The sequence below is a fragment of the Pseudomonas sp. GW823-FHT06E10 genome (genome assembly GCF_058794995.1).
In genome coordinates this window covers 225181-280743 of the sequence record NZ_JBXAHJ010000007.1, presented here as the reverse complement: position 1 = coordinate 280743, position 55563 = coordinate 225181, and the positions used below count along the sequence as shown (strand labels likewise).

Sequence of the window (55563 nt, the reverse complement as noted above, 5' to 3'; positions counted from 1 at the left end):
CCAGGCGCTGGAGCGCGAGACGCTGCTGCAACTGCACGAAGCGATCAATCAACACCTGGGTTTTGAAACCCTGCTGGTCTACAACGACCGCTCCCGTGGCAACTCGCGCATCGATCGCGATGACATCGTCTACCGCGCCGACGAAGCCGCCCTGCAAGACCTGGTCGGCCACGAATGGGGCCTGAACTATCGGGTGCGCGGTCGCCACGCCGGACAGGACCCGCTGCTGTTCCTCGACCTGCGCAACACCCGCGGCTGGGTCAAGGATCACAGCAAGAACAAAAGCGTGCTGAACCTGTTTGCCTACACCTGTGGTGTCGGCCTCAGTGCCGCCGCCGGTGGCGCACGCGAGGTGTGCAACCTGGACTTCGCCGAAGGCAACCTGGCGGTCGGTCGGGAGAACGGGCAGCTCAACCCGCAGTTGCCGACCATGGAATTTATCCAGTCCGACTACTTCCCGGCCATTCGCCAACTGGCCGGCCTGCCGATCAGCCAGCGCCGCGGGCAAAAACTTCCGAGCTATCAGCGCCTGGAACAGCGCCAGTACGATCTGGTGCTGCTGGACCCTCCGGCCTGGGCCAAGAGTGCATTCGGCACCGTCGACCTGCTGCGCGACTACCAGAGCCTGCTCAAACCGGCCTTGCTGACCACCGCCGACAACGGCGTGCTGATCTGCTGCAACAACCTGGCGAAAGTCAGCATGGACGACTGGCGTGAACAGGTTTTGCGTTGTGCAGAGAAGGCCGGGCGGCCGGTGCGTGAATGGACCGTGATGAAACCGGGCGCCGATTTTCCGTCAATGGATCAACAGCCACCGCTGAAAACCCTGATCCTGCAGCTCTGACCGTCGTCGGAGAAATCTGAAAATTCATGAACAGGCCAATCACTTCGGAACCGGAAACGCGTGCCATACTCCAACGCACTCCGATTCAGACAGATGAAGCCTCACATGTACAAAGGATTGATTCGCGCCATCGGCGCCTTGTTGACTGCTCTGGCCCTCTACAGCTTGCTGGGTTTTCTGATTTTACCGGGTGTCGCGTTGCGCGTTGCCAACCAGCAACTGGCCAACTACGCCACTACACCCGCGACCATCCAGCGGATCGAATTCAATCCGTTCAGCCTTGAACTGACCCTTTGGGGCTTGAACATCGGCGAACCCGGCAAGGAGCAGGTCGGTTTCGAGCGCCTGTACGCCAATCTGCAATTCGACAGCCTGTGGACCAAGGCGGTGCACCTGTCTGATGTCGAACTGACCAAGCCCAAGACCGAAATCCTGTTCAGCAAGGACGGCAAACTCAATCTGCTCGGGCTGTTCAAACTGCCAGAGAGCGAACCCACGCCGGCCGACCCGGATGCCAAGCCGTTTCCACTGCGCATCGAGCGGATCAAACTGGCGGGCGGTGCCGTGCATTTTGAAGATGCCCGGCCCAGCGAGCCCATCGAGTTTCTCTACGACACACTCGATTTCGAACTGAAGAACCTCAGTACCCTGCCCGATGACAGCGCAGACATGACCCTGGTGGCCATCGGCCCCAATGGCGGACAGATCGACTGGACCGGCAACTTCAGCCTGATTCCGATCGCCTCCGAAGGTAAGCTGAAAATCACTGACGGCAAGATGAAAGCCTTTTGGCCCTATGTGCGCGATGCCGTGCCACTGGATCTCGAAAACGGCGTCATGAGCATCAGCACCGACTACAAACTCAACCTGGCCAAGGAAACCGAGCTGCTACTGAGCAATGTAGCGGTCAGCATCGCCCCCTTCGCGATCAAGGCGCCGGATGGCCGGCCGCTGGTAAAGCTCGAGCGCCTGGACGTCAGCGAAACCACCGTGGACCTGGCCAAACAGCAAGTGGTGGTGGGCAAGATCCGCAGCCACAAACTGGAAACCTGGGCCGCGCTGGAATCGGACGGCCAACTCGACTGGCAGAAACTGTTCGCCAGCCAGCCGTCAAAACCCACCGCCAAAGCCAAGGCAGATGCCGAACCGACCGGCACTCCGGCGGCGGCAGACTCACCGAAACCTGAACCGGCCGCGCCAGACAAACCCTGGCAGGTGCTGCTCAAGGATGTGCAACTGCGCGACTACAAGGTGCATCTGGCTGACCGCAAGGCACAACCCGCCGTCGCCCTGGAACTGAGTCCGCTGAACCTCGACCTGCAAAATTTCGACAGCCTCAACGGTTCCCCCTTTACCCTCAAGCTCGATACCGGTGTAGGCAAGCAAGGCAAGATCATGGCCGACGGCGAGGTCAACCTGGCCCCGGTCAGCGCCAGGCTGAAGGTACAGACCAAGGACATCGACCTGCGGGTTGCCCAGTCCTACATCACGCCGTTCATTCGCCTGGAACTGCGCAGCGGCATGCTCGGCAGCGATCTGGCGGTCGACCTGAAAAGCACCGAGCCCTTGGCCTTCGGCGTCACCGGCCGTGCCCAGGTCGATCAGTTGCATACCCTGGACACCTTGAAAACCCGCGACTTCCTCAAGTGGCAGCAGGTCGTGGTCGAAGGCCTGAACTATCAGCATGGGGACAGCCTGTCGATCGACAAGATCAACCTGTTCCAGCCCTATGCGCGTTTCATGATCAACGATGATCGCACCACCAACATCGATGACCTGCTGATTCCACAGCCAGCGGATTCCGGGGCAAAACCGGCGGCGAACAAACCGGCCAGCAACGAAAAGCCGCTGGGCATCCACATCGGCGGCATTTTCATCAATGACGGTTCGGCCAACTTCGCCGACTTCAGCCTGACCCCGAACTTCGCCACCGCCATCCAGCAACTCAACGGGCAGATCGGCACCATCGACAGCCGCCGGCCGAAACCGGCCAGTGTCGACGTCAAGGGCAAGGTCGATCGCTACGCACCGGTGACCATCAAGGGCTCGGTCAATCCGTTCGACCCGATGGCCAGCCTCGACATCGCCACCAGCTTCAAACGCGTGGAACTGACCACGCTGACGCCCTACTCCGGCAAGTTCGCCGGCTACCGTATCCGCAAGGGCCGGCTCAATCTCGACCTGCACTACCAGATCACCAAGGGTCAGCTCAAAGCTGAAAACAAAGTGGTGGTCGAACAACTGCAACTGGGTGAAAAAGTCGACAGCCCGGATGCCGTGAGCCTGCCACTGAAACTGGCCATTGCCTTGCTCAAGGACGTCGACGGCAAGATCTCCATCGAACTGCCGGTCACTGGCGACCTGAACAACCCTCAGTTCAGCGTCATGCCGATTATCTGGCAGACCCTGCGCAACCTGATCGTCAAGGCCGCGGCAGCACCGTTCAAACTCATTGGCGGCTTGGTCAACGGTGGTGGTTCGGAAGACCTGGGCAGCGTTTCATTCGCAGCCGGTTCCAGCGAATTGAGCAAGGACGCCGAAGGCGCCCTAGACAAACTGTCCAAGGCGCTCAAGGAACGCCCGGCCCTGCGCCTGGAAATCGAAGGCACCGCCGCCCAGAGCAGCGATGGCCCGCTGATCGCCGAACAACGCCTGGAGCGTGAATACCAGTACAACTACTACAAAATGCTCCAGCGCCGCGGTGACAAGGTCCCGGCCCAGGCTTCGTTGCTGGAAGTGCCGGACGGAGAAAAGGGCCCGCTGCTCGAAGGTATCTACCGCACCCGCCTGAAAACCCAGCCCCCTGCCGAATGGAAGGACCTGGGCAAGGAAGAACGCACCGCGAAAATGCGTGCCGAGGTGATCAAGTTCTGGAGTGCCAGCGACGTACTGTTGCGTCAACTGGGCCAGGAACGCGCCAGCAGCATCAAAGATTATCTGGTCGACAAGGCCCAGTTGGAAGATGACCGGGTGTACTTCATCGATGCCAATCTGGGCGAGGCGCAAAGCGACGGCCGCGTGGTGACGCCGATGCATCTGGATGCCGAGTGATGCATCGGCAGCTGGCAGGCCTGGCTCTGGCGCTCTCCGTCAGTCAGGCCTGGGCGGCCGATACCCTGCGCTGTGGCAGCCAGTTGATCAGCGTCGGCGACCGCTCGAGTGAGGTCGTGCAGAAATGCGGTGAGCCTGTCAGCCGCGACTTGCTGGGGTACAAGCGCAGTGCCGATCGACGCGAGGAGTTTCAGGTCGAGGAGTGGACCTACGGACCGAATGGCGGGATGTATCAATACTTGCGGTTCGAAGGTAATCGGTTGAAGCAGATCACCAGTAAACGCGGAAATTAATTAGCCACTATCCAATGTGGTAGCGGGCTTGCTCCCACAATTGATTTTCAGCACTACACATAAAACAGGCCCCGGAAAAAAGCGCGGGGCCTGTGACGGCCACATCCTTATGGCCCTTCGCATGAACACTCAGGTTGCAACAGACGTATGACTCTGCCCGTCTGTCGCGCCTTCTCCCGGTCCAGGCGAGAAGCCTGCCTTACTCGGCTTTGAGGCCGTCAGCGGAGACCGCCTTGACGCCTTTGATTTTCTTGGTGATGGCCACAGCCGCTTCTTTTTGCGAATCGGTCACGGCGGTGGTCGACGACAGCGATACCACGCCTTTGTTGGTTTCAACTTTGATGTCGCTACCTGGAATGCCTTTTTCAGTCATCAGGTCAGCCTTGACTTTGGTGGTGATCCAGGTATCGGAAGTATCTTCTTTCACTTCGGTCATTTCACCGGCAGCCAGCACCATTGGCGACTGGGTTGCCTGGGTGGTTTGAGCAAACGCGGCGTTGGCCATGGTCAGGGTCAGCGCGGTAGCAGCAGCGGCAGTGATAGCGAACTTCTTCATACGAGTAACTCCTGTTTTTCGGAAAGTCTGCCGGATGTCTTGTCGGCAGGGTTACCAAGGATATTGCGAACGCTGTGCCAACTTTGGAGAAGGAACTAAAACCTTATTAATCAATAAGTTACAAAACCAGCCAACTTTCGGAATCATGCAAAATGCACGAGAAGCACAAACACTGCATGCAAGTTGCGGGTTTATGGAAAGTTCCTAAGATGCTGAAATTTCTGAGCTTTATCTGCAACATTTGACGACGGGTCGACAAACAGGAAAATCCCCGCAAAAGCGGGGACTTGATTCAGCAATTCATGCCGCAGAACCGGAACACCCTTTAGGCAAGTAGTCCTCGGTAACGCTGCTCTTGCATGACCAGCCTTTGGCTTCGTCCCGTGTCAGGGTGACGGTTTTGCCCTGGACCACCCCCGGGGCATTGTGCAACGTACAAACGATTGATCCCGCCCCCGGCGTTGTAGCCGTCACAGACAGGGCGCAATGGTTGGTCGATGTCTTGCCAGCGGGCGCCACGTTGGCAATTGTCGGCGTTTCCCCCTGGCTGATCACATCCTCGAACGGCACCTTCATTGCAGTCAGCTCGGCCATCGCCGCCGTGACCTTGGCCCGCGCCTGGTACTTGGAATACATCGGCAGGCCCAGGGTTGCCAGGATCCCGATGATCGCTACCACGACGAGCAACTCGATCAGGGTAAAACCTTTCTGATAGTTCATGTACAAGCTCCATGCATGAGTCGAAGGCTCATGACCTGCCCCATGGCAGCACAGCCTGTGCCAAAGCCAGAAGCCCCTGTTGACCGGGGGCGTGGTGTTCGCAAAGCCCTTACTTACTACCAAGATCAGTACTATCTGACGTTTTTTGTCACATCACCCTTGCGGGTTTGGCCCCATCCTTTGACTAGGCTATAAGAGCAATTCAATCGGAATACCCAGGACTGAACATGGCGGTCAAGGCAGCGAAAATCAGCGTGTATGCATGGGAAGGCATCGACCGCAAAGGCACAAAAGTGACCGGCGAACTCAGCGCTCAAAACCCGGCGCTGATCAAGGCGAAACTGCGCAAGCAAGGCATCAGTCCGGGCAAGGTTCGCAAAAAAAACCATTCGGTTTTCAGCATGGGCAAGCGTATCAAGGCCCAGGACATTGCCCTGTTCACCCGGCAAATGGCGACGATGATGAAGGCCGGCGTGCCGTTGTTGCAGTCCTTCGACATCATCGGCGAGGGCTTCGACAATCCGGCCATGCGCAAGCTGGTGGACGAACTGAAACAGGAAGTTGCTGCAGGCAGCAGCTTCGCCGCCGCCCTGCGCAAGAAGCCCCGGTACTTCGATGAGCTGTATTGCAACCTGGTGGATGCCGGCGAGCAGGCCGGTGCCCTGGACACCCTTTTGGAGCGAGTCGCGACCTACAAGGAAAAAAGCGAAAGCCTCAAGGCCAGGATCAGGAAAGCCATGACCTACCCGCTGGTGGTGGTGTTCGTCGCGACGATTGTCACCGGGATTCTGCTGGTCAATGTCGTGCCGCAGTTCGAATCGGTGTTCAAAGGCTTTGGCGCCGAACTGCCGGCCTTCACCGTGATGGTCATTGGCCTCTCGCAATTCATGCAGGCCTGGTGGTGGGTGGTCCTTGGCACGCTGATCACGATGACCTTCGGTGTACGCCACGCCCTCAGGACATCCCCGGCCTTGCGTGACCGGATGGACACCTGGCTGCTGAAACTGCCGCTGGTGGGCACCCTGATGCACAAGTCCGCCGTGGCCCGGTTCGCCCGTACTTTGTCGACCACTTTCGCTGCCGGCGTGCCGCTGGTGGAGGCTCTGGAATCAGTGGCCGGTGCGACCGGCAATAGCGTGTTCAAGCGCGCGGTACTGCGCATCCGGCAGGACATCTCGACCGGCATGCAATTGCATTTCGCCATGCGCACCTGCGGCGTATTTCCGAACATGGCGATACAAATGACTGCAATCGGCGAAGAGTCCGGCACCCTGGACGCTATGCTCGACAAAGTCGCGGGGTTCTACGAAGACAACGTCGATAACATGGTCGATAACCTCACCAGCCTGATGGAGCCGTTCATCATGGTGGTGCTGGGTGTTATCGTCGGTGGACTGGTAGTTGCCATGTACCTGCCCATCTTCCAACTTGGCTCAGCGATCTGACATGCCCTTGAATGAAATCCTGACTCAATCTGCGCTGGCCTTTGTCCTTCTCGCAGGCATCACCGGCCTGCTGGTCGGCAGCTTCCTCAATGTCGTGATCTGGCGCCTGCCAAAAATGCTCGAACGCGACTGGCGCGAGCAGGCCCATGACATTCTCGGGCTGCCAGGCGAAACGCCGCTGCCGACCTACAACCTGTTGCTGCCCCACTCCCAGTGCCCGAACTGCGGTCACCGAATCCGCGCCTGGGAAAACATCCCGCTGCTCAGTTATGTGTTTTTGCGCGGCCGCTGCTCAGCCTGTGCGGCAGCGATCAGCCCCCGCTATCCGTTGACCGAACTGGCCTGCGGCCTGTTGTCGGCGTTTGTTGCCTGGCACTTCGGCTTCGGTTGGCCCGCCTGCCTGATGCTGGTCCTGAGCTGGGGTTTGCTGGCGATGAGCCTGATCGACGCCGAGCATCAGATATTGCCGGACGTACTGGTGCTGCCGTTGATATGGCTGGGGTTGATCGTCAACAGTTTCGGCCTGTTCGTGTCGTTGCACGAGGCGCTTTGGGGGGCGATAGCCGGCTACAGCCTGCTGTGGTCGGTGTTCTGGCTGTTCAAGCTGATCACGGGCAAGGACGGCATGGGCTACGGTGATTTCAAGTTGCTGGCGATGCTGGGCGCCTGGGGTGGCTGGCAGATTTTGCCGCTGACCATCCTGCTGTCCTCGCTGGTGGGGGCCATTATCGGGCTGATGCTGCTGCGCTGGCGCAATGCAAAAACCTCGACGCCGATCCCTTTCGGTCCCTATCTGGCCATTGCCGGCTGGATTGCGTTGCTCTGGGGTGGTCAAATAACCGACCTCTATTGGCAGTTTGTCGGTTTGAAATGAATAGCCCTGTGGAAAAACCCTGGATTCTCGGCCTGACCGGTGGCATCGGTAGCGGCAAAAGTGCGGCCGCCCAACACTTCATCGATCTGGGCGTGCATGTGGTCGACGCCGATCATGCCGCTCGCTGGGTCGTTGAACCCGGCCGCCCGGCACTGGCACAAATCGCCGAACACTTCGGCCCCGGCGTGCTGCAGGCCGACGGGCAACTGGACCGCGCCGCGCTACGCAAATTGATCTTCGAAGTGCCAGAAGAACGCCGCTGGCTGGAGGCCCTCCTGCATCCGCTGATCGGCGAAGAAATCGCTCACCACCTGGCGCTGGCAAAATCACCTTATGCGATTCTGGTTTCGCCGCTGCTGATCGAGTCCGGGCAATACGCCATGACCCAACGGGTGCTGGTGATCGATGCGCCCGAACAATTGCAGATCGAACGTACCCTGCAACGTGACCAGACCAGCGAGCAGCAAGTCCAGGCGATCCTCAAGGCCCAGTCCAGCCGCCAGGATCGCGTGAACCATGCCGACGACGTCGTGGTCAACGACCGCGACCTTGCCTGGCTGCACAGCGAGGTCGAACGCCTGCATCACTTTTATCTTTCTTTGCGTGGAGGCCAGTCATGAGCCAACCAACAACCGTCGACTGCCCAACCTGTGGCGCCCCCGTGGAATGGACCGCCGAGAGCAAATTCCGGCCATTCTGCTCCGACCGCTGCAAACTGATCGACCTGGGTGCCTGGGCGTCCGAAGAACACAAGATTCCAGTGGCACCCGATGCCGAGGACGAGATGTTCAGCGGTGACTTCGACCCGCGCCATTGATCCATCGAGTGGGCGATTCCAGGTTTTGATGCGGATCAGGACTTGGGATCGTCGTCCTTCCAGGGAGCCGAGAGGTAGCGCGTGCGGTTGAACGTCTCAAGCCACTCCGGACAAAACACGACCAGCGCACTGACGATCATGCCGTTGATAAACGCTTCGGGAAAAATGATCAGCCATAGATATCCGACAAAATCTTCCAGCCAGTACGGCATGGCAAAACGCTCGTCGAACCATAACAACCAAAGCGCCAGTAGCAGACACAGCAACGCCGACAGCGCTGCGGCAAAAAATCCGGAAACGAAGATATACACGAAGGGATTTCGTGGCTGCGCCCTCTCCACCAGAATGGCGCAGCACTCGGTGACCAGCACCGGCAACGCGATCAACAGCGCGCCATTGACCCCGACCGCCGCCAGGTCCTGTCGCCCGAGCAACACCAGCCCCGTTTGCGCCACCAGGCCCCCCACCAGCGCCAGCGGCCAGTCCAGCAGTAGCGTCACTGCGGTCATGCCGATGAAGTGGTAAGACACGCCGGTATCAAAGTCGCGCCGCACCAGCCACAACAGAAACAGCGCAAACACCGTTCCAAACAGCAGATGCTGACGACGGCTGTCGGTGAACAGTTCAACCCACGGCGCGCGACAGATCGCCCAGATCAACACCGGCACATAGATCAGCCAGCCGACCGCAAGGGTTTGCGATGACAGCAACTCTGCACCGATCATGGCTACGTGCGCCTCCCAGGCGAAGAACAACAGGCACTCAGTCTACACTGCCGCCCGCATGCCCTTCGACTTCAAGCCCAATGCCGCGGATCGTTCATCACCGCGTCATGTTCGGCGAACAGCTTCGGTAGCTCAGACTTGAGAAAGTCCACCCAGGTGCGGACCTTGGCATCGAGAAAGCGTCGCGAAGGATACAGCGCATACACATTGCGTTCGCGCAGGCGCCATGCAGGTAACACACGCAGCAAAGTACCGTCGCTCAAGGGCCGCGTCGCGGTGTAGAACGGCAGCAGGCTGATGCCCATGCCCGCCTCCGAAGCCTTGACCATCGACTCGGCAACATTGCACTGAAAGGTCTTGGCCGGGCTGACGGCGTGCTCGCCGTCCTGGTCCTGGAAAAGCCATTGATCGCCGTACAGCGGGTCGAGCATGCGCAGGCACTGATGATCGCTCAGCGCCAGCGGCTGCTGCGGCACACCCCGGCGTCGCAGATAGGCCGGGGAGGCACAGGGCACGCTGTAGATCTGCCCGATGGCTTGCGCAACCATTTGCGAATCGGCAAGTTCCGGAGCGATCGAAATCACCACATCGTGCCCCTCCTCCAGCGGATCGGGATTGCGCTGCGACAAGGTCAGCTCGAACACTACATCGGGATAAAGCTCGCTGTAGCGGGCGATCAACGGCGTGAGCAGCACACCCAGGCCGTTCATGCTGTGCACCCGCAGGCGTCCGGCCGGATTGATATGAGCGCCACGGGCCTCGGCCGTCGCCTCATCCATGGCTTCGACGATTTGCCGGCTGCGCAGCAGGAAGCGCTCGCCGGCGTCGGTCAGGCTCAAGCGCCGCGTGGTGCGTTGCAGCAGCCGCGCCTGTACATGTTCCTCCAGATCCGCCACCAATCGGGATACCTGCGCGGTCGACAGATCCAGCGCATCGGCAGCCCCGGTGAAACTGGCGCAGTCCACCACCCGGATGAATACGCGCAAGTTGTTAAGCACATCCATAAGCCCCCCTCGGGCGATGACTGTTACGTTTTATGTAAGGCTGCATCCACCGTTCGCCCCTTTATCCGTCAGTGGCAAAGACTAAAATTCAGACATCAAAACCGACACGGAGCACGCCAACATGAAAACGTTGATCAGCCTGTTGCTGACCGTCATCGCCACCTCGGCCATGGCCGCTGACAACGAGCCCCTCGCAGTCCTTTACAACCCGGCGCAGCCACTGGACATCGCCAGCGTGGTTTCTGTGTCGAACACCGCGACAGCGTGCGGGGTCGTACCGGCGACCATGGTGTATGTCGATCATCAAGGCCAGACCCACCGTGTGACCTACAACGTCATGGGTGATTGCACCAGCAACCTGTGATCACCTGGCTCACAGCAAGGTCCACGTGTAGCTGAGGATCAAGCGGTTCTCGTCGATATCACTGCGGTAGTTGGAGCGCGCCATCGCGTTGCGCACACGGATGCCAAGGCCTTTGAGGCTACCGCTCTGCAACACATAGCCGATGTCGAGGTCACGCTCGCGATCCTTGCCTTCATAGCCCTTGCCGGTATCGACATTGTTGCCGCTGATGTAGCGCACGGTGCTGGTCAGCCCCGGTACGCCGAGCGCCGCGAAGTCGTAGTCGTAACGCGCCTGCCAGGAACGCTCATCGGTGAAGGCGAACTCGTAGGTCGGCACCTCGTTGCCCAGTGGCGAGATGTTGGCAAATACCCGTGGAAATGCACTGTCGCCGAACATGCCCTGATAGCCGACGTAAAACGTATGGCCGCCACGCTTGGCCGATAGCAACGAGAAGAACGCCTGGTTGTCGATGTTGCCCAGCAGTTTTTTGCCGTCCTCGCGCGAATCGTAGTAACCGAGGTTGGCGCCGAGGATCCAGTCGCCCACCGGCTCACTGTGCTTTAAACCCAGAAAACGCTGGTTGTAGATATCTTCCAGTTGCCCGTACCAGGCACTGGCCGAGCTGCGCTTGTCGTTGAAGACATAGTCAGCGCCGGCAAAATTGAAACCGTCACTGCTGACCTGACGCTGCGGCACGTGACCCAGCATCGCTTGCATCTTTTCGTCGCCAGCCTCGTTGCGCAGGCTGGTTGAACTCAAGTGACCACCCTGCACAGTCAGGCCTTTGATCTCGTTGGAGGTGATGCTTGCGCCCTGATAACTCGGTGGCAGCAGGCGAATATCGCTGAATGCCAACACCGGCAGGTTGGGTTGCAACTCACCGACTTTCAGCTCGGTTTTGGAGTAGCGCATCTTCAACGCGCCTTCCAGACGGCTGTAGTTGTCTGCAGCGCGGCCGTCGTCCTGCACCGGCAACAAACCGGTATTGGTCCGGTCCGGAGCGCTGTCGAGCTTGAGACCGAGCAAGCCGATGACGTCCACCCCAAACCCGACGGTGCCTTGGGTGTATCCTGACTTCACGTTGAGGATGAAACCCTGGGCCCACTCTTCAGCCTTCGATTGCTGGTTGGCGCCGACGATGTCGGAATAGTCGCGGCTGAAGTAGTAATTGCGCGCCTGCAACGTCGCGCTGGTGTCTTCGATAAAGCCGGTTTCAGCTGCCATCGCACCCGTGGAAAAACCCGAGACGACAGCCAGGGACAACGCCGAACCGGTTGTTGGGAGAATCTGTTTCATCGTTTTTCTCTTATTGTTATTGATCGACTGATTGAAGGACTTCAGTTGCAGTGGATTTGCGAAGGGGAACGGGACGACGAGCGCCCAACAGCACATGGGTGACCATGCCGAAAATCAGCCCCCAGAACGCCGCGGACAACCCGAACAACGACATGCCCGAAGCCGTGACCAGAAAGGTCACCAGCGCGGCTTCGCGATCGCTTGGTACTGCCATCGCGCCGGTCAACGCGCCGGCAATGGCGGCGAACAGGGCCAGCCCGGCCAGCGCCGCGATCAACTCTTTGGGGAACGCTGAAAACAGCGAGACCAGCGTGGCGCCGAAGATCCCCAGCAGCAGGTAGCACAGGCCGCCGACGACCCCGGCCACGTAGCGTTTGCGAGGATCTTCGTGAGCTTCGCGACCGGTGCAGATCGCCGCGGTGATCGCCGCCAGATTCAGCCCATGGCAACCAAACGGCGCCAGCAATGCCGTGCCCAGCGCGCTACTGGCGATGATCGGGCTCGCTGGCGTCGGATAGCCACTGGCGCGCAGCACCGCCATGCCGGGTACGAACTGACCGGTCAGCGCCACCATCACCAGCGGCAAGGCGATGTTCAGGATCGCGCCCAGGCTGAACTCGGGCGTGATCCATACCGGCGTGGCCAGGCCGATCACCAGCGCGTCACGATGCAAATCACCGGTGAACGCGGCAATCGAACAGCCCATCAGCAGCACCATCATCACCGCATAACGCGGCATCACACGCTTGCAGATCAGGTAGCAGGCAAACATCGCCAGGACCAGCAACGGCTTGCGCTGCATCGACACGAACAAGCCAGTGCCGAAACTGAACAGGATCCCCGCCAGCATCGCCGCCGCGATGGCGGCGGGCAGCTTGCTGATGATCCGGTCGAAAGCGCCCGAGATGCCAACCACGAAAATGATCAGGCTGCTGACCAGATACGCCCCCACGGCCTCTGCCATGGAGATGTCCGGCAACAGCGTCACCAGCAACGCCGAGCCCGGCGCCGACCAGGCGATGATCACCGGAACGCGGAAGCGCAGGCTCAAGCCGATGCCGAGCACGGCGCTGCCGATGGAGATCGCCCAGATCCAGGACGACAACACTTCCCGCGAAAGATGTGCCGCTTCTGCCGCCTGAAAGATGATCACCAACGGGCCGGCGTAGGAAATCACCGTGGCAATGAATCCAGACACGGCGGCTGACAACGAGAAGTCCTGGAAAAACGCTTTCATGATTCAGGCACCGGTCGCTGACAACGCTGGGTTGACGCCCGCAGCGCTGCGTCGGCTGCTGATGGCGAACACGGTCATGGCCAGGGCCGCCACCGCACCGGGCAGGGCAAACGCCATGAAGTTCAGTTGCAGGGGCAAGCTGATCCCGAGCAAGGCACCACCCAGCAGCGGACCGACGATGGCCCCGTTGCGCCCAATGCCCGACGCCCAGCCCAGACCGGTAGACCGAATCGTCATGGAGTAAAACTGCGCGGCACAGGCGTACAAAAGAATCTGCGAGCCAATGGTGGTGGCACCCGCAATGGCGATCAGCAAGTACAACACCGGCATCGGGCTGTTGAAGCCCAACAGCGTGATCGACACCGCCGCCATGGCGAAAAACACCGCCAGCACTCTCGGCAGATTGAGTTTGTCGCCCAGCACCCCGCCACCGACCGCGCCGAAGATCGCCCCGAAGTTCAACACCAGCAGGAACGACAGGCTCGAACCCAGGCTGTAACCGGCGTTGGCCATCAGTTTCGGCAGCCAGGAACTCAGCGCGTACACCATCAACAGGCAGCAGAAAAACGCCAGCCACAGCATCAGCGTGCGCAGCGCACGGCCTTCACGGAACAACTGCAACACCGGGGTGCCCGTGCCTTTCACTTCGGCCATGTGCAATTGATCAGAGGTTTGCGCGACGTAGGCCGGATCGATGCGTTGAAGAATATTGCGCGCCTCTTCATTACGCCCCTGACGCAACATGAAGCCCACCGATTCGGGCAGGAAATACATGATCAGCGGCAACAACAGCAACGGCAGGACCGCCACGTAAAACACCGACTGCCAGCCGAAACTCGGGATCAGCACAATGCCCAGTCCGGCGGACAGCATGCCGCCCACCGAGTAACCGCTGAACATGATCGCGACCAGAGTGCTGCGGATTTTTTTCGGCGCGTACTCGTTCATCAGTGCCACGACGTTAGGCATCACGCCGCCAATGCCGAGCCCGGCAATGAAGCGACAGAGGCCGAACTCGGTGGGGTTTCGGGCGAAACCATTGAGCACGGTGAAGCCACTGAAGAGCATCACGCAGATCGTGATGGCTTTTTTGCGACCGATCCTGTCCGACAGCGGACCGAAGAACAGCGCACCGAACATCATGCCGAACAGTGCATAACTGCCCAGTGCACCGGCTTGCAGAGGACTGAGCCCCCACTCTTTCATCAGCATCGGCAAGACCACGCCGTAGATCACCAGATCGTAACCGTCGAAGATGATGATCAGGGCACACCAGAACAGCACCATCCAGTGAAAGCGGTTGAAACGAGCGTTGTCGATAACCTCATGTACGTCGATCTTGCGCATGGCATATATCTCTTGTTGTTGTTTTTTTAGAGCGGCGGTAACACGGCTTACGTCCGTACAGCCGAGGGTAGAGCCGCCCGATACGTGGCAATATCCAGTGCGCGCAGACCACTATCCATTTTGTGCAGGGCCCTGAAACGGGCATGGGAGCGGGAGGCATTGACCCTCTCCGACAAATTGTCTTCTTTGCGATCACATTTGAACGCTAAGCTTGGGCCTATGGATGACTCAGATTACTTACGCCTGCTGACCATCGCGGCCGAGCAAGCCAACGCGTTCCTGTCCAATGCCCGCAAGTGGGAGCGTGAGCGTTGGGTCTGCCAGCGCCTGCTGCAAGGCTTGAACATTCCCTATCGCGCCGATGAGTTCGCCCCCGCCGGGGAGCCGCCGGATGTGTTGTTTCGCGATGCCAGTTTCGAGGTGTTCTTCGTGCTCGACGAGGGCCGGCGCCTCAACGATGAATGGCGCGACGAATTGCAACGCCGACGCAGCGCGTTTTCCCTGAGCCAACTGGTGCGCCGCGAGGCCAAGCCACGACGCATCCCCGCCAACGAGTTCTTGCTGCGATTGGCGCCGACCTTGCGCAAAAAAGCGCACAACTACAAAGAGCGCGGCATGGATCTGGGTGAGCTGGACATCATTGCCTTCGCCAGCCTCAAACGCGAAGTACTGGACCTCAACAGCCATTTCCCGCCGCCGACCGAATACCTGCGCCAGGGCTGGCGCTCGCTGTCATTGGTTGGGCCGACATTCGCCCGCGTGCTGTTCGCTCACCCGGATGCGCCGGACTTCTTGCGCAGCAACCTGGGGCGCAGCATTGTGTTCGACGTCGGGATCAGTCTGTGAGCCCGCTGCAGGAGCTGATCGCCGAGGTGCCACAACAGGGGCGTGTACGCTGGATCGGCGTGCGCCCGCAATCACGTTCGGCGATGCTTGAACTCGATGCCGTGGAAGCGCGCCTGGAGGCCGGCCTGACCGGCGACCACGCCCGCCCCGGCGTGCGCAATGCGCGGCAGGTAACGCTGATTCAGTGGGAGCACCTGGCGGTGATCAGTTCACTGATGGGGCGAGCACAGGATCATCCGGTCCGGCCTGAAGATCTGCGGCGCAATCTCGTTATCAGTGGCATCAATCTGTTCAGCCTCAAGGGCCGCCGCTTCCGGATCGGCCAGGCAACGTTCGAAACCACCGGCTGGTGCCAGCCCTGCGCGCGCCTGGAAAGCAACCTGGGCATCGGCACCTTTCAGGCCGTGCGCGGACATGGCGGAATCACTGCCCGGGTGTTACAAAGTGGCATCATTCGCCTGGACGACATCGTTAGCGTCGAACCCATTCCGGACAGCGGCTATGCTGCGTTCAACCCTGGGTAAAAACACTGTAGCTTCTACACATTCAGCAACGTCTACTCCTGACGAGGCCCGATATGACCAGCCGCCTGAACCCCGACGACCAAAAGCATGTCGAAGAGTACCTGCAGTTGTCCCAGCACCAAGTCGAGCGTCGGCCTTTTCGGCCGTGGATGCTCCTGGTGCTGGTATTGGCAGTGACCATTGGTCTGGGCCTGTTGAGCCGACTTATCAGTTACCTGACGCTATGAGCTGCCTTGCGCTCGCTCGGGTAATTGCACCGATTTCCTTTAGCCTTGCGAGTTATCCCCATGTCCCATCGTATTGTCATTGTCGGCGGCGGCGCCGGCGGTCTGGAGTTGGCTACCCGTCTGGGTAAGACTCTGGGCAAGCGCGGTACGGCCAGCGTGATGCTGGTCGACGCGAACCTGACCCACATCTGGAAACCGTTGTTGCACGAAGTGGCGGCCGGTTCCCTGAACTCATCCGAAGACGAACTCAACTATGTCGCCCAGGCCAAATGGAACCACTTCGAGTTCCAGCTGGGGCGCATGAGCGGGCTCGATCGCGCGAAGAAAAAAATCCAGCTGGCCGCCACCTACGACGAAGCCGGTCTGGAGCTGGTGCCGGCCCGCGAAGTGCCTTACGACTCGCTGGTGATTTCCGTCGGCAGTACCACCAACGATTTCGGCACCCAGGGCGCGGCGCAACACTGCCTGTTCCTCGACACCCGCAAACAGGCCGAGCGTTTCCACCAGCAACTGCTCAATCACTATTTGCGCGCGCACGCCGGTCAGACCGACACGATCGAGCAAATCAGCGTGGCCATCGTCGGCGCCGGTGCCACCGGGGTCGAACTGGCCGCAGAACTGCACAACGCCGCCCACGAATTGGCAGCCTATGGTCTGGACCGGATCAAACCGGAAAACATGCACATCACCCTGATCGAAGCCGGTCCACGGGTGCTGCCGGCGCTGCCGGAGCGCATTGGCGGGCCTGTGCATAAAACCCTGGAGAAACTCGGGGTCAACGTCATGACCAATGCCGCTGTCAGCGAAGTGACGGCCGACAGCCTGATCACCGCCGACGGCAACGAAATCAAGGCCAGCCTGAAAGTCTGGGCCGCGGGGATTCGCGCACCGGGTTTCCTCAAGGACATCGATGGCCTGGAAACCAACCGCATCAATCAGCTGCAAGTGCTGCCGACCCTGCAAACCACCCGTGACGAAAACATCTTCGCGTTCGGTGATTGCGCCGCCTGCCCGCAACCGGGTAGCGACCGCAATGTGCCGCCACGCGCCCAGGCCGCTCACCAACAGGCTTCGCTGCTGGCCAAATCGTTGAAACTGCGCATCGAAGGCAAGGCGTTGCCGGAGTACAAGTACACCGACTACGGCTCGCTGATCTCGCTGTCGCGTTTTTCGGCTGTGGGTAACTTGATGGGCAACCTCACCGGCAGCGTGATGCTCGAAGGCTGGCTGGCGCGGATGTTCTACGTGTCGCTGTACCGCATGCACCAGATGGCGCTGTACGGGCCGTTCCGCACGGCGATGCTGATGCTGGGCAGCAAGATCGGTCGCGGCACCGAGCCGCGCCTCAAGTTGCACTAACACCTCAACCACTGTGGGAGCGAGCTTGCTCGCGATAGCGGTCTGGCATTCAGTACATGTGTTGAATGTCAGGCCGTCATCGCGAGCAAGCTCGTTCCCACACTGATTTTGCGGCGTTCTTGAGTTTCCTGCGGACAAAAAAAATCCCCGTATCTTTCGATACGAGGATTTTTAATATGGTCGGGGTAAGGGGATTCGAACTCCTGACATCCTGCTCCCAAAGCAGGCGCGCTACCGGACTGCGCTATACCCCGGTAAAAAAAAGGCACCTTTGAAAGGCGCCTTCTTCGATCAGCGCTTTTGGCCTCTGATCTTAAGATTCGATTCCAGCGCTAACTGGTTTCAAAAATGGTGGGTCGTGTGGGATTCGAACCTACGACCAATTGGTTAAAAGCCAACTGCTCTACCAACTGAGCTAACGACCCAAAAATGGTCGGGGTAAGGGGATTCGAACTCCTGACATCCTGCTCCCAAAGCAGGCGCGCTACCGGACTGCGCTATACCCCGGTTTGAAATTGGCTCCGTGACCAGGACTCGAACCTGGGACCCAATGATTAACAGTCATTTGCTCTACCGACTGAGCTATCACGGAACTACACATTTCAATTTACAACTTTGAAGCTTTACTGCGTTCTCTTCAACCCGTTCGCATCGCTGCGTTCGTGTGTCTGAGGCGCGCTATTCTACAATCTTCAGCACCTCTGTCAACCCCCTAAATTGCTTTCAAGTTAATGATTTGCAACTTATTTTGGATTCCTGCTTGGGGAGCGGAAACCCTGGCGGGTGACTTACTGCGGGGCGCACTTTACAAGCCTTTTCCTTTGAGTTCAACAGCCTAACGAAAAAAAGGCCTCGCAATGCGAGGCCTTTTCAATTTTGTTGCCGATCTGGATCAGACGAAGACGATTTCGTCGTTTTCCACCACACCGTGAGCGGTATCGCCCGGCATGAATCGACCGGACAGGATCAACTGCGCCAGCGGGTTCTCGATCCAGCGCTGGATAGCGCGCTTGAGCGGCCGTGCGCCATATACCGGGTCGTAACCGACCGCGATCAGCTTGTCCATCGCCTCAGGGCTGAGCTCAAGCTTCAGTTCCCGCTCGGTCAGGCGGCTGCGCAGGCGGCCCAGCTGGATCTCGGTAATGCCGGCGATCTGATCCCGCGCCAACGGCTCGAAGATCACCACTTCGTCGACCCGGTTGATGAACTCCGGCCGGAAGTGGCTGGAAATCGCATCCATCACCGCTGCACGCTGCGCCTCACGATCACCGACCAGTTCCTGGATCTGCACCGACCCCAGGTTGGAAGTCATGACAATCACGGTGTTCTTGAAATCCACCGTGCGGCCATGGCTGTCGGTCAGACGACCGTCTTCGAGCACTTGCAGCAAGATGTTGAACACATCCGGGTGCGCCTTCTCGACTTCGTCCATGAGGATCACCGAATACGGCTTGCGACGAACGGCCTCGGTCAGGTAACCGCCCTCTTCGTAGCCCACATAGCCTGGTGGCGCACCGATCAAGCGAGCCACGGAATGTTTCTCCATGAACTCGGACATGTCGATCCGCACCATCGCCTCTTCAGTATCAAAGAGGAATTCGGCCAGGGCCTTGCACAGCTCGGTTTTACCGACACCGGTCGGGCCGAGGAACATGAACGAGCCGCTTGGCCGGTTCGGGTCGGACAACCCGGCGCGGGAACGCCGCACCGCATTGGAAACCGCAACGACCGCTTCGTCCTGGCCGATCACACGCTGGTGCAACAGGCTTTCCATCTTCATCAGTTTTTCGCGCTCGCCTTCGAGCATTTTCGACACTGGAATACCGGTCCACTTCGAAACGACTTCGGCGATCTCTTCCTCAGTCACCTTGCTGCGCAGCAGCTGGTTTTCGGGTTTGCCATGCTGGTCGACCATTTGCAGGCTGCGTTCCAGGTCCGGGATCACCCCGTACTGCAACTCCGCCATGCGGTTCAGGTCGCCTTTGCGGCGGGCCGTTTCCAGCTCCTGACGGGACTGCTCGATTTTCTGCTGGATCTGCGCAGAACCCTGCACTTCGGCTTTTTCCGAGTTCCAGATTTCTTCGAGATCCGAGTACTCACGCTCATGCCTAGCGATTTCTTCCTGCAATTTTTCCAGACGCTTCTTCGCCGCGTCGTCGCTTTCTTTCTTCAGCGCCTGGGATTCCACCTTCAACTGAATCAGGCGACGCTCCAGACGGTCCAGCACTTCCGGCTTGGAGTCGATCTCCATGCGGATGCGGCTGGCGGCTTCATCGATCAGGTCGATGGCCTTGTCCGGCAACTGCCGGTCAGTGATGTAGCGATGGCTGAGCTTGGCCGCGGCAATGATCGCACCGTCGGTAATCGCCACCTTGTGGTGAACCTCATAACGCTCCTTGAGACCACGCAGGATGGCGATGGTGTCTTCTTCGCTCGGCTCGTCCACCAGCACTTTCTGGAAACGTCGCTCGAGAGCGGCGTCCTTCTCAATGTATTGGCGGTACTCGTTGAGCGTGGTGGCGCCCACACAGTGCAGCTCACCGCGGGCCAGGGCCGGCTTGAGCATGTTGCCCGCATCCATCGAGCCTTCGCCCTTGCCGGCGCCGACCATGGTGTGCAGTTCGTCGATGAACAGGATGATCTGCCCTTCCTGCTTCGACAGCTCATTGAGCAGGGATTTCAGGCGTTCTTCGAACTCACCGCGATACTTGGCCCCGGCGATCAGCGCCCCCATGTCCAGGGACAACAGGCGCTTGCCCTTGAGGCCATCCGGCACTTCGCCATTGATGATGCGCTGGGCCAGGCCTTCGGCGATGGCGGTTTTACCCACGCCAGGCTCACCGATCAGCACCGGGTTGTTCTTGGTACGACGTTGCAGCACCTGGATGGTCCGGCGAATTTCATCGTCACGGCCGATCACCGGGTCGAGCTTGCCGTCTTCGGCGCGCTTGGTCAGGTCGACGGTGTATTTATCCAGCGCCTGACGCGATTCTTCGTGGTTGGCGTCGTTTACCGCTTCGCCGCCACGCAGGTTGTTGATCGCATTTTCCAGGGCTTTCTTGCTCACGCCCTGGCCGAGCAACAGCTTGCCGAGCTTGCTGTTCTCGTCCATGGCGGCGAGCAGCACCAGCTCGCTGGAGATGAACTGGTCGCCCTTCTGCTGGGCCAGACGGTCGGCCTGGTTGAGCAGGCGCGCCAGATCCTGCGACATGTTCACGTCGCCGGTCGGGTTCTGGATTTTCGGTAGCTGGTCGAGCTCTTTGGTCAGCTCTTTACGCAGGCTGTTGACGTCGAAGCCCACCTGCATCAACAGGGGCTTGATCGAACCGCCCTGCTGTTCGAGCAAGGCTTGCATCAAGTGCGCCGGCTCGATGGCCGGATGATCGAGGCCGACTGCCAGGGATTGGGCATCGGACAACGCTAACTGCAATTTGCTGGTTAAACGGTCTATACGCATGGGTCACCTTCCTTTTGAGCAGGCCGGACCTATAAAACATCCTGAATGAAGAAACCTGCCAGATACCACAATAGATGTGGTCGATTCTGGGAGTTTCAAGCGTCGGGACGTTGATGCAGGTCAGGCAAGTCTAGCGGTCGCGCCCTGCCTTACGAATACTGTTCCTCTTTGGCGAGTGGCTGCTGTCGTCAGGCAAGGCGCCGCGACGAGTCATAGCCCGCTATGGCGAGGAGCGGCAACGCAGCATGACGGCAACAGACGCCGCCAAAGAGGAACAGTATTCGTGAGACAGGGCGCTACAGCCAGATCAGGGAGGCGAATCGGCCAGTGCGGGGCGCACGGCGGTAAGAAAAGAAGCGAGGATCGGTCACGGTGCAGAAACCGCCACCATAGACAGCCGTTACACCGCGAGCCGCCAGACGCAAACGCGCCAGCATATAGATGTCAGCCATGAACTTGTCGGGGTTTTGACTTGGCACGAAGGCTTCTGCGGCTTGAGGCAGTTGCTGCACGAAGGTTTCGCGCACTTCGGAGCCAACTTCAAACGCTTGTGGACCAATGGCCGGACCGAGCCACACCAATACCTCGGCAGGCGGTACCGCCAGACTGTCGAGCGTAGCTTCCAGCACACCCGCCGCCAACCCGCGCCAACCGGCATGAGCTGCCGCGACGCGAGTACCGGCACGGTCGCAAAACAGCGCAGGCAGGCAATCGGCGGTCATCGCCGCGCAGGCGACGCCCGGCGTTGATGTCCAACTGGCATCGGCAGTGTCCACCCGGCCTGGATTGGCATGGGCTACGACAATCCCGTGGACCTGCTGCAGCCAGGCCGGTTGAATGGAGAAATGATCGGTCAGACGACGGCGATTCTCGGCAACAGCTTCAGGGCTGTCGTCGACGTGATCGCCGAGATTGAGGCTGTCGAACGGCGCCACACTGACGCCGCCCGCACGGGTGGTCACACAGGCTTTGACCCCGGCCGGCGCGGGCCAGTCAGGAATCAGCCAGTCACTCATCCGATGAACGCCTCACGGTCTTGCTTGAGCAGGGTCAGCAACCAGACGAAATCTTCCGGCAATGGCGATTCCCAGCTCATGCGCTGACCGGTGGTCGGATGATCCAGTTCCAGGAAACGCGCATGCAGCGCCTGACGCGGGAAGTTTTTCAGCGACTCGACCATGGTTGGGTTGGCGGCCGGCGGAATACGGAAACGACCGCCATAGGCAGGATCTCCGACCAACGGATAGTTGATGTGCGCCATGTGCACGCGAATCTGGTGCGTACGACCGGTTTCCAGCTTCACCCGCACATGGGTGTGGGAGCGGAAGCGCTCGAGCACGCGGTAATGGCTGACGGCTTGCTTGCCACCCTCCATCACGGCCATGCGCTGGCGTTGCTGGCCGTGACGACCGATCGGCGCGTTGATCTTGCCACCGGCTGTCACCACACCGATCACGATGCACTCGTAGATCCGGCTGACGCTGCGGCTCTGCAACTGTGTAACCAGCTGCGTCTGCGCTTGAATGGTCTTGGCCACCACCATCAGACCGGTGGTGTCCTTGTCCAGGCGATGCACGATACCGGCGCGGGGCACATTGATGATGTCCGGCACGTGGTGCAGCAAGGCATTGAGCAAGGTGCCGTCGGCATGACCGGCAGCCGGGTGCACCACCAGGCCCGCAGGCTTGTTGATCACCAGGATGTCGTCGTCTTCATAGACGATATCCAGGGCTATGTCTTGAGCGACCCATTCGCCCTGAGCTTCCTGCTCGGCAGTCAGCTCAAGGATGGCGCCGCCGTGGACGATGTCTCGCGGGCGGATAACCGCCCCATCCACAGTCAGGCGGCCGTCTTTGATCCAGGCGGAAAGGCGCGAGCGCGAGTGCTCAGCGAATAATTGTGCGGCGACTTGATCGAGGCGTTGGCCGCCCAATTCGGACGGCACCTCTGCGCGAAGTTCAATTTTATCGGACATGCTCAGACTAGGCGTCGGCACAGCCTTTGGTTTCGGCTGCGCGCTTGTGGTTAAATACGGCGTCTTTTGCCCCGAGGCTATTCAACGGGGCGCTCATCATAACAGGACGGCCACGCCCAAGACAGCGGCCGTCATAGGGACGCAAGCCGCCATGCAAGTGAAACACCTGCTGCTGATCGCCATCCTCGCATTGACCGCTGCTTGCTCATCGAAGGAAGTCGTAGACGAAAACCTCAGTGAAGTCGAGCTGTACCAACAGGCTCAAAATGACCTGGACAACAGTAGCTACACCAGTGCCATCGCCAAGCTGAAGGCTCTGGAATCGCGTTATCCGTTCGGTCGCTATGCCGATCAGGCGCAACTCGAACTCATCTACGCCAACTACAAGAACACCGAGCCAGAAGCGGCCAAGTCCGCTGCGGAACGCTTCATTCGTCTGCACCCACAGCATCCGAACGTCGATTATGCCTACTACCTCAAAGGCCTGACTTCTTTCGACCAGGACGTCGGCCTGCTGGCGCGTTTCCTGCCGCTGGACATGACCAAGCGTGACCCGGGCGCCGCCCGCGACTCCTATAACGAGTTCGCCCAGCTGACCAGCCGCTTCCCGAACAGCCGTTACGCACCGGATGCCAAGCAGCGCATGATCTATCTGCGCAACCTGCTGGCGGCCTACGAAATTCACGTGGCCGACTACTACCTGACCCGTCAGGCCTATGTCGCCGCCGCGAACCGCGGTCGTTACGTGGTGGAAAACTTCCAGGAAACCCCTTCGGTCGGCGACGGCCTGGCGGTGATGACCGAGGCCTACCAGCGCCTGCACCTGGACGAACTGGCTGCCACCAGCCTGGAAACCCTGAAGCTCAACTACCCGAACCACCCGACGCTGGTGGACGGCCAGTTCGTACCGACCGTCGCCGAAGCGGACAACCGTTCGTGGCTGAGCAAGGCGACCCTGGGCCTGATCGAGTCCCGTCCGCCGCTGCCACCAGGCGAAACCCGCGCCAACCAGGACGTACAGAGGCAGTTCCAGGACGCCAAGGACGCCATCCCGAGCGAGCTCAAGCCTAAAGACGACAATGGCGACGCGATCGAAGAAGAAAATCACGAAGCGGAAGGCAACAACAGTGACCGCTCGTGGTTCAGCTACATGACCTTCGGCGTGTTCGACTGACACCCCGGGTTGTGCAAAAAGGGAGACTTTCGAGTCTCCCTTTTTTATTTCGGCGCTTTATTACACTGTGCGCCTGTCAGGTCCTTGGCTAAACTGCCGCTTCATCAATCAAAAAGCAGCTCACCATGCTTCGTTTATTGTTCTGGATTGCCCTGATTGCCGCTGCAGTGTGGTTCTGGCGCAAGTTCAAGGGTCAGGCTTCCACCCCCAGGCCCCCTGCCGAGCGGGACGCGGCGCCCATGGTCCGTTGCGCCCATTGTGGCGTTCACCTGCCCCGTGACCGCGCGCTGAGCCTCGACCAACGATGGTATTGCAGCCAGGCTCACCTCGAGCAAGACAAGGATTCCAGCGGCCGCTGACACGTCACCTAGCGGCCGATTAAGGACTATCGCGCGCACCCAAGGAACTGAAAGGCGCAGATCGACGTCTGACACAGATTATTCAAGACCTCTCTCTGCGAATGAACCGGGTAATCGAAAACGTCCTGCACCTGCAGCGCCGCGAGCAAATGTCGCCGCTACGGCTCGAGCTGAAATCACTGGAAATACTCGAAAATGAAGCCCCAGCCCGCCATATCAAAGGCCTGGGGCTTTATCTGTCCGGCCAGCCGGGCGAAAGCATTCTGTCCCGCCTAGACTTCAAGGCACGCCAGGAAAGCGGCTGCTTTTGCATGACCTTTGCTCTCGGACGGAACCCACGTTGAACACCAGACCACGACAAAAAGTCTTGATTGTCGATGACGAACCGGACATTCGCGAACTCCTGGAAATCACCCTGGGAAGGATGAAGCTGGAGACGTTCAACGCCCGCAACGTCGGCGAAGCGCAGTCCTTGCTGAAACGCGAAACCTTCGATCTATGCCTGACCGACATGCAGTTGCCGGACGGTACCGGCCTGGAGCTGGTGCAGCACATCCAGCAACGCCACCCCCGGGTCCAGGTGGCGATGATCACCGCCTATGACAGTCTCGAAAACGCGATCAGTGTGCTCAAGGCCGGGGCATTCGACTTCCTGACCAAACCGGTGGACCTTACGCGTCTGCGTGAGCTGGTCACCAGCGCCCTGCTGGTTCCTGCCCGCGGGGTCGGCATCGATCGTCGCTTGCTGGGCGACTCATTGCCCATGCGCAACCTGCGCGAACACATCACCAAACTGGCTGGCAGCCATGCGACGGTATACATCAGCGGAGAGTCCGGCAGCGGCAAGGAGTTGGTCGCGCGCCTGATCCACGATCAAAGCCCTCGCGCCAATCAGCCGTTCATTGCGATCAACTGCGCGGCGATTCCCTCGGAACTGTTGGAGAGCGAGTTTTTCGGCCATCGCAAAGGCAGTTTCAGCGGCGCCATCGAAGACAAGCCCGGCCTGTTCCAGACAGCTCACGGCGGCACCCTGCTGCTCGACGAAGTCGCCGACCTGCCGCTGTCCATGCAAGTCAAATTGCTGCGCGCGATTCAGGAGAAATCCGTACGCTGCGTTGGCGGGCAGCAGGAAGTGGCGGTGGATGTGCGCATTCTCTGCGCCACGCACAAGGACCTTGGTACCGAAGTCGCCGCCGGACGATTTCGTCATGATCTTTACTACCGTTTGAACGTGATCGAACTCCGGGTGCCGCCCTTGCGCGAGCGCCGTGATGACATCGAAATGCTAGCCAGCCACATTCTCAAGCGTCTGGCCGCCGATACCGGTCAACCTGCGGCGAGACTCCACCCCCTAGCCCTCGATGCGCTGAAGAGCTATCGCTTCCCGGGCAATGTGCGGGAACTGGAAAACATGCTCGAACGGGCGCACACCTTATGTGAGAACAAACAGATCGAAGCCGGCGACCTGCGCCTGGCTGAAGGCAACTATGGGGCTGAGGGTGGCGTGCCGGACCTGACCCGGATCGACAATCTGGAAGCCTACCTGGAAAACATCGAACGCCAACTACTGCTCCAGGCCCTGGAGGAAACCCGCTGGAACCGCACGGCGGCGGCTCAGCGGTTGAACCTGTCATTCAGGTCGATGCGCTATAGGCTCAAGAAGTTTGGATTGGATTGAGGCCCTTATCGCGAGCAAGCCGCTCCCACAGGGTCATTGGTGAACACAACAACTGCGAACACCTCAGAACCATTGCAGGAGCGAGCTTGCTCGCGATAGCGACCGTATAAACGACTGCGATCCAGCAGTCAGAGCCGCCCGGCAGGCGCATAAGGCGCCGGATCGATAATCGGCGCACGGCCCAGCATTACATCGGCAAACAGCTGGCATGACGCTGGCGCCAGCACCAGCCCGTTTCGGTAATGCCCGCAGTTGAGCCAGAGCCCATCAAAACCCGGCACCGGGCCGATGTAGGGAATGCCCTCGGGTGATCCCGGGCGCAATCCGGCCCAATGCCCCACCACTTCGGCATCGGCCAGCGCCGGGATCAATTCCACCGCGGACGCCTTCAGGCTTTCCAGTGCCGACCCGGTCGGCGTCTTGTCAAAGCCTTCATGCTCCAGCGTACTGCCGATCAATATGTGCCCGTCGCGCCGGGGAATCGCATAACGGCCCTTGGCCAGGACCATGCTCGGCAGGAAGTCCGCCGCACACTTGTAGAGAATCATCTGCCCTTTCACCGGTTCGACCGGCAGCGTCAGATCAAGAAGCTTGAGCAAATCACCGCTCCAGGCCCCCGCCGTCAGGACGACTTGATCGCCCGGGACAGCACCTGTGGAGGTCTGCACGCCGACCACTTTATTGCCCTCACGAACAAACCCGCTGACTTCGCACTGCTCATGGATCGTCACGTTCGGCAGCGCCAGCAACGCAGCCTTGAGTGACTTCACCAGACGCGGATTACGCACATTGGCGACGTCGGCCATGTAGATCGCCCGGGAAAAACCGCTGCCCAGCACCGGCACGGCGTCGTGTGCTGCCGAAATATCCACCGCGCTAAGCGGGCGATTTTCCCGGACAGCCCAAGCCAGCGCTTCAGCCTCGTCATCCAGATCCAGCCAGTACAGACCGGTGGTGTGCACTTCAGGATCAACGCCAGTGGCGGCAAACAAGCGCTCGCCCAGCTGTGGATAAAAGTCCTGGGACCAGTGAGCCAACGCGGTGACCGCCGGGCTGTATCGCCACGGGTAAAGCGGCGAAACGATGCCGCCGCCGGCCCAGGACGATTCCTGGCCGACGCTCGAGCGATCCAGCAGCACAACGCTTTGCACTTCGGAGGCGAGATTGAAGGCCGTCAGCAAACCAATCACCCCACCGCCGACAATCACCACTTGCTGTTGCCTGGTCATGTTCTGATCCAATCGTTAAATAGACAGAGGGTACAAAAGGCACCCGAAATAGAAACTCAGCGCCCCCAGCAGTCTTTGCTGGTCAGGCCGGATTTCGCGTTGACCATACCGAGCACACCGGTGTTGGTGATGGTCAGATCACCGCACTTGTCAGAGGCCATGCTCGAGTCAGCCTTGCGCACCGCCGTCAGCAGAAAGGTCTGGTCGGTCAGGGTCGGTGTGATGCTGTAGTAATCATTGCCGGTACTGAGGCCCGTCGCATCGGTGTAGGCATTTTTCTGCGAGTAGAAGCGCTCCAGGAGCTGCGCCTGCTCCGAGAGCAGACCGGCTACTTCTGCGCGACGGCCCTTGTTCAGGTATTCGGTGAAACTCGGGGCAGCAATGGTCATGACAATACCGATGATCGCAATCACGATCATGATTTCGATCAGGGTAAAACCGCGGTTGGAACTACGCATGCCTCAATTCTCACTCACTGTATTTGTCGCCACATGATGCGACGGCTGCTGCCGGATTTTTCCATCCCCGCAGTACCGTCGCCAGTGGAATCGTTCACGGCCCCGCCATTGTCGCTGGCGTCCTGGGTCGAATGTTCCCCGATAAAGATCACGCCATCGGATAGCGTGTCGCTGTTGTCGACCACTCCATCGGCGTTGCTGTCGAGCATCTTAACGCTGATCGCAGCGGGCAGCTTCAGGCAGACGGCCTTCAACCCCTGATTGCCATGGTAAAAACCGTACCAGTTGCCATTCGCCAGACACGTTGGCCGGTTCAGTGCCGGCGAATCCGGTGGCGTGGCAGCGTGCGCCGACACCGACAGGTTCAACGCGACTACCACACCGAACAGTTGTGACCACCGCCGGATATATTGCTCAGTACTTCGCATAGATGCTCTCCACCACACTGCGCGAATGCCCCGCAATGCCTACCGCCGTTACCCGATACAACGTCGCCGGGGTATTGATTGGCACATTCACCGCATCTCGGCTGACACCGATGTTTTGCACGCCATAAAAGCCGTTGCCCGATGCAATCCAGGTCACTCCGGACGAGGCGCTGAAACCGGCAGCGGTAATTGTCGAGGACTCGGACGGTGGTGCACATTGAACGATGCCGCTACAAACGGGTAGCGCATAACTGTCCCGCTGCACTGCACTCTCGCCCACCCGCAAGGCGGCTTCGGCACTCTGAAACGACTGGTTGCGCAAGGCGACGCTACCGGCCATTTTTTCCTGCAGGGTGGCGCTTTGCATCGATGAAAGACCGATCAGCGTCAGCAAGAGCAAGAACACCAGGCTGACCAATAGGGCCATGCCGCGCTGGGTGTAACACGTCATGGGAGACCGATTCATTGGCACCCTCTCATGGCAAGCGGTTGCGCAGAGCGGCAACCACGTTGAAGGTTTGATCGCTCACGCGGTGATTCGGATCGGTGAGGGTCAGGCTCAGGCGAACGCTACGAATCAGCGCGGGGTTCGGCGGGTTGCTGCTGTAGCGCGAAGCAGCCAGATCAGTGGCCGTACTGGCCAGGCCGAAGCTCACGTCGAAAGCGCCGACGTTATCCACCAATACCTGGCCTGCTGCAGCCCCGCCCTTCATGAGCAGTTGGTTGTTGTTGAAGCTGTAAATCAGCCGCCGGATCGGAAATGCCAGTTGCCCTGCCACTGGTGTCCGACCTTCACTGTAGGCCGTCGAATTGGTTCTACAATCGGAAAGCACGGTCCAGTCCGGCTTGTCGCCATTGCTGCCGACATCCGCCGTAACCAGCGTCAAACTGCGACTGCCATTGTCCCAACGGATCGGCGTTATACGATTGGCATGGAAATCACCTTTCTTGCTGGAATCAGTGATCCTTTCCAGGCAACCGAACATGCCGACCATGCGAATCTCCTGAATCATTTTGCTCAAAACGAAACGTGCGTCCTCCTGCATGTTCGCGGCCGCATTCTGGCTGAGATAGGTGTTCTTGGCCGCGATGAAAACCTGCACCACGCCCAGCACCACGATCAGGCTCAACGCCATGGCGATCAGCAACTCGACCAGGCTAAAACCCTTGCTGCGGCGCCTCACGGGATCACCATCGGATCAATGGCCGCGCGGCTGCTCAGGATGAAGCTGCGTCGTGAATCGGCAGTATTCGCGGCCCGTGAGTCGTCCCAGGTAATAGTGATGGTGTACACCTGCCGGTTGACGGTCACACTGCCCGTCGCGGAGGCTCCGAGTGAACTGACGATGTTGGCGTTGAAATCAAACAGGTCCTGATCCCGGGTAACGTCCGGATTGCCCGAGGCCGGCGGCGCAATGGTGTAATCCGCTGCGGCGTTGGCGCGAATGCGGTCCATCAGGTCGTAGGCGATAAAACTGGCCTGACTGGTCATGCGCGCACTGTCCGTGTACTTCAGCGCATTGAGCTGAAGCGCCGCCGCCCCCAGCAGGCCCACTCCCAGAATGACTAACGCCACCAGGACTTCGACCAGCGTCATGCCCTCCTGCGCGCCTTGCCTCCCTGCCCTCATCCGCAACTTCCACCCAATAGAATTCGTCCGTTCAAACACACCGTCAGCGTCCTGCTTTGTGCTCCCCGCCCATAGCTGATCACCACCTCTGAGGACGGTGATGACAATCCGCCCATGCTGTTGAAATCGATGGCAGTGACGTCAGAGGTTAGCGCCAGAGTTGCACCGCCGCTCATCGCCGGAACAACCCGCAATACATTGGCCAAAGCGCCAGTACCGTCGTAAACCGTCAGTTCCCCACTCCAGGCAACCCCACCGGCCGTTGGTCGCACCCGTGTGGCATTGCCCCGATCGATGGCTTCGAGCCGGGCAAAATTCAGGGCTCGTCGCAGGTCAGCGATTTCAGTATCCGCCCTCGTTGTTTGCATCGAGCGGGTAAACGCCGGGACAGCCAGAGTCAATAGAATCAGAAGGATCGCGATCGCGACCAGCAACTCGATCAGCGTGAAACCTTTTGTAGGATGATCCATCGGGGCCTTCTGCTTCCTTCGGCTATACCTGCTCTTGCGCAGCACAACATTCGAGCGATGCGGTGCGTTTGCGTTGCCATTTCTCGTGCAGGGATTGCGCGGGCCACAGCACGCCACGGAGGGAGATGTCATGCGGCAACAAGGCTTCAGCCTGATCGAACTGCTCATGGGACTGGCAATTACAGGAATTGTTCTGCAGTTGGTCAGCCCGGCGTTCGCAACGCTGATCGAGTCGAACCAAAGACAGCAAGCGGCGCAGACCCTTTTCAGCAGTATTCGCACCGCCCGGAGCGAAGCCATCGTCCGCAACCAGGCCGTGGTGATTCACGGCATCAATGGCGACTGGAGCCAAGGCTGGCGGATGATTCTGGATATCAGCGGCAAGGGGGAGATGGACAGCGACAATCCACTGCTGGCCGAACGCCAGAGCGGCGCACGCGTGTCGATTGTAGGGAACGGTCCGGTCGAAAGCTCCATACGATTCAGAGGTCAGGGCGAGTCACTGATTGGAGGGACGTTATACATTTGCACCGTTCGCGAACCGGTAAGCCAACATCAAGTGGTGTTGGCACGGACCGGTCGCGTCAGCCTGCGCAACGACAAGGTTGGGCAGCCGTTATGCGAAAAAAGGAATAAATTCAGAGCAACGAACGAACGCGCAGTTCTTTAGGCATCGAGAACGTGATGTTCTCCTCGCGACCTGCCAATTCATCGGCACCGGTGGCACCCCAGGCCTGCAACTGCTGGATCACGCCGCGCACCAGGACCTCCGGGGCGGATGCGCCAGCGGTGATGCCGATACGCTCGACGCCGTCGAACCAGCTCTTTTGCAGGTCTTCGGCACCGTCGATCAGGTAGGCCGGAGTGGACATGCGCTCTGCCAATTCGCGCAAGCGATTGGAGTTCGAGCTGTTCGGACTGCCGACCACCAGCACCACATCACATTCGTCGGCCAGTTGCTTGACCGCGTCCTGACGGTTTTGCGTGGCGTAGCAAATGTCGTCCTTGCGCGGTCCACCGATGGCCGGGAAGCGCGCACGCAGAGCGTCGATAACGCGACTGGTATCGTCCATCGACAATGTGGTCTGGGTCACGAAGGCGAGCGCTTCAGGGTTTTTCACCTGCAAAGCCGCGACATCCTTCTCGTCTTCGACCAGGTAGATCGCGCCGCCATTGCCAGCATCGTACTGGCCCATGGTGCCTTCGACTTCCGGGTGACCGGCGTGGCCGATGAGAATGCACTCTCGGCCGTCACGGCTGTAGCGCGCCACTTCGATGTGGACTTTGGTCACCAGCGGGCACGTGGCGTCGAACACTTTCAACCCACGGCCAGCCGCTTCGCTGCGCACGGCCTGGGAAACGCCGTGGGCACTGAAGATCACGATGACGTCGTCCGGCACCTGATCCAGCTCTTCGACGAAGATCGCACCACGGGAGCGCAGGTCTTCGACGACAAATTTATTGTGGACCACTTCGTGGCGTACATAGATCGGCGGCCCGAAGACTTCCAGGGCGCGGTTGACGATTTCGATCGCCCGGTCCACACCGGCGCAGAAGCCACGGGGGTTGGCGAGTTTGATTTGCATGCTGTGCCTCGTGTCTTGCGCGCGAAAACAATGAAAAACAAACTGTGGGAGCGAGCTTGCTCGCGATGGCGGAGTGTCAGTCAATATCAATATTGAATGTCAGGCACTCATCGCGAGCAAGCTCGCTCCCACAGGGTCCGGTGGCAACAGAAGCTGCCCCGTAATGCCTTACAGCGCTTTGACGGAGATGATCTCTACGTCAAAGGTCAACGTCTTGCCCGCCAGCGGGTGGTTGAAGTCGATGGTCACTTGCGCGTCATCGAACTCTTTGACCACGCCCGGCAATTCAGTATTGGCCGCATCGTTGAAGATCACCAGCAAACCTGGCGACAGCTCCATGTCCTGGAACTGTGAACGCGGGATGATCTGCAGGTTTTGCGGGTTGGGCTGGCCGAAAGCGTTTTCCGGCTCGATGCTCAGCGTGCGCTTGTCACCGGCCTTGAAACCGAACAGCGCCGCTTCGAAACCTGGCAACAGGTTGCCGTCACCGACCTTGAAGGTCGCCGGGGCTTTATCGAAGGTGCTGTCCACCGTGTCGCCGTTCTCCAGGCGCAATGCGAAATGCAAGGTGACTTCCGTGTTCTGGCCGATGCGTTGCTCAGCCAATACCTGTTCAGTCATGAACGGTTTCTCCGGTCTTTTTACTTTTGAACATATCCAGTGCCAGCATGACAGCACCAACCGTGATTGCGCTGTCGGCAAAGTTGAACGCCGGGAAATACCAGCGATTCTGCCAATGCACCAGAATGAAATCGATCACATGGCCCAGGGCAATGCGGTCATACAGATTGCCCAGCGCGCCGCCGAGCACCAGTGCCAGCGCAACCGCCAGCCAGGTCTCGTTGCGCCCCAGACGCTTGAGCCACACCACCAGCACCGCACTGACCACGACAGCGATCAACGCGAACAGCCAGCGCTGCCAGCCGGAGCTGTCAGCCAGGAAGCTGAACGCCGCACCTGTGTTGTAGGCCAGGGTCCAGCTGAAGTAATCGGGGATGATTACGATCTGCTGGTACATCTGGAGCTTGCCTTCGAAGTAGAACTTGCTGGCCTGGTCGATGACCAGGACCAGCAAACTCAACCAGAGCCAGCTCAGCCGTCCGAAACGGCCAACGGCATTAGGCATAGTGACGGACCTCGCCAGCGCCGCTGATGTTGTCGACGCAACGGCCGCAGATTTCCGGATGCTCCGGGTTCACACCGACGTCTTCACGGCAGTGCCAGCAACGAGCGCACTTGGCGTGGCCCGACTTGACGATTTTCAGCTTCAGGCCGCTGACTTCAGTGACCACGGCATCGGCCGGTGCTTGCACCAATGGCGCAACACTGGCGGTCGAAGTGATCAGTACAAAGCGCAGTTCGTTGCTCAACTTGGCCAGGTCGGCGGTGAGCGCGTCTTCGGCGAACAGCGTCACTTCGGCCTGCAGGTTGCCACCGACAGCCTTGGCTGCACGCTGGATTTCCATTTCCTTGTTGACCGCGACCTTGACCGCCATGATCCGGTCCCAGTAAGCGCGATCCAGCTCGATGCCTTCCGGCAGTTCGCTCAGGCCTTCGTACCAGGTGTTGAGCATGACAGACTCGTTACGCTCGCCCGGCAGGTACTGCCACAATTCGTCGGCGGTGAACGCCAGGATCGGCGCGATCCAGCGCACCAGCGCCTCGGAGATGTGGAATAGCGCAGTCTGGCAGGAACGACGGGCCTTGCTGTCGGCTCCAGTGGTGTACTGACGATCCTTGATGATGTCGAGATAGAAGCCGCCCAGTTCCTGCACGCAGAAGTTGTGGATCTTCGAGTACACGTTCCAGAAGCGGTATTCGCCGTAGTGCTCTTGCAGTTCGCGTTGCAACAGCAGGGTACGGTCCACGGCCCAACGGTCCAGAGCCAGCATTTCTTCGGCCGGCAGCAGGTCGGTGGCCGGGTTGAAGCCGGTCAGGTTCGAAAGCAGGAAACGCGCGGTGTTACGGATACGCCGGTAGGCGTCCGCACTACGTTGCAGAATCTGCTCGGAAACCGCCATTTCACCCGAATAGTCGGTCGAAGCGACCCACAGACGCATGATGTCGGCACCCAGGGTGTCGTTGACTTTCTGTGGCGCGATCACGTTGCCCAGGGACTTGGACATCTTGCGGCCGGACTCGTCGACCGTGAAGCCGTGAGTCAGCAGTTCGCGATACGGTGCGTGGTTGTCGATGGCGCAACCGGTCAGCAGCGACGAGTGGAACCAGCCACGGTGTTGGTCCGAACCTTCCAGGTACAGGTCGGCGCGCGGGCCGGTTTCGTGACCCATCGGGTGCGAACCGCGCAGAACGTGCCAGTGCGTAGTACCCGAGTCGAACCAGACGTCCAGGGTGTCGCTGATCTTGTCGTACTGCGGCGCTTCATCGCCCAGCAGTTCGGCGGCGTCCAGCTTGAACCAGGCCTCGATGCCTTCGACTTCAACGCGCTTGGCCACGACTTCCATCAGCTCGACGGTACGTGGGTGCAGTTCGCCGCTTTCCTTGTTCAGGAAGAACGGGATCGGCACGCCCCAGTTGCGCTGACGGGAAATGCACCAGTCCGGACGGTTGGCGATCATCGAGTGCAGGCGCGCCTGGCCCCAGGCCGGGACGAACTTGGTGTCTTCGATGGCCTTGAGCGAACGCTGGCGCAGGGTGTCGCCGGTGGTCGGCTGCTTGTCCATGCCGATGAACCACTGCGCGGTGGCGCGGTAGATCAGCGGGGTCTTGTGGCGCCAGCAGTGCATGTAGCTGTGTTCGATGACGGTGGTGTGCAGCAACGCACCGACTTCGGTCAGTTTGTCGACGATGGCCGGGTTGGCCTTCCAGATGAACTGGCCGCCGAAGAATTCCAGCGACGGAACGTAAACGCCGTTGCTTTGGACCGGATTGAGGATGTCATCGTTGACCATGCCGTACTTCTTGCAGGTCACGAAGTCGTCCACGCCGTAGGCCGGAGATGAGTGAACCACACCGGTGCCGGCGCCCAGTTCAACGTAGTCGGCCAGGTAAACCGGCGACAGACGGTCGTAGAACGGGTGACGGAAGTTGATCAGTTCCAGCGCTTTACCGGTGGTGGTCGCAACGACCGAGCCTTCCAGCGAGTAGCGCGCCAGGCACGACTCGACCAGCTCTTCAGCCAGCACCAGCAGTTTGTCGCCGACGTCGACCAGGGCGTAGTTGAATTCCGGGTGAACGTTCAGCGCCTGGTTGGCCGGGATGGTCCACGGGGTGGTGGTCCAGATCACGATCGAGGCAGGCTTGCCCAGCGACGGCAGACCGAAAGCGGCAGCCAGTTTGGCTTCATCGGCAATCGGGAAGGCCACGTCGATGGTCGAGGACTTCTTGTTTTCGTACTCGACTTCCGCTTCGGCCAGGGCCGAACCGCAGTCGAAGCACCAGTTCACAGGCTTCAAGCCCTTGAACACGAAACCGCCCTTGACGATTTCGGCCAAGGCACGGATTTCACCGGCCTCGTTCTTGAAGTCCATGGTCTTGTACGGGTTGGCGAAGTCACCCAGCACACCCAGGCGGATGAACTCGGACTTCTGCCCTTCGATCTGCTCGGTGGCGTAGGCCCGGCACAGTTCGCGGGTCTTGTCCGCGCCCAGGTTCTTGCCGTGGGTCACTTCGACCTTGTGCTCGATCGGCAGGCCGTGGCAGTCCCAGCCCGGAACATAAGGCGCGTCGAAGCCCGACAGGGTCTTCGAGCGGATGATCATGTCCTTGAGAATCTTGTTCAGCGCATGACCGATGTGAATCGAGCCGTTGGCGTACGGAGGGCCGTCGTGCAATACGAACTTCGGACGATCCTTGCCAATCTCGCGCAACTTTCCGTACAGGCCAATACTGTCCCAGCGCTGCAGGATCTGCGGTTCGCGCTGTGGCAGGCCGGCCTTCATTGGGAAGGCGGTGTCCGGAAGGTTTAGCGTGGCTTTATAGTCGGTCATTTAAGGCTCTTCATTAGCGATGGGCGCTAGGTGCGGCTAGTGCACGGGCGGCGGCGACATCCGCGTTGATCGCCGTTTTCAACGCCTCCAGAGAGGCGAAACGCTGCTCTTCACGCAGCTTGTGGTGGAAAACCACCGTTAAACGCCGGTCATACAGATCGCCGGCAAAATCTAAAAGATGTATTTCGAGGTGGGCCTTGCCATCACCTTGTACCGTTGGCCGTACGCCGATATTGGCGACGCCTGGCCAGGTCTTGCCGTCGATGTCGACGTTGACCAGGTAAACCCCGGAAAGCGGAACGCGACGGCGCTTGAGTTGTATGTTGGCCGTGGGCGTACCCAACTGGCGAGCCAGCTTCTGGCCGTGGAGTACCCGCCCGGTAATCTGGAACGGGCGACCTAGCAGTCGCTCGGCCAAGGCAAAATCAGCTGCGGCCAGGGCATTGCGGACCTGAGTGCTGCTGACGCGAATACCATCCAGTTCAACGGTTTGCGCCGCCTCGACGGTAAAACCCTGAACGATGCCGGCCTGTTGCAGGAAATCGAAATCTCCCGCGCGGTCACAGCCGAAACGGAAGTCATCCCCGACCTCCAGGTGCTGGACGCCAAGACCATCGACCAGAATGGTATCGACGAACTCACTGGCACTGAGCTTGCTCAGGCGCTGGTTGAAAGCCAGGCACAGAACACGGTCGACGCCTTCGGCAGCCAGCAATTGCAGCTTGTCCCGCAGGCGGGCCAGACGGGCCGGCGCGGTGTCCGGAGCGAAGAACTCTCGCGGTTGCGGCTCGAAAATCACCACGCAGCTGGGCACGCCCAACTCGAGTGCACGCTCACGCAGGCGCGCCAGGATAGCCTGGTGGCCGCGGTGTACACCGTCAAAGTTGCCAATAGTGGCGACACAGCCCCGATGCCGGGGGCGCAGATTGTGGAGGCCTCGAACCAGCTGCATAACGCGCTTCTTGCTCATAAAGTGGTCGATTATAACCACACCCGGCGGCCGACGACAGGCAACACCGTAACCCAAAGTGATCGAGCCGACAAAACCGCCGGCTCGCCCGTGTTTATCAAGGCCAGAACCTCAGCCCAGCGCCTTGCGATTGAAGTCGCGCAAACGGAAGCCCATCAACACTAACATGCCGAAATAAGCCACCACACCGGCAACGACCAAGGCACCCAGACGCAGGAAACGCTCAAGCATCTGCCCCTCGCCCCAGGCCGGCATGAAATGCATCCCTGCCAGCAACACGCCAGACATCACCGCTACCGCAACCACCAGCTTGAAGCCGAACTTTGCCCAGCCCGGTTGCGGCTGGTACATCTGCTGTTTACGCAGCTGATAGAAGAGCAGCCCTGCATTGAGGCAGGCGCCAGCGCTGATGGCGAGCGCCAGGCCCGCGTGAGCCAGCGGACCGATCAGCAACAGGTTGAACAACTGAGTGACGACCAACGTGAAAATTGCGATTTTTACCGGCGTGCGAATGTTTTGTTGCGCATAAAAGCCCGGCGCGAGCACTTTGATCACGATAATTCCGAGCAAACCGACGGAATAGGCGATCAACGCGCGCTGAGTCATGGCCGCATCATGCGCATCAAACTGACCGTACTGGAACAGCGAAACCGTCAACGGCTCGGCCAGAATCCCCAGCGCGAAGGCGCAAGGCAATACCAGCACGAAGCATAGACGCAAGCCCCAATCGAGGATGCGCGAGTATTCGTGGCGATCCTTGCTGGCGTAAGTCTTGGCCAGAGTCGGCAGCAGAATCGTCCCCAGCGCCACGCCCAGCACGCCGGATGGCAACTCCATCAAACGGTCGGCGTAGTACATCCAGGACACGGAACCCGCGACCAGGAACGAAGCGAAAATCGTATTGATGATCAGCGAGATCTGGCTCACCGACACCCCGAGAATCGCCGGCAACATCTGCTTCATCACTCGCCAGACGCCGCTGTCGCGCAGGTTCAGGCGCGGCAACACCAGCATGCCGATCTTTTTCAGGTGCGGCAGTTGATAGAGCAACTGTGCCAGGCCACCCACCAGCACCGCCCAACCGAGCGCCATTACGGGCGGATCGAAGTACGGTGTCAGGAACAACGCAAAAATAATCATGCTGACGTTGAGCAGCGTCGGCACGAATGCCGGGACCGAAAAACGGTTCCAGGTGTTGAGGATCGCACCCGCCAGCGACGACAGGGAAATCAGCAATATGTAAGGAAAGGTCACCCGCAACAGACTCGTGGTCAGCTCGAACTTCTCGGGCGTATCGATGAAACCCGGCGCGGTCACCCAGATGACCCACGGGGCGGCAATCATGCCCAACGCCGTGACGAGTGCCAGCACCAGCGTCAGCAGGCCGGAAACATAGGCAATGAAGGTTCGCGTCGCCTCATCCCCTTTCTGACTTTTATATTCGGCAAGAATCGGTACGAATGCCTGGGAAAACGCCCCTTCGGCGAAAATCCGCCGCAACAGATTGGGCAGTTTGAAGGCGATGAAGAAGGCGTCGGTCGCCATTCCCGCGCCGAATGCACGTGCAATTAGGGTGTCACGAACAAATCCCAAAACCCGGGAAAGCATCGTGATAGAGCTGACGGCGGCCAACGATTTGAGCAGATTCATTGAAAGAGTTTGTGCCTGTCGATAAACAGCAGGCGAACTACGCGCCCACTTATGCGATACTCCGCGCCGCAACAGCACAGAGCCAAAGCTCGCGAGTTTACAGGTCGCACGCTGGAAAGAAATATCCAGAGGTGTAGCACCTACCACTTAGCGGAACGTCTCAACCGCCCTTGACAAGACCTCAACTCATCGGCATGATTCGCGGCCTATTTTGTTTGCTATTTCCTAAAAAGTCTTTCGAGGAGCTCGACGGTGGCCAACTCACCTTCCGCCAAAAAACGTGCAAAACAGGCTGAGAAGCGTCGCAGCCACAACGCCAGCCTGCGTTCCATGGTTCGTACCTACATCAAGAATGTAGTTAAGGCCATCGACGCAAAAGACGCTGCCAAAGCTCAAGCTGCTTACGTTCTGGCTGTGCCAGTTATCGACCGTATGGCCGATAAAGGCATCATCCACAAGAACAAGGCCGCTCGTCATAAGAGCCGCCTGAATGGCCACGTGAAGGCCCTGAACGTTGCCGCTGCTGCCTAAGCGACTCGTTCATTAAAAAACCGACCTCAGGGTCGGTTTTTTATTGCCTGCGATTTTATGGGCACAAAAAAACTGTGGGAGCGAGCCTGCTAGCGATAGCGGATATCCAGCCAATGTAGATGCTGAATGTTAATCCGTCATCGCGAGCAGGCTCGCTCCCACAGTTTGACTTGCGTGAAATTACTGAGCGTGCGCCCAAGGCAAAATCGGAATCGCCGTCACCGCATTCTGCGGACTGCCCTCGATCAGGCGATCGCTGTACACCAGGTACACCAGCGTATTGCGCTTTTTGTCGAGGAAGCGCACCACCTGCATGGTCTTGAACACCAGGGACGTGCGCTCCTTGAACACCTCGTCACCATCCTTGAGCTCACCCTTGAAGCTGATCGGTCCGACCTGCCGGCAAGCGATAGACGCTTCGGCACGGTCCTCGGCCAAACCAAGACCACCCTTCACCCCGCCGGTCTTGGCGCGCGACAGATAGCAGGTCACGCCGTCGACCTTGGGATCATCAAAGGCCTCGACCACGATCCGGTCATTCGGCCCGACGAACTTGAACACCGTCGACACCTGACCGATCTCTTCGGCCGACGCCAGCAGCGGCATCGCCACCAGCAATCCCAACAATCCTTTTGCCACGCGCATTCAGGTATTCCTTCAGACCAGGATCAGGTTATCGCGGTGAACCAGCTCCGGTTCCGCCATGTAACCCAACAGACCGACAATCGCCTCAGACGACTGACCGATGATTTTTTGCGCCTCCAGCGCACTGTAGTTGGCCAGGCCACGGGCAATCTCGCGACCGTCCGGCGCCACGCAAACCACCATCTCGCCGCGACGGAAGCTGCCCTGCACCAATTTGACCCCAACCGGCAGCAAGCTCTTGTTGCCCTGAGACAACGCAGTCACCGCACCCGCATCCAGCACCAGAGTGCCACGGGTTTGCAGATGACCGGCCAGCCACTGCTTGCGCGCCGCCAACATGCCGCGCTCCGGCGACAGCAGGGTGCCGATGCGCTCGCCCGCCTTGAGGCGATCCAGCACACGCTCAAGCCGCCCGCCAACGATGATGGTGTGAGCACCGGAACGGGCCGCCAGACGCGCAGCACGCAATTTGGTCTGCATACCACCACGTCCCAGCGCACCACCGGTGCCACCCGCCACCGCGTCGAGCGCCGGATCATCGGCGCGCGCTTCGTAAATCAGCTGGGCATCCGGATTGTTGCGCGGATCAGCATCGAACATGCCGTCGCGATCCGTCAGGATCACCAGCAAGTCCGCCTCGACCAGGTTCGCCACCAGCGCCGCCAGGGTGTCGTTGTCGCCAAAACGGATTTCGTCGGTGACCACGGTGTCATTCTCGTTGATCACCGGGATAACCTTCAGCTCGACCAGCGCACGCAAGGTGCTGCGGGCGTTCAGGTAGCGCTTGCGGTCGGACAAGTCATCGTGAGTCAGGAGAATCTGCGCGGTATGCCGGCCATGCTTGGCGAAGCTCGACTCCCAGGCCTGCACCAACCCCATCTGGCCGATTGCGGCGGCAGCCTGAAGTTCGTGCATCGCACTGGGTCGCGAGGTCCAGCCCAAACGGCTCATGCCGGCCGCCACCGCCCCGGAGGACACCAGCACCAGCTCGACGCCCGCCTCATGCAAGGCCACCATCTGCTCAACCCAGACACCCATTGCCGCGCGATCCAGGCCTTTGCCGTCCGCCGTCAGCAAAGCGCTGCCGATCTTCACGACCCAACGCTGCGCACCTGTCACCTTGCTCCGCATCATCTTCAACCTTAGCTTGAGGGCAGCGCGACCTAGCACTGCCCGTGACGTTATTCGTGGTTACTCGTGGCCAACAATCGATTTCCAGATACCAAAACGCCGCTCGATTGAGCGGCGCTTAAGTTTATCGCAACGAATCAGTCACGCACGTAAATGATTTCCGGACCGTCTTCGTCATCCACATCTTCTTCGTCCCAGTCATCGTCGCCGATGTCGTGGACCGACTTCACGCCGCTGCGACGCAGGGCACGCTTATCATCCAGCGCCTGCAGTTGCGCGCGAGCTTCATCTTCGATGCGCTGATCGAGATCAGCCAGCTCTTCCTTGTAGGCCGGGTCATTGGCCAGGCGATCGGCACGATCTTCCATGTAACGCATGATGTCGTGGCACAGACGCTCGGTACCGAGCTTGGAGATGGCCGAGATCACGTAGACCGGACCAGTCCATTCCAGGCGATCAACGATTTCCTTGACGCGAGCATCATGCTCTTCATCAAGGATCTGGTCGCACTTGTTCAGCACCAGCCAGCGATCACGCTCCGCCAGGGACGGGCTGAACTTGATCAGCTCGTTGACGATCACTTCAGCGGCATCCGGTGCACTGGCATCATCCAGCGGCGCCATGTCCACGAGGTGCAGCAGCAGACGCGTACGCGCCAAGTGCTTGAGGAAGCGAATGCCCAGACCAGCACCCTCGGAAGCGCCTTCGATCAAACCCGGAATATCGGCAATGACAAAGCTCTTCCAGCGATCGACGCTGACCACACCCAGGTTCGGCACCAGCGTGGTGAACGGGTAGTCGGCAACTTTCGGCTTGGCAGCCGAAACCGAACGGATAAAGGTACTTTTACCGGCGTTCGGCAAACCCAGCAGACCTACGTCAGCCAGTACTTTCATTTCCAGCTTCAGGTCGCGCTGCTCGCCCGGCTTGCCCGGAGTGGTCTGGCGCGGCGCACGGTTGGTACTGGATTTGAAACGGGTGTTGCCCAGACCGTGCCAGCCGCCCTGCACCACCATCAATTTCTGACCGGCCTTGGTCAGGTCGCCGATGACTTCCTGAGTCGCGGAGTCGATCACCGTGGTGCCGACCGGAACACGCAAGATCAGGTCTTCACCCTTCTTGCCGGTGCAGTCGGTGCTGCCGCCATTGGAGCCACGCTCGGCATCGAAGTGCCGGGTGTAACGGTAGTCCACCAGGGTGTTGAGGTTTTCGTCGGCCATCATGTAGATGGAACCGCCGTCGCCGCCATCACCGCCGTTCGGGCCACCGTTCTCGATAAATTTTTCCCGACGGAAACTCATGGCGCCATTGCCGCCATCACCAGCCTTTACGCGAATCGATACTTCATCAACAAACTTCATAACAAACGCCTCTCGCCATACGGACGAGCCGAAAAACAATCAAGACATAAGACTCTTGCAAAAATGAGCGCAGCGACCCTGAACCACGATACCTACATCGTACGCCGACAGCCCATACAAACAGCTTTGCAAGAGACTCACCCCACAAACGAAAAAGCCCCGTCGCGAGACAGGGCTTTTCCAGCGATCGCGCAATTAAGCTGCGACTACGCTCACGTAACGACGACCGAAGGCGCCTTTTACTTCGAACTTGATCACGCCTTCGACTTTAGCGAAGAGGGTGTGATCTTTACCCATGCCAACGCCGTAGCCAGCGTGGAATTGGGTGCCGCGCTGACGCACGATGATGTTGCCTGCTTTGATAGCCTGGCCGCCATACATCTTCACGCCAAGGCGTTTGGCTTCTGAGTCGCGACCGTTACGGGTACTACCACCAGCTTTTTTGTGTGCCATGAGTTCAATTCTCCTAGTGAGGAATTAGGCTGTAATTAAGCCTGAATACCGGTGATTTTGATCTCGGTGTACCACTGGCGGTGGCCCATACGCTTCATGTGGTGCTTACGGCGACGGAACTTGATGATGCGGACTTTATCGTGACGACCTTGGGAGATCACTTCAGCCACAACGGTAGCGCCAGCAACAACTGGAGCGCCGATATTCACGTCGTCACCGTTGGCAACCAACAGAACGCGATCAAAGGTAACGGATTCGCCGGTAGCGATTTCCAGTTTTTCGATCTTCAGGTATTCACCTGGGGCGACTTTGTACTGCTTGCCGCCAGTAACGATTACTGCATAAGACATGGTATTTCTCCGATAATCCTGCTCACCCAGCTCTTTATAAGAAGAGGTATTGGCTGGCATGGCTGCATGGGGCTGGAGGCCCGCTTGCAATTGCGTAAGGCAGGTGCTGCCCAGGAAGTTCAGGGTGCGCGATTGTACGCAAGCCACGCTAGCCTTGCAAGAGGCCGTCCATCGCGCCTTGACACCTGCAAGCGTGGGTCCTAGCATGCCGCGCAACCCTTCTGGAGCGACTGTCGCTGATGCAACCCCAAGCTTTCTACCGCGCGGTGGCGGACGATTTTAGCGCCGTCGACGGCATCATCAAGAAGCAGCTGACTTCCCGAGTGCCGCTGGTATCGAAAATCGGCGATTACATTACCTCGGCCGGCGGCAAACGCCTGCGCCCTTTATTGGTGTTGCTGTGTGGCAAGGCCCTGGGCCGCGAAGGCGATGACCTGCGCCTGCTGGCCGCGACCATTGAATTCCTGCACACCGCCACCCTGCTGCATGACGATGTGGTCGACATGTCCGGCATGCGCCGTGGCCGCTCGACCGCCAACGCCATGTGGGGCAACGCGCCAAGCGTACTGGTCGGTGACTTCCTGTATTCGCGCTCATTCGAAATGATGGTCGAGCTTGGCTCGATGCCGGTGATGAAGATCCTTTCGCAAGCCACGCGCATCATCGCCGAAGGCGAAGTATTGCAGCTGTCGAAGGTGCGGGACGCCAGCACCACCGAAGAAACCTACATGGAAGTCATCCGCGGCAAGACCGCGATGCTCTTCGAAGCCTCGACCCACAGCGCCGCCGCCCTGTGCCAGGCCACGCCGGAACAGGCCGAAGCCCTGCGTACATTCGGTGATCACCTGGGCGTGGCCTTCCAACTGGTCGACGACCTGCTCGACTACAAAGGCGACGCCGAAACCCTGGGCAAGAACGTCGGTGACGATCTGGCCGAAGGCAAGCCGACCCTGCCACTGATCTACACCATGCGCGAAGGTACGCCGGAACAGGCCGCCCTGGTGCGCAAGGCGATCCAGAAAGGCGGAATCGAAGACCTGGAAAGCATCCGCGAAGCTGTGGAAGCCTCGGGCTCGCTGGAGTACACCGCGCAACTGGCACGCGACTATGTGGCACGCGCAATCCAGTGTCTCGAAGCGCTGCCTGCCAGCGAGTACCGCGACGCACTGGTTGAACTGAGCGAGTTCGCGGTCGCGCGTACGCACTGACAACACTGCAAGCCCCCTGTGGGAGCGAGCTTGCTCGCGACTAGGCACTTACATTCAACATTGTTGTTGACTGAAAGGACGCCATCGCGAGCAAGCTCGCTCCCACAGGTTTGTTCCCCACAGGTTTTCCTGCGCTGCACCCCTCCCGGCTAAAACCCTATACAATGTGCGCTTTTTAGCGATCCTGAATCCAAGGAGCCTTAGTGAGCACGTTGCCACCCTGCCCAAAATGCAATTCCGAATACACCTATGAAGACGGCGCCCAGCTGATCTGCCCCGAGTGCGCCCACGAATGGTCCGCCAGCGGTGAAGCCGAAGCGGTGTCCGATGACACAGTGAAAAAGGATTCGGTCGGCAACGTCCTGCAAGACGGCGACACCATCACCGTGATCAAGGACCTCAAGGTCAAGGGTACGTCTTTGGTGGTCAAGGTCGGCACCAAGGTCAAGAATATCCGCCTGTGCGATGGCGATCACGACATCGACTGCAAGATCGACGGCATCGGCCCGATGAAACTCAAGTCCGAGTTCGTCAGAAAAGTCTGAGCCTGCTGTTATCCATCCCGCGCCTGGCGCGGGATGCCCTCCCTCCCCGCTTCACCCAATAAAGCCAAACGCCGGTCGGTTTGACCTGACGCAATCTTTACCCGGAAAAAAGCGCAAACCGCCAATAGGCCCTTGCTATTTGATGAATAATAATTATTCTCATCAAGCCTTCAATGGAGATGAGAACCATGACTTATCTGATCGATGCCTGGCTGGACCGCCCACACCCTTACCTCAGGATCCTGCATCGGGAAACCGGGGAAGTCTGTGCCGTGCTTGAAGAAGAAGCCTTGAGCGAACTGCAGGACCAAGGTGATCTTGACCTCAATGGCCTGAGTTCCAGCGAGCCGGTGGTGCTCAAGGAACTGGTGCGTAATCTGTTTCTGTTCTGCTATGCCAGGGCGTTGCGCCCGCACAGTGAACTGCACCACAAGATCGAAATATGAAAAACGCTGCAAAACTTTGTAGGAGCGAGCTTGCTCGCGAAGAACTCAAACACACCGCGTTCATTCAGGATGGCCGCGTTATCGTTAACGCCCATCGCGAGCAAGCTCGCTCCTACAGGTACAGGTAATCAGCGGGTCTTACAGAACGTCGAGCAGTTCGACGTCGAATACCAGTACGCTGTGCGGTGGAATGCTGCCAACGCCTTGAGCGCCGTATGCCAGCTCGCTCGGCACGTACAGGCGCCATTTGCTACCGGCGTTCATCAGTTGCAGGGCTTCGGTCCAGCCGGCGATCACGCCGCCAACCGGGAACTCTGCTGGCTGGCCGCGCTCGTAGGAGCTGTCGAACACTGTGCCGTCGATCAGGGTGCCGTGGTAATGAGTACGCACGGAGTCTTCACGGGATGGCTTGGCGCCTTCGCCAGCGGTCAGGACTTCGAACTGCAGGCCGGAAGCCAGAGTGGTGATGCCTTCACGCTTGGCGTTATCAGCCAGGAAGGCCAGGCCTTCGCCAGCAGCCGCTTCAGCCTTGGCTGCAGCTTCGGCCTGCATGATTTCGCGGATGACTTTGAAGCTGGCGGACATTTCTTCCTGACCTACACGGCTTGGTTTGCCGGCGAATGCGTCGGTCAGACCTGCCAGGATCGCGTCCAGGCTTACGCCCGGTGGCGGGTTGTCGCGCAGTTGGTCGCCCAGCTGACGGCCAATACCGTAGCTGACGCGGGTTTCGTCGGTGGACAGATTTACTTCGGACATGACACTGCTCCGCTGTGCGGACGGCTCGGGAACTTGCCATGCGTGCACAGCGCGTCCCGGAGCGCCCGGAACCAAAAGGGCCAGCAGACTAGCACAGATGTCATGCCTTTGATGAGGGACCTCAGGCGATCGGCACCTTCAGGTTTTCCTCAACATCGGCAACCAGACCGCACATTTCGTCGTGCACGACCGTGTGCACAAGGTTGAAGTGCAACTTGGGAAAGGAGCGCAGCACATCACGGGCATGCTCCACCGAACGCAGGCTCATCATGTGTCCGTGGGTATCGCTCAATGGATACGCCGCGCCATGCATCCGCGCCTCCAACAGGTAGATGCCCCCCTCCATCGAGATCAGGTTCAGCTCATCGACCTTCCCGGCGACGGCATACGCATTCAACTCATGCAGGGTCATGAACGCACCTCACGCAGTGGCGAACCAACATACTTACAGGGATAGGCCTCGGCGCATCAAAGCACAAGCCACAAACCACGCCGCCCGTCTGTTTCATCGCGCCCCTCTGTAGGAGCGAGCTCGCTCGCGATGGTCGCCAACGATGACGCGGGAAACCTGACACCCCGCGGCGATCTTGAGTCCATCGCGAGCGAGCTCGCTCCTACAGCAGATGGGTAAATCAGTGCTTGGTGACTTTATCCAGGTAACCCATGGCAAATGCGGAGACCACGAAGGTCATGTGGATGATCACATACCACTGCAAATGCTCGGGATCGACGTTCTTGGCGTCCATGAAGATGCGCAGCAGGTGAATGGACGAGATCGCCACGATCGATGCGGCCACCTTCATCTTCAGCGACGAAGAGTCCATGGTGCCCAGCCAGTTGAGCTTTTCCTTGCTGTCGTCGATGTCCAGTTGCGAGACGAAGTTTTCGTAGCCGGAAATCATCACCATCACCAGCAAACCGCCCACCAGGGCCATGTCGATCAGCGACAGCAGCACCAGGATCAAGTCCGATTCGGCCATCGAAAACACGTTCGGGATGACGTGGAAGACTTCCTGGAAGAATTTCAGTGCCAGCGCCAGCAGCCCGAGGGACAGGCCGAAATAGATCGGCGCCAGCAGCCAGCGCGAGGCGTACATTGTATTTTCGATAAAGCGTTCCATTGAATCTCACACGTTGGACTGGAAATGGCGGCGAGTATACCAGCCCCCCGTCCATACCCAGAAGCAGCCAGAAACCGTCGAGAAATCCGCCACCTGCGCCTGTGTATCAAAGTTTTTCTGCTAGTGTCCAAATCATTGACTGCTCAGTGATGTCGGACAGGAAGACTGGAAATGGATGTGCAATTGCCTTTGACGAGTGCCGGAATTTGCCTGGCGCTGCTGCTGAGCGGCTGCTCACCCAGCGAAGAAAAACGCCAGGTCAGCCTCGAAGAAAAAACCGCGCAGTTCGAAAAGTCGCTGGACGCCATTCAGGATCCGAAGCTCAAGGATGCCGTGTCGGAACTGGGTGGCTCACTGCTGCTGCTCGAACGCGCGCAACTCAAGCTCGACAGCAAGCCGGTGGAAACCGAATACGGCGAAGACGCCCTCGCCATGCTCAAGCACTACCCGAGCCCGCAGGCCCTGGTCGACACCTACATCAACGGGTTGTTCGTGCTGCAAAAGGACTCCAGTTCCGACTATCTGATCGATCTGCAGCCAGTGTTCCCCTTCACGTTCAGCGTTCCTGCCGCGTTTTTGTTTCCCCATGGCCTGGAATGGCAGTCGGTCACGCTAAGCAACAAACGAGTGATTCCCTTCCAGCCGGAATGGTCGGAAACCGACCCCGGCATTCAGCTCAGCCCATCGAGCTCCAACCTGACCAACCCCGATGACCTGACCGTGGCCTACCCCTTCATCGAAGGCCTCGACATTGACAGAAAGCAGCAACCGCAACCGGTGAGCCTGCAAGGTAAAGTCGAAGTCATCGCGCCACGCCGCCTCTACAGCTTCGACCTGACGAAAAAGGACGTAGGCCAGACCCGCACCAATGACAACCTGAGCGTCACCCTCCTCACATTGACGAACAACTACGCGGAAATCGAATACAACAACAGCACGCCGCTGGCCTCCGAAGTCAGTGAAACACCGCTCAACCCGCTGATCGTCCAGGCCAGGGACAGCACCGGGCAATTCATCGCGCGCGCCGGTTCAATCAACGAAACCTCGGTACAAATTGCCTTCTATCAGCAGCAACTGGCCAAGATGCAGCAGCAAAAGAGCTGGAGCGAGTCCCTGGAAAAACAGCTCGATGAAGAACAACGCAACTTTGAGAAACAGCAGGCTCGACATTATTCGAAGGTGTACTTCAACGGGACGATCGAAACTCTCGAAGTCAGCATGCTGGATTTTTCCGCCGTCACGGTCACCCGAAAGGACCTCGACCTGCCGATCCGGCGCTTCGATGCCTATACCACGGACAAGTCCATCCAGCCCTTGAACCTGTCCGTGGTGGTCTATGACGACCAGGCGGCGGGCTGGCTGAAAGGGGCAACGCTGAGTGAGGAACAACTGAAAAAGAACGTCAGCATCAGTCAGTCGGTCGACGACCCCAGCGCTGCGCGAATCGAATTCACTCACCTGCGTACCTTCAACGATGAGCTGCTCGGTACATCGTTCAACCCCGGTGAAAGTCCGGTGAGCTTCTTTACCGAAGACACTCGTGGCAATCGCGACGAGCCGATCGAACTGCCGTCAGAGGCGTACCAGATCGATCCCCTGCGCGGCACCATCACTTACGATCTGAATCTGTTTCCACAAACCCCGGCCTATGCGGTGGGCTCGATGCCGATGTTCCTGGCCACGGTCGACAAGCAAACCGTCGAAGCCCGTCAACTGCCCAAGGGCCTCGCGCTCAAAGACAATGCACTGGTAGTGGACCTGAAGGTATTTCCCGCCCAGGACTGGCGCTTTTTCGCCAAGGACGACAGCGGTAGTTACTTGAAGGAGATTCTATCGGTCAGTCATGGCGCGAGCGCACAGGGGCCGGCGCAGTTTTCCGTGCATTACTTCTACGGGCAGCCTACGCGCCTGGAAACCTATCAGCGCACTGATCTCACCACCGTGCAATATGGTTTCGAAGTCAAACTCGACAAGGCCGACATGACGCGCCTTGATCAATAGTGCCACTCAGTGCTCGGGGTGAAACTCGAAGCCGCCCATGTTCCGGCAGCGACCACCGTTGATTTCCCGCAGTTGGGCTTGCAGGTGCAGGCACCAGATTTGCGGATCGTCGGCCAACTCGTAGCCGTGCAGGGTCAGGCTTTCAACGATGGTGTCGAGGATTGATTCAGCGACGAACGGACCGTGAAACGGGCCTTGGGCCTTGATGGCCGAAGGTTGTTCACCGGCCATTCCGGCGGCGAACAACAGAGTCCACATGCCCGTATCTCCCGCCAATGGACGGATGGCACATTCGATACGGGTCACAAGGCCCAGGCATTGACGGGTGAGGCAGAGGTTGCGCGACATGGCGGCGACCCTCGGTAGATCCGGTATTCAGCCCCCATGGGAAGGCTGTTTCGATCCTGTGATTACGTCGATATCCTTGAGCAGAGAATAGAAGAAAAGTCTGCCTTGCAGGCCGAGACAAGACCGAAAGGCGCCGAATGGTCATAGTGTGAATATTGACGTCAGTTCGACGACGCTTTTCCAGGGTTCACACAAACAAATGTGGGAGCGGGCTTGCTCGCTCCCACATGGATTACTGCATCAGGCCGGCTTGGTTTCCGCCAAAGCCTCTTGCGCCAACTCCTTCTCGGCTTCCTTGAGATCATCTTCGCTGATCATTTCCGCGATAACCCGCAGGCGCTCCACGACCCGCGCGTTCACGCTGCCTTCAGGGAACTCGCCATTCTCGTCCGGTTCGCCGGCCGGCTCGCCGACCAGCAGACTCAATGCTTCATCGGCCTGACGGACCGCGTAGACATGGAACTGACCCGCACGCACCGCCGCCAGCACCTTCTCATCGAGCATCAGGGTGGCGACGTTGGCGTGAGGAATGATTGCCCCCTGCTCACCGGTCAACCCACGGGCTTCACACAGACGGAAGAAGCCCTCGATCTTCTCGTTGACACCACCGACCGCCTGCACTTCGCCGAACTGGTTGATCGAACCGGTGATGGCAAAGCACTGCTTGAGCGGGGTTTTCGACAAGGCCGAAATGAGGGTGCAGGCCTCGCCCAGGGAAGCACTGTCGCCATCGACATAACCGTAGGATTGCTCCAGGGCGATGCTCGCGGAAATCGCCAGCGGAAACTCCTGGGCGTAACGGCTGCCCAGATAGCCGGTAAGGATCATCACGCCTTTGGAGTGGATCGGCTGCCCGAGGTTGACCTCGCGCTCGATGTCGACGATACCGCTGCCGCCCGGGTACACCGTGGCGGAAATCCGCGCCGGTATACCAAAGGCCGAGTCGCCGACTTCCAGCACCGTCAAGCCATTGCACTTGCCGACCGCCGCGCCCGCGGTGTCGATCAGGATGATCCCGGCCAGCATGTCATCGAGAATCCGCGCTGACACACGACCGGTCCGTGTGGCCTTGGCCTTGAGCGCGCGCTCGATATGCCCCGCGTCGGTCCGTTCATCGCCGGCCAGATGGCGGATGAAGTCCGCCTCGCTGACCAGTTGGAACAAGTCACCGATACGCGCCGACAAGCGCCCCTGGTGCTCGGCCAGACGTGCACTGTAGGTCGCCAGACGTGCCACCGCATCAGCGGTCAGCGGTGCCATGCCTTCTTCGGAAGTACGGGTCTTGAGCAACTGGGCGAACTGCTCCAGGCTCTCGTCGACCATCGGGATGTCTTCGTCGAAATCCACCAGGACGCGGAACATCTCCTGGAAGTCCGGATCGAGGTCTTGCAGCGTGTAATACAGCTGACGGGCACCGATGATGACGACTTTGACCTGCAACGGAATGTGTTGCGGCGTCAGGGTTACGGTCGCAAAACGGCCCATCTCCCCCAGCGGCGACTCCATTTTCAGTTTGCGTGATTGCAGGGCGCGTTTCAGTGCATCCCACACGAACGGCTCGCTGAGCATTTTGTCCGCTTCAAGGATCAGGAAACCGCCATTGGCCCGGTGCAAGGCACCCGGCCGCAGTTGGCGGTAGGTGGTGTAAAGCGCACCCTGATCGGTGCTGTATTCGATCCGGCCAAAAAGGTTTTCGTAGGTCGGGTGCGGCTCGAACACCACCGGCGCACCGCCGCTGGCCGAGTGACCGACCACCAGGCTCGGCGCGTATTGTTCTTCCAGCAACTTGCGGGCGACAGCGTCGGTCTTGCTGTCGTCTACCAGCTGCTCGACCACGGACTTGAGCAAGTACACCTGCATCGCCTGCAGATAACCGCATACCGCCGCGTTCTCGGCGTACTTCTCCGACAATGGCGACAACAATGGCTGCAAGGCCAGGGTAATGGTTTCTTCGTTCAGATGACGCAGCTGGTTGCTCGACTCGCGTTTCCATTGCGGCAGGCTGGCGAGCTCTTCGTTCAGGCGCTCCTCCAGTGCCGAAATATCCTCGTGAAAGCGCTCGCGCTCGGCTTCCGGCAACTGGGCGAACTCAGCTTCGTCCAACGCCTTGCCGTCGCTCATCGGGGTGAAGGCGATGTTGCTGGCGTCGCGGTACAGCGCAACTTCCTTTTCCAGCGCCAGACGCTCGATGACGTCCAGGGCCTTGTCGTAGCGCTGGTTGAAGGCGCGGTCGATACTGCTTTTCTTCTGCTGGTAGGACGGATGCTCGAATACTGCCGGAAATGTCGCCAGCAGGTTGTCGATCAAACCGTTGATATCACCAATGAAGTTACCGGCAGTGCCCGACGGCAACTCCAGGGCACGTGGTTCGCGCGGTTCATCGAAGTTGTTGACGTAGACCCAGTCCGCCGGGGTCTGCAGGCGCTTGCCTTCGGCCTTGAGGTAGCGTTTGACGAACGAGAACCGACCAGTACCGGGCTCGCCCATGACGAATACGTTGTAACCGGGGCGTGGCATGGCCACACCGAACTGCAAGGCTTCGACCGCACGTTCCTGGCCAAGCACACCGCGAAAGGGCTCCAGATCATTGGTGGTAGAGAAGCTGAACTGTTCAGCGGAAAACGGACGGGTCAGCGCTTCGGGCGCTAGACGCAAGCTGGCAGCAACAGGATCAGGCATCGGGCTTCCTTAACAATCAGGCGGGGCAGATGGCAGCATTCTGGCGCCGCCCATGCCCGACTGGCAAGGAGCGCCGCAGGCCTGATCACCGTCAACCGGCCAACCCCAGGCGGGCCGGGCTTGCGCGGCCGTTTTCCATGAATGTTTTGCAAAAAATCACGGAACCCTGTGATCGTGCCTAAACTCCAAACTGCGCGGCTGGACTAATGACCGGCCCACTGGCACCGGAAGGGTCTGCAGGAAAACTCGCCGAGCGGCGATCAGGCAAGGCGAAAGCAGGCGAGGAAGCGGAGTGTAGGGGCCTACATGAGCATTCCGAGCCTGCTTTCAACGCAGCATGATCGTCGCGCAGGCAGTTTGCATGCAGAGCCGAGGCCAGACTCCCTTGTCTATTGGTACGCACACAAAGAGAACAAAGCTATGAAACGGATTCTTCTTGGTACTCTCTTCACCGCTGTATCCATCAATGCCATGGCGCAAGCGCCTGGCGGTCCGGATTGCGGTTGGGGCAACATGCTGTTCGAAGGCCAGCGTGGTACTCCAGCCCACTTCCTGGCATCCACCACCAACGGCACCTCCGGCAACGCAACCTTCGGCATGACCTCCGGCACCAACGGTTGCGCAACCAATGCGTCGCTGACCTATGGCGGCAAATCCTGGTTTGCCATGAATGGCATGATGAACGAGCTGTCCGAAGACATGGCCAAGGGTCAGGGCGAAGCGCTGACCACCTATGCCGTGGTACTGGGCGTGGCGCCGGAAGACCGTGCGCACTTCGCCGCCGTCACTCACGAGCACTTCCAGCAGATCTTCAGTAAGGCTGACGTGACCGCAGAAGACGTGCATACCAATACCCTGGCCGTGCTCAAAGCCGACCCTCGTCTGGCCAAGTACGCGACTCAGGCTTAAGCTCGACCCGCCCCGCTTCTTTCGGGAAGCGGGTTTTGTTTTTTGGACCTGCCCCTCTTTGGGTAATGTCGCTGACTGTAGGAGCTGGCTTGCCAGCGATGGTCGTTAACGATCACGCGTGTTTACTGGATAAACACAGCGCCTTTGAAACCATCGCTGGCAAGCCAGCTCCTACAGGCAAACGGCATCCACCTCGTTGGGTCTTTATTTTTTCCTGTTTAAGTTGCCTTCTATGCTCAAACGCCTTGCCTGGCTGGCGCTGTGTGTCTGCGCCCCGCTATCCGCCGCGCCTCACATCGAACCACAACGTTTGCAGCAACTGGCCAACGACCCTTTCTGGATATCCCTGGGCCATTACGAAACCGCCAAGCTCGGCGGCTGGCGCAGCTATGTCAGTGACCGCAAGTTCTTCCTCGCCGCTGACGGCAATGAACATCCGGACCATGAACTGGCGGCGACTGTACAAGCCTTGTACGCCCCGGCCAGTGCCGGTGAAACACACGCTCAATGCGTCTACCCGGCCCGCACCCGCTGGCTGAAAGACCAACTCGGCCTGGCCGGACTGCCGACGCCGGACTGCGCCGGGTTCAAGCAATGGTTCAAGGACGTCTCGCCCGACAGCGCGGTGATGATCTTCCCGGCGGCTTACCTGAACAGCCCGTCCTCGATGTTCGGCCATACCCTGTTGCGCATCGACCAGGCCGAGGTGAAGAGCGACAAGACTTCGCTGCTCAGTTACGCGATCAACTTCGGCGCCTACATCGAGGGCTCGGACAACAGCATCATCTATGCCTGGAAAGGCCTGATGGGCGGCTATCCCGGCCTGTTCGCGATGGTGCCCTATCAGGAAAAGCTCTCGGAATACCGCAGCCTGGAAAACCGCGACCTGTGGGAGTACCGCCTGAACCTGACCCAACAGGAAACCGCGCGCATGGTCGAGCACGTCTGGGAGCTGAAGCAGATCAAGTTCGACTATTTCTTCTTCGACGAAAACTGCTCATACCGCTTGCTGGAACTGCTGCAAGTGGCCCGACCGGGCCTGCGCCTGACCGAGCAATTCCCACTCACCGCCATCCCGACCGACACCGTCAAAGCCGTGAAAGATGCCGGATTGGTGGAATCGATCCAGTATCGTCCGTCCCGGGAGCGCGAGTTGCTCAGCCGCGCCGAGCCGTTGGACCCTGAAGAGCAACAGTGGGTGCTGAAAGTCAGCGCCGATCAGAAACAATTGCAGGACCCGGCGTTCAAGGCGCAAGCCCGCGACCGTCAGGCAATGATCATCGATGCGGCCTATCGTCTGGAGCGTTACCGCGCCAATGGCCAGGAACGCGACCCGGCACGCGCCCAGCGCAGCTTCGAACTGCTGCGGGCCATCAACCAGAACCCGGCGCCGGAACTGGATATCCCGCAACCGGGCCTGCCTGAAGACGGTCATGAGTCCCGCACCTGGCAGCTCGGCCTCGGCAGCCGTGGAGATAAAGCCTTTGGCGAGTACGGCTTGCGCATGGCTTATCACGACCTCAACGACAACAACGAAAGCTTTCCCCTTGGCGCGCAGATCGAAATCCTGCAATTGAAACTGCGCCAGTACGAAAGCAATGAATGGCAAGTGCAACAACTGGACCTGGCAACGATTCGCTCCCTGACCCCGCGTAACGAGCTGCTGCAACCGCTGTCATGGCAAGTCACCGGTGGTCTGGAGCGAGTGCCGGGTAAGCACGATGACCAAACCCTGGTCAGCCACGTCAACGGCGGTGGCGGTGGCACCTGGCAACTGGGCGATGACCTGCTCGGATTTGCCCTGGGCACTGTGCGCATCGAGCACAACAACGATTTCGCCGCTTTCATTGCCCCGGCCGCCGGGTTCAACAGTGGTGTGCTGTGGAAAAACCCGCTGGGCAATTTGAGCCTGGAAGCCAAGGGCGACTTTTTCACCAATGGTGAAGTGCGCCGTAGCCTGAGCCTGAATCAGCAATGGGAAATATCCCGCAATCTCGGACTGCGCTTGAGCGCCCAGCGCGAATTCAGCCATTTGGCGACGGCCGAGAACGAAGTGATGCTTGAGCTGAAGTGGTATCACTACTGACCTGACACACCTCCCACCCTGTGGGAGCGAGCTTGCTCGCGATGGCGGCCTTTCAGCCAGCACACTTGTTGAATGTCAGTCCCTCATCGCGAGCAAGCTCGCTCCCACTGAGAATCGTCGGTTGCAGACAGGCTATCACTCGCCGTAAGTCGCTTTCAGACATCCAGTGAAACCAAATGCCTGCGACCATGGCCCAAACCCTATAACGGGAGAATTCCATGAGCCGTGCCTTCGTCAATGAAGATAGTGCCGCCGCGCAAGCCGATCAGCCAGTCGAACGGCAGGTCAGCGCGCAGACCAATTACGTCACGCCGCAAGGCCTGAACCTGTTGCAGGGAAAAGTCGCCGAACTGCAATCCCTGCACGCCGAACAATCGGCAAAAGGCGAACAGGCCGACAAGCAGCGCCTGGCGGATCTCGAACGTGATTTGCGTTACTTCAAGCAGCGCCTGGGCAGCGCTCAGGTGG

57 protein-coding genes, 4 tRNA genes and 1 pseudogene (2 of these 62 cut by a window edge) are annotated in these 55563 nt (G+C 59.4%); 25 read left to right on the top strand and 37 right to left on the bottom strand.

What is annotated here, in order from left to right:
- The 3 genes from AC1Q6Y_RS14450 to AC1Q6Y_RS14440 all read left to right on the top strand — a co-directional run.
- On the top strand, positions 1-844 hold the 3' portion of the coding sequence (locus AC1Q6Y_RS14450; RefSeq protein ID WP_057713268.1) for a class I SAM-dependent rRNA methyltransferase. The gene continues 173 nt to the left of window position 1, outside the view; 844 of the gene's 1017 nt are visible here — the last part of the coding sequence; its start codon lies beyond the left edge, outside the window; the stop codon is at positions 842-844.
- Between the two features lie 93 nt (positions 845-937).
- On the top strand, positions 938-3895 hold the full coding sequence (locus AC1Q6Y_RS14445) for a DUF748 domain-containing protein (RefSeq protein WP_057713267.1): 2958 nt from the start codon (positions 938-940) through the stop codon (positions 3893-3895).
- Complete coding sequence (locus tag AC1Q6Y_RS14440; protein WP_173677975.1) at positions 3895-4188, top strand: DUF2845 domain-containing protein; 294 nt, start codon at positions 3895-3897, stop codon at positions 4186-4188. The genes AC1Q6Y_RS14445 and AC1Q6Y_RS14440 overlap by 1 nt, the downstream gene beginning before the upstream one ends.
- Positions 4189-4387: 199 nt before the next feature.
- On the opposite strand, the gene AC1Q6Y_RS14435 is transcribed toward AC1Q6Y_RS14440, so the two are convergent.
- Positions 4388-4744: a BON domain-containing protein gene (locus AC1Q6Y_RS14435; RefSeq protein ID WP_057713265.1), complete on the bottom strand. Its 357-nt coding sequence runs from the start codon at positions 4742-4744 to the stop codon at positions 4388-4390.
- A 300-nt stretch (positions 4745-5044) separates the two neighbouring features.
- Positions 5045-5464, bottom strand: coding sequence for a pilin (locus tag AC1Q6Y_RS14430; RefSeq protein ID WP_057713264.1), 420 nt, complete (start codon positions 5462-5464; stop codon positions 5045-5047).
- 227 nt (positions 5465-5691) lie between these two features.
- Between AC1Q6Y_RS14430 and AC1Q6Y_RS14425 the strand changes: the two genes are divergently transcribed.
- Genes AC1Q6Y_RS14425 through yacG form a run of 4 tightly spaced genes read left to right on the top strand, consistent with a single transcriptional unit; the run spans position 5692 to position 8600 of the window.
- On the top strand, positions 5692-6909 hold the full coding sequence (locus AC1Q6Y_RS14425; protein ID WP_057713263.1) for a type II secretion system F family protein: 1218 nt from the start codon (positions 5692-5694) through the stop codon (positions 6907-6909).
- A gap of 1 nt (position 6910) precedes the next feature.
- On the top strand, positions 6911-7783 hold the full coding sequence (locus tag AC1Q6Y_RS14420; RefSeq protein WP_057713262.1) for a prepilin peptidase: 873 nt from the start codon (positions 6911-6913) through the stop codon (positions 7781-7783).
- The gene (coaE, locus tag AC1Q6Y_RS14415) at positions 7780-8403 is read left to right on the top strand and encodes a dephospho-CoA kinase (RefSeq protein WP_057713261.1); all 624 of its coding nucleotides are present in this window, start codon (positions 7780-7782) and stop codon (positions 8401-8403) included. The genes AC1Q6Y_RS14420 and coaE overlap by 4 nt, the downstream gene beginning before the upstream one ends.
- Positions 8400-8600 (top strand): DNA gyrase inhibitor YacG, encoded by a 201-nt coding sequence (gene yacG, locus AC1Q6Y_RS14410; protein WP_102672246.1) that lies wholly within the window; start codon positions 8400-8402, stop codon positions 8598-8600. Before coaE ends, yacG begins: the two co-directional genes overlap by 4 nt.
- A 35-nt stretch (positions 8601-8635) precedes the next feature.
- Here the strand turns inward: yacG and AC1Q6Y_RS14405 are convergent, their stop codons facing one another.
- Positions 8636-9325 carry an energy-coupling factor ABC transporter permease gene (locus AC1Q6Y_RS14405; RefSeq protein ID WP_007990394.1) on the bottom strand — a complete coding sequence of 230 codons (690 nt, stop codon included), beginning with the start codon at positions 9323-9325 and terminating at the stop codon, positions 8636-8638.
- A gap of 71 nt (positions 9326-9396) precedes the next feature.
- On the bottom strand, positions 9397-10329 hold the full coding sequence (locus AC1Q6Y_RS14400) for a LysR family transcriptional regulator (RefSeq protein ID WP_057713260.1): 933 nt from the start codon (positions 10327-10329) through the stop codon (positions 9397-9399).
- 121 nt (positions 10330-10450) lie between these two features.
- Here AC1Q6Y_RS14400 and AC1Q6Y_RS14395 point away from each other — a divergent pair, with 121 nt between their 5' ends.
- The gene (locus tag AC1Q6Y_RS14395) at positions 10451-10693 is read left to right on the top strand and encodes a DUF2790 domain-containing protein (RefSeq protein ID WP_223500404.1); all 243 of its coding nucleotides are present in this window, start codon (positions 10451-10453) and stop codon (positions 10691-10693) included.
- A gap of 9 nt (positions 10694-10702) precedes the next feature.
- Here AC1Q6Y_RS14395 and AC1Q6Y_RS14390 read toward each other — a convergent pair whose 3' ends face one another.
- The 3 genes from AC1Q6Y_RS14390 to AC1Q6Y_RS14380 are packed head-to-tail and all read right to left on the bottom strand — an operon-like array spanning position 10703 to position 14555.
- Positions 10703-11971, bottom strand: a complete 1269-nt coding sequence (locus AC1Q6Y_RS14390) for an OprD family porin (protein WP_492624721.1) — start codon at positions 11969-11971, stop codon at positions 10703-10705.
- Positions 11972-11987: 16 nt separating this feature from the next.
- Complete coding sequence (locus AC1Q6Y_RS14385; RefSeq protein WP_492624720.1) at positions 11988-13208, bottom strand: benzoate/H(+) symporter BenE family transporter; 1221 nt, start codon at positions 13206-13208, stop codon at positions 11988-11990.
- Between the two features lie 3 nt (positions 13209-13211).
- Positions 13212-14555, bottom strand: coding sequence for an aromatic acid/H+ symport family MFS transporter (locus AC1Q6Y_RS14380; RefSeq protein ID WP_053162496.1), 1344 nt, complete (start codon positions 14553-14555; stop codon positions 13212-13214).
- 219 nt (positions 14556-14774) lie between these two features.
- On the opposite strand from AC1Q6Y_RS14380, the gene AC1Q6Y_RS14375 reads away from it, so the two are divergent.
- The 4 genes from AC1Q6Y_RS14375 to AC1Q6Y_RS14360 are packed head-to-tail and all read left to right on the top strand — an operon-like array spanning position 14775 to position 17511.
- Complete coding sequence (locus AC1Q6Y_RS14375) at positions 14775-15401, top strand: DUF1780 domain-containing protein (protein ID WP_007970534.1); 627 nt, start codon at positions 14775-14777, stop codon at positions 15399-15401.
- Positions 15398-15925, top strand: coding sequence for an MOSC domain-containing protein (locus tag AC1Q6Y_RS14370; RefSeq protein ID WP_057713255.1), 528 nt, complete (start codon positions 15398-15400; stop codon positions 15923-15925). The genes AC1Q6Y_RS14375 and AC1Q6Y_RS14370 overlap by 4 nt, the downstream gene beginning before the upstream one ends.
- A 53-nt stretch (positions 15926-15978) precedes the next feature.
- Positions 15979-16152 (top strand): DUF3094 domain-containing protein, encoded by a 174-nt coding sequence (locus AC1Q6Y_RS14365; protein ID WP_007970531.1) that lies wholly within the window; start codon positions 15979-15981, stop codon positions 16150-16152.
- Between the two features lie 60 nt (positions 16153-16212).
- On the top strand, positions 16213-17511 hold the full coding sequence (locus AC1Q6Y_RS14360) for an NAD(P)/FAD-dependent oxidoreductase (protein ID WP_090451465.1): 1299 nt from the start codon (positions 16213-16215) through the stop codon (positions 17509-17511).
- A gap of 177 nt (positions 17512-17688) precedes the next feature.
- On the opposite strand, the gene AC1Q6Y_RS14355 is transcribed toward AC1Q6Y_RS14360, so the two are convergent.
- The 7 genes from AC1Q6Y_RS14355 to rluD form a co-directional block, all read right to left on the bottom strand.
- Positions 17689-17765 (bottom strand) — tRNA-Pro (locus AC1Q6Y_RS14355).
- A 95-nt stretch (positions 17766-17860) separates the two neighbouring features.
- A tRNA-Lys gene (locus AC1Q6Y_RS14350) sits at positions 17861-17936 on the bottom strand.
- A gap of 5 nt (positions 17937-17941) precedes the next feature.
- Positions 17942-18018, bottom strand: a tRNA-Pro gene (locus tag AC1Q6Y_RS14345).
- A gap of 9 nt (positions 18019-18027) precedes the next feature.
- Positions 18028-18103 (bottom strand) — tRNA-Asn (locus AC1Q6Y_RS14340).
- Between the two features lie 300 nt (positions 18104-18403).
- A complete protein-coding gene (clpB, locus tag AC1Q6Y_RS14335; RefSeq protein ID WP_349736306.1) occupies positions 18404-20968 on the bottom strand; it encodes an ATP-dependent chaperone ClpB in 2565 nt (854 codons plus the stop codon).
- 296 nt (positions 20969-21264) lie between these two features.
- Positions 21265-21984, bottom strand: a complete 720-nt coding sequence (gene pgeF / locus AC1Q6Y_RS14330; RefSeq protein WP_492624719.1) for a peptidoglycan editing factor PgeF — start codon at positions 21982-21984, stop codon at positions 21265-21267.
- Positions 21981-22943 (bottom strand): 23S rRNA pseudouridine(1911/1915/1917) synthase RluD, encoded by a 963-nt coding sequence (gene rluD / locus AC1Q6Y_RS14325; protein WP_008052092.1) that lies wholly within the window; start codon positions 22941-22943, stop codon positions 21981-21983. Before rluD ends, pgeF begins: the two co-directional genes overlap by 4 nt.
- Before the next feature lie 151 nt (positions 22944-23094).
- On the opposite strand from rluD, the gene AC1Q6Y_RS14320 reads away from it, so the two are divergent.
- From AC1Q6Y_RS14320 to AC1Q6Y_RS14305, 4 genes and pseudogenes are all read left to right on the top strand, one after another.
- Positions 23095-24117, top strand: a complete 1023-nt coding sequence (locus AC1Q6Y_RS14320; protein WP_057713251.1) for an outer membrane protein assembly factor BamD — start codon at positions 23095-23097, stop codon at positions 24115-24117.
- Between the two features lie 125 nt (positions 24118-24242).
- Positions 24243-24476 (top strand): PP0621 family protein, encoded by a 234-nt coding sequence (locus tag AC1Q6Y_RS14315; RefSeq protein WP_057713250.1) that lies wholly within the window; start codon positions 24243-24245, stop codon positions 24474-24476.
- Positions 24477-24502: 26 nt separating this feature from the next.
- Positions 24503-24820, top strand: a pseudogene (locus AC1Q6Y_RS14310) (hypothetical protein); the annotation flags it as partial.
- The gene (locus AC1Q6Y_RS14305; RefSeq protein ID WP_492624718.1) at positions 24817-26154 is read left to right on the top strand and encodes a sigma-54-dependent transcriptional regulator; all 1338 of its coding nucleotides are present in this window, start codon (positions 24817-24819) and stop codon (positions 26152-26154) included. The pseudogene AC1Q6Y_RS14310 and the gene AC1Q6Y_RS14305, both read left to right, overlap by 4 nt.
- Positions 26155-26282: 128 nt before the next feature.
- Here AC1Q6Y_RS14305 and thiO read toward each other — a convergent pair whose 3' ends face one another.
- Genes thiO through AC1Q6Y_RS14270 form a run of 7 tightly spaced genes read right to left on the bottom strand, consistent with a single transcriptional unit; the run spans position 26283 to position 30369 of the window.
- Entirely contained in the window at positions 26283-27383 is a 1101-nt protein-coding gene (gene thiO, locus AC1Q6Y_RS14300; RefSeq protein WP_492624717.1) for a glycine oxidase ThiO, read from the bottom strand.
- Positions 27384-27439: 56 nt separating this feature from the next.
- Positions 27440-27841: a type IV pilin protein gene (locus tag AC1Q6Y_RS14295; RefSeq protein ID WP_429522104.1), complete on the bottom strand. Its 402-nt coding sequence runs from the start codon at positions 27839-27841 to the stop codon at positions 27440-27442.
- A 14-nt stretch (positions 27842-27855) separates the two neighbouring features.
- Positions 27856-28269, bottom strand: coding sequence for a hypothetical protein (locus AC1Q6Y_RS14290; RefSeq protein WP_492624716.1), 414 nt, complete (start codon positions 28267-28269; stop codon positions 27856-27858).
- On the bottom strand, positions 28256-28735 hold the full coding sequence (locus AC1Q6Y_RS14285; protein ID WP_492624715.1) for a pilus assembly PilX family protein: 480 nt from the start codon (positions 28733-28735) through the stop codon (positions 28256-28258). Before AC1Q6Y_RS14285 ends, AC1Q6Y_RS14290 begins: the two co-directional genes overlap by 14 nt.
- A gap of 10 nt (positions 28736-28745) precedes the next feature.
- The gene (locus AC1Q6Y_RS14280; RefSeq protein ID WP_090451479.1) at positions 28746-29453 is read right to left on the bottom strand and encodes a PilW family protein; all 708 of its coding nucleotides are present in this window, start codon (positions 29451-29453) and stop codon (positions 28746-28748) included.
- Positions 29450-29899, bottom strand: a complete 450-nt coding sequence (pilV, locus tag AC1Q6Y_RS14275) for a type IV pilus modification protein PilV (protein WP_407516356.1) — start codon at positions 29897-29899, stop codon at positions 29450-29452. Before pilV ends, AC1Q6Y_RS14280 begins: the two co-directional genes overlap by 4 nt.
- Positions 29896-30369 (bottom strand): GspH/FimT family pseudopilin, encoded by a 474-nt coding sequence (locus tag AC1Q6Y_RS14270; protein WP_340314589.1) that lies wholly within the window; start codon positions 30367-30369, stop codon positions 29896-29898. Before AC1Q6Y_RS14270 ends, pilV begins: the two co-directional genes overlap by 4 nt.
- A gap of 130 nt (positions 30370-30499) precedes the next feature.
- On the opposite strand from AC1Q6Y_RS14270, the gene AC1Q6Y_RS14265 reads away from it, so the two are divergent.
- Entirely contained in the window at positions 30500-31039 is a 540-nt protein-coding gene (locus AC1Q6Y_RS14265; RefSeq protein ID WP_492624714.1) for a GspH/FimT family pseudopilin, read from the top strand.
- On the opposite strand, the gene ispH is transcribed toward AC1Q6Y_RS14265, so the two are convergent.
- The 6 genes from ispH to murJ all read right to left on the bottom strand — a co-directional run bounded on the left by ispH (position 31008) and on the right by murJ (position 38525).
- Positions 31008-31955 (bottom strand): 4-hydroxy-3-methylbut-2-enyl diphosphate reductase, encoded by a 948-nt coding sequence (ispH, locus tag AC1Q6Y_RS14260; protein ID WP_090451485.1) that lies wholly within the window; start codon positions 31953-31955, stop codon positions 31008-31010. The genes AC1Q6Y_RS14265 and ispH overlap by 32 nt on opposite strands.
- 168 nt (positions 31956-32123) lie before the next feature.
- A complete protein-coding gene (gene fkpB, locus AC1Q6Y_RS14255) occupies positions 32124-32561 on the bottom strand; it encodes an FKBP-type peptidyl-prolyl cis-trans isomerase (RefSeq protein ID WP_191622266.1) in 438 nt (145 codons plus the stop codon).
- Between the two features lie 7 nt (positions 32562-32568).
- The gene (lspA, locus tag AC1Q6Y_RS14250) at positions 32569-33081 is read right to left on the bottom strand and encodes a signal peptidase II (protein ID WP_007970932.1); all 513 of its coding nucleotides are present in this window, start codon (positions 33079-33081) and stop codon (positions 32569-32571) included.
- Positions 33074-35905: an isoleucine--tRNA ligase gene (gene ileS, locus AC1Q6Y_RS14245; protein WP_492624713.1), complete on the bottom strand. Its 2832-nt coding sequence runs from the start codon at positions 35903-35905 to the stop codon at positions 33074-33076. The genes lspA and ileS overlap by 8 nt, the downstream gene beginning before the upstream one ends.
- Before the next feature lie 13 nt (positions 35906-35918).
- Positions 35919-36857: a bifunctional riboflavin kinase/FAD synthetase gene (ribF, locus tag AC1Q6Y_RS14240; protein WP_173677972.1), complete on the bottom strand. Its 939-nt coding sequence runs from the start codon at positions 36855-36857 to the stop codon at positions 35919-35921.
- A gap of 129 nt (positions 36858-36986) precedes the next feature.
- Positions 36987-38525: a murein biosynthesis integral membrane protein MurJ gene (gene murJ / locus AC1Q6Y_RS14235; protein ID WP_057713236.1), complete on the bottom strand. Its 1539-nt coding sequence runs from the start codon at positions 38523-38525 to the stop codon at positions 36987-36989.
- A gap of 252 nt (positions 38526-38777) precedes the next feature.
- Between murJ and rpsT the strand changes: the two genes are divergently transcribed.
- A complete protein-coding gene (rpsT, locus tag AC1Q6Y_RS14230) occupies positions 38778-39056 on the top strand; it encodes a 30S ribosomal protein S20 (protein WP_007970922.1) in 279 nt (92 codons plus the stop codon).
- 180 nt (positions 39057-39236) lie between these two features.
- Here rpsT and AC1Q6Y_RS14225 read toward each other — a convergent pair whose 3' ends face one another.
- The 5 genes from AC1Q6Y_RS14225 to rplU form a co-directional block, all read right to left on the bottom strand.
- Positions 39237-39701, bottom strand: coding sequence for a CreA family protein (locus AC1Q6Y_RS14225; protein WP_492587888.1), 465 nt, complete (start codon positions 39699-39701; stop codon positions 39237-39239).
- A 12-nt stretch (positions 39702-39713) separates the two neighbouring features.
- On the bottom strand, positions 39714-40832 hold the full coding sequence (gene proB / locus AC1Q6Y_RS14220) for a glutamate 5-kinase (RefSeq protein ID WP_057713234.1): 1119 nt from the start codon (positions 40830-40832) through the stop codon (positions 39714-39716).
- Positions 40833-40969: 137 nt separating this feature from the next.
- Positions 40970-42193: an Obg family GTPase CgtA gene (gene cgtA, locus AC1Q6Y_RS14215; RefSeq protein WP_008052064.1), complete on the bottom strand. Its 1224-nt coding sequence runs from the start codon at positions 42191-42193 to the stop codon at positions 40970-40972.
- A gap of 195 nt (positions 42194-42388) precedes the next feature.
- On the bottom strand, positions 42389-42646 hold the full coding sequence (gene rpmA, locus AC1Q6Y_RS14210) for a 50S ribosomal protein L27 (RefSeq protein WP_003281574.1): 258 nt from the start codon (positions 42644-42646) through the stop codon (positions 42389-42391).
- Between the two features lie 35 nt (positions 42647-42681).
- Positions 42682-42996, bottom strand: a complete 315-nt coding sequence (gene rplU, locus AC1Q6Y_RS14205) for a 50S ribosomal protein L21 (RefSeq protein WP_003176051.1) — start codon at positions 42994-42996, stop codon at positions 42682-42684.
- 239 nt (positions 42997-43235) lie between these two features.
- On the opposite strand from rplU, the gene AC1Q6Y_RS14200 reads away from it, so the two are divergent.
- From AC1Q6Y_RS14200 to AC1Q6Y_RS14190, 3 genes are all read left to right on the top strand, one after another.
- Positions 43236-44204 (top strand): polyprenyl synthetase family protein, encoded by a 969-nt coding sequence (locus AC1Q6Y_RS14200; RefSeq protein ID WP_492587887.1) that lies wholly within the window; start codon positions 43236-43238, stop codon positions 44202-44204.
- 203 nt (positions 44205-44407) lie between these two features.
- Positions 44408-44749 (top strand): zinc ribbon domain-containing protein YjdM, encoded by a 342-nt coding sequence (locus AC1Q6Y_RS14195; RefSeq protein ID WP_008154270.1) that lies wholly within the window; start codon positions 44408-44410, stop codon positions 44747-44749.
- Positions 44750-44937: 188 nt separating this feature from the next.
- Complete coding sequence (locus tag AC1Q6Y_RS14190) at positions 44938-45195, top strand: PA4570 family protein (protein ID WP_008052059.1); 258 nt, start codon at positions 44938-44940, stop codon at positions 45193-45195.
- Positions 45196-45333: 138 nt separating this feature from the next.
- Here AC1Q6Y_RS14190 and bamJ read toward each other — a convergent pair whose 3' ends face one another.
- From bamJ to AC1Q6Y_RS14175, 3 genes are all read right to left on the bottom strand, one after another.
- Positions 45334-45951, bottom strand: a complete 618-nt coding sequence (bamJ, locus tag AC1Q6Y_RS14185; protein WP_492624712.1) for a BamJ family beta-barrel-assembly machinery protein — start codon at positions 45949-45951, stop codon at positions 45334-45336.
- Between the two features lie 121 nt (positions 45952-46072).
- Complete coding sequence (locus AC1Q6Y_RS14180) at positions 46073-46363, bottom strand: DUF6482 family protein (protein ID WP_008022513.1); 291 nt, start codon at positions 46361-46363, stop codon at positions 46073-46075.
- Between the two features lie 220 nt (positions 46364-46583).
- Entirely contained in the window at positions 46584-47072 is a 489-nt protein-coding gene (locus tag AC1Q6Y_RS14175; RefSeq protein ID WP_007990463.1) for a TIGR00645 family protein, read from the bottom strand.
- 171 nt (positions 47073-47243) lie between these two features.
- On the opposite strand from AC1Q6Y_RS14175, the gene AC1Q6Y_RS14170 reads away from it, so the two are divergent.
- Complete coding sequence (locus tag AC1Q6Y_RS14170) at positions 47244-49073, top strand: hypothetical protein (protein ID WP_492624711.1); 1830 nt, start codon at positions 47244-47246, stop codon at positions 49071-49073.
- A gap of 6 nt (positions 49074-49079) precedes the next feature.
- On the opposite strand, the gene AC1Q6Y_RS14165 is transcribed toward AC1Q6Y_RS14170, so the two are convergent.
- The gene (locus tag AC1Q6Y_RS14165) at positions 49080-49421 is read right to left on the bottom strand and encodes a PA4575 family protein (protein WP_008052055.1); all 342 of its coding nucleotides are present in this window, start codon (positions 49419-49421) and stop codon (positions 49080-49082) included.
- Positions 49422-49661: 240 nt separating this feature from the next.
- Entirely contained in the window at positions 49662-52100 is a 2439-nt protein-coding gene (locus tag AC1Q6Y_RS14160) for a Lon protease family protein (RefSeq protein WP_223500343.1), read from the bottom strand.
- Positions 52101-52520: 420 nt separating this feature from the next.
- Here AC1Q6Y_RS14160 and AC1Q6Y_RS14155 point away from each other — a divergent pair, with 420 nt between their 5' ends.
- The 3 genes from AC1Q6Y_RS14155 to AC1Q6Y_RS14145 all read left to right on the top strand — a co-directional run.
- The gene (locus tag AC1Q6Y_RS14155) at positions 52521-53009 is read left to right on the top strand and encodes a DUF3015 domain-containing protein (RefSeq protein ID WP_007970900.1); all 489 of its coding nucleotides are present in this window, start codon (positions 52521-52523) and stop codon (positions 53007-53009) included.
- Positions 53010-53241: 232 nt separating this feature from the next.
- Positions 53242-55095, top strand: coding sequence for an Lnb N-terminal periplasmic domain-containing protein (locus AC1Q6Y_RS14150; protein ID WP_090451499.1), 1854 nt, complete (start codon positions 53242-53244; stop codon positions 55093-55095).
- Positions 55096-55313: 218 nt separating this feature from the next.
- On the top strand, positions 55314-55563 hold the 5' portion of the coding sequence (locus tag AC1Q6Y_RS14145) for a GreA/GreB family elongation factor (protein WP_057713229.1). Its footprint extends 245 nt past the window's final position; only the first 250 of its 495 coding nucleotides appear in the window; the start codon lies at positions 55314-55316; its stop codon lies beyond the right edge, outside the window.

Coding starts and splice junctions, on each gene's coding strand:
- AC1Q6Y_RS14445 (WP_057713267.1), top strand. CDS start 938: ATGAAGCCTCACATGTACAAAGGATTGATTCGCGCCATCGGCGCCTTG.
- AC1Q6Y_RS14440 (WP_173677975.1), top strand. CDS start 3,895: ATGCATCGGCAGCTGGCAGGCCTGGCTCTGGCGCTCTCCGTCAGTCAG.
- AC1Q6Y_RS14435 (WP_057713265.1), bottom strand. CDS start 4,744: ATGAAGAAGTTCGCTATCACTGCCGCTGCTGCTACCGCGCTGACCCTG.
- AC1Q6Y_RS14430 (WP_057713264.1), bottom strand. CDS start 5,464: ATGAACTATCAGAAAGGTTTTACCCTGATCGAGTTGCTCGTCGTGGTA.
- AC1Q6Y_RS14425 (WP_057713263.1), top strand. CDS start 5,692: ATGGCGGTCAAGGCAGCGAAAATCAGCGTGTATGCATGGGAAGGCATC.
- AC1Q6Y_RS14420 (WP_057713262.1), top strand. CDS start 6,911: ATGCCCTTGAATGAAATCCTGACTCAATCTGCGCTGGCCTTTGTCCTT.
- coaE (WP_057713261.1), top strand. CDS start 7,780: ATGAATAGCCCTGTGGAAAAACCCTGGATTCTCGGCCTGACCGGTGGC.
- yacG (WP_102672246.1), top strand. CDS start 8,400: ATGAGCCAACCAACAACCGTCGACTGCCCAACCTGTGGCGCCCCCGTG.
- AC1Q6Y_RS14405 (WP_007990394.1), bottom strand. CDS start 9,325: ATGATCGGTGCAGAGTTGCTGTCATCGCAAACCCTTGCGGTCGGCTGG.
- AC1Q6Y_RS14400 (WP_057713260.1), bottom strand. CDS start 10,329: ATGGATGTGCTTAACAACTTGCGCGTATTCATCCGGGTGGTGGACTGC.
- AC1Q6Y_RS14395 (WP_223500404.1), top strand. CDS start 10,451: ATGAAAACGTTGATCAGCCTGTTGCTGACCGTCATCGCCACCTCGGCC.
- AC1Q6Y_RS14390 (WP_492624721.1), bottom strand. CDS start 11,971: ATGAAACAGATTCTCCCAACAACCGGTTCGGCGTTGTCCCTGGCTGTC.
- AC1Q6Y_RS14385 (WP_492624720.1), bottom strand. CDS start 13,208: ATGAAAGCGTTTTTCCAGGACTTCTCGTTGTCAGCCGCCGTGTCTGGA.
- AC1Q6Y_RS14380 (WP_053162496.1), bottom strand. CDS start 14,555: ATGCGCAAGATCGACGTACATGAGGTTATCGACAACGCTCGTTTCAAC.
- AC1Q6Y_RS14375 (WP_007970534.1), top strand. CDS start 14,775: ATGGATGACTCAGATTACTTACGCCTGCTGACCATCGCGGCCGAGCAA.
- AC1Q6Y_RS14365 (WP_007970531.1), top strand. CDS start 15,979: ATGACCAGCCGCCTGAACCCCGACGACCAAAAGCATGTCGAAGAGTAC.
- AC1Q6Y_RS14360 (WP_090451465.1), top strand. CDS start 16,213: ATGTCCCATCGTATTGTCATTGTCGGCGGCGGCGCCGGCGGTCTGGAG.
- clpB (WP_349736306.1), bottom strand. CDS start 20,968: ATGCGTATAGACCGTTTAACCAGCAAATTGCAGTTAGCGTTGTCCGAT.
- pgeF (WP_492624719.1), bottom strand. CDS start 21,984: ATGAGTGACTGGCTGATTCCTGACTGGCCCGCGCCGGCCGGGGTCAAA.
- rluD (WP_008052092.1), bottom strand. CDS start 22,943: ATGTCCGATAAAATTGAACTTCGCGCAGAGGTGCCGTCCGAATTGGGC.
- AC1Q6Y_RS14320 (WP_057713251.1), top strand. CDS start 23,095: ATGCAAGTGAAACACCTGCTGCTGATCGCCATCCTCGCATTGACCGCT.
- AC1Q6Y_RS14315 (WP_057713250.1), top strand. CDS start 24,243: ATGCTTCGTTTATTGTTCTGGATTGCCCTGATTGCCGCTGCAGTGTGG.
- thiO (WP_492624717.1), bottom strand. CDS start 27,383: ATGACCAGGCAACAGCAAGTGGTGATTGTCGGCGGTGGGGTGATTGGT.
- AC1Q6Y_RS14295 (WP_429522104.1), bottom strand. CDS start 27,841: ATGCGTAGTTCCAACCGCGGTTTTACCCTGATCGAAATCATGATCGTG.
- AC1Q6Y_RS14290 (WP_492624716.1), bottom strand. CDS start 28,269: ATGCGAAGTACTGAGCAATATATCCGGCGGTGGTCACAACTGTTCGGT.
- AC1Q6Y_RS14285 (WP_492624715.1), bottom strand. CDS start 28,735: ATGAATCGGTCTCCCATGACGTGTTACACCCAGCGCGGCATGGCCCTA.
- pilV (WP_407516356.1), bottom strand. CDS start 29,899: ATGAGGGCAGGGAGGCAAGGCGCGCAGGAGGGCATGACGCTGGTCGAA.
- AC1Q6Y_RS14270 (WP_340314589.1), bottom strand. CDS start 30,369: ATGGATCATCCTACAAAAGGTTTCACGCTGATCGAGTTGCTGGTCGCG.
- AC1Q6Y_RS14265 (WP_492624714.1), top strand. CDS start 30,500: ATGCGGCAACAAGGCTTCAGCCTGATCGAACTGCTCATGGGACTGGCA.
- ispH (WP_090451485.1), bottom strand. CDS start 31,955: ATGCAAATCAAACTCGCCAACCCCCGTGGCTTCTGCGCCGGTGTGGAC.
- lspA (WP_007970932.1), bottom strand. CDS start 33,081: ATGCCTAATGCCGTTGGCCGTTTCGGACGGCTGAGCTGGCTCTGGTTG.
- ileS (WP_492624713.1), bottom strand. CDS start 35,905: ATGACCGACTATAAAGCCACGCTAAACCTTCCGGACACCGCCTTCCCA.
- ribF (WP_173677972.1), bottom strand. CDS start 36,857: ATGCAGCTGGTTCGAGGCCTCCACAATCTGCGCCCCCGGCATCGGGGC.
- murJ (WP_057713236.1), bottom strand. CDS start 38,525: ATGAATCTGCTCAAATCGTTGGCCGCCGTCAGCTCTATCACGATGCTT.
- AC1Q6Y_RS14225 (WP_492587888.1), bottom strand. CDS start 39,701: ATGCGCGTGGCAAAAGGATTGTTGGGATTGCTGGTGGCGATGCCGCTG.
- proB (WP_057713234.1), bottom strand. CDS start 40,832: ATGCGGAGCAAGGTGACAGGTGCGCAGCGTTGGGTCGTGAAGATCGGC.
- cgtA (WP_008052064.1), bottom strand. CDS start 42,193: ATGAAGTTTGTTGATGAAGTATCGATTCGCGTAAAGGCTGGTGATGGC.
- rpmA (WP_003281574.1), bottom strand. CDS start 42,646: ATGGCACACAAAAAAGCTGGTGGTAGTACCCGTAACGGTCGCGACTCA.
- rplU (WP_003176051.1), bottom strand. CDS start 42,996: ATGTCTTATGCAGTAATCGTTACTGGCGGCAAGCAGTACAAAGTCGCC.
- AC1Q6Y_RS14200 (WP_492587887.1), top strand. CDS start 43,236: ATGCAACCCCAAGCTTTCTACCGCGCGGTGGCGGACGATTTTAGCGCC.
- AC1Q6Y_RS14190 (WP_008052059.1), top strand. CDS start 44,938: ATGACTTATCTGATCGATGCCTGGCTGGACCGCCCACACCCTTACCTC.
- bamJ (WP_492624712.1), bottom strand. CDS start 45,951: ATGTCCGAAGTAAATCTGTCCACCGACGAAACCCGCGTCAGCTACGGT.
- AC1Q6Y_RS14180 (WP_008022513.1), bottom strand. CDS start 46,363: ATGACCCTGCATGAGTTGAATGCGTATGCCGTCGCCGGGAAGGTCGAT.
- AC1Q6Y_RS14175 (WP_007990463.1), bottom strand. CDS start 47,072: ATGGAACGCTTTATCGAAAATACAATGTACGCCTCGCGCTGGCTGCTG.
- AC1Q6Y_RS14170 (WP_492624711.1), top strand. CDS start 47,244: ATGGATGTGCAATTGCCTTTGACGAGTGCCGGAATTTGCCTGGCGCTG.
- AC1Q6Y_RS14165 (WP_008052055.1), bottom strand. CDS start 49,421: ATGTCGCGCAACCTCTGCCTCACCCGTCAATGCCTGGGCCTTGTGACC.
- AC1Q6Y_RS14160 (WP_223500343.1), bottom strand. CDS start 52,100: ATGCCTGATCCTGTTGCTGCCAGCTTGCGTCTAGCGCCCGAAGCGCTG.
- AC1Q6Y_RS14155 (WP_007970900.1), top strand. CDS start 52,521: ATGAAACGGATTCTTCTTGGTACTCTCTTCACCGCTGTATCCATCAAT.
- AC1Q6Y_RS14150 (WP_090451499.1), top strand. CDS start 53,242: ATGCTCAAACGCCTTGCCTGGCTGGCGCTGTGTGTCTGCGCCCCGCTA.